The organism is Nostoc sp. FACHB-190, from assembly GCF_014696905.1.
Taxonomy (GTDB): Bacteria; Cyanobacteriota; Cyanobacteriia; order Cyanobacteriales; family Nostocaceae; genus Nostoc_B.
Genome location: NZ_JACJQW010000003.1, coordinates 346,028 through 403,698 on the forward strand (window position 1 = coordinate 346,028; position 57,671 = coordinate 403,698).

Genomic DNA, 57,671 nt, shown 5'->3' on the forward strand with positions numbered 1-57,671 from the left:
CAAAAAACAATTTTGGTGGTAGATGATGTTGCCGATAATCGGGCTGTGATTGTAAATTTACTCAAACCCCTGGGATTTTGTGTAATTGAAGCTCTGAATGGTAAGGAAGGTATTACTCAAGCACAAGAGTATCAACCAGATTTAATTATTACTGACTTAGAAATGCCCATAATGGATGGGGTACAAATGACACAAAATCTACGTAGTCAACCAAACTTTGCAGAAATAGTGATTATTGCATCTTCTGCGAGTGTATTTACTTTAAATCGCATCCAAAGTTCAGAAGCTGGCTGTAATGATTTTTTGCCTAAGCCTGTACAAGCTGAGGAACTATTCGCTCAACTGAAGTTTTATTTAAATTTAGATTGGATTTATGCAGATAGCCAGCCATCTGTTGAGATTATTCACAATGTAAAGGAGGAAATAATTTTTCCGCCTGCAAGCGAATTAGTGAATTTATATCAAGCCGCCAAAGCTGGTTATGTGATGGGGATTCAAGAAGAGATAAATCGGATTCAAAACTTAGATCATAAATATGCAATTTTCACTAATAAAATTTTAAAATTAATTGAAGATTTTGAGGATGAAGCTATTGTGGAAATGCTAAAACCATACTTAAATTAAGAAACATCAATTTAATAAATATTTCAATGAATAATATTCCTAATAATTCGATTCTCGTTGTTGATGATGTTCCAATTAATATCAAAATTTTATTGGAAATATTAACTCAAGCTGGTTACAGGGTTTCTGTGGCAAAAAATGGGAAAAGTGCTTTAGAAAAAGTAGAAGAAGCAATACCGAATTTAATTTTGTTAGATGTGATGATGCCGGGTATGGATGGGTTTGAAACTTGTCGGATTTTAAAAGCCAACCCAAAAACAAAAGATATCCCGATTATATTTATGACGGCATTATCAGAACCTGTGAATAAAATCAAGGGCTTACAATTGGGTGCAGTAGATTATATTACTAAACCAATTGAACATGAAGAAGTATTGGCAAGAATTAATGTTCATTTAGAACTGCGGCGAACGCAATTAAGGTTAGCGCAAGAAGAAAAAATGTCAGCTTTAGGACAATTAGTAGCTGGGATTGCTCATGAGATTAATAATCCAGTTAATTTTATTTGTGGTAATTTAATTCACGCTGAAAGATATATTGATGATTTATTAAAATTACTAGAATTGTATGAAAAAAATCCCAATAGTGTGACTCCAGAAATTAAAACTTTCTCGAAGAAAATAGAAGTAGATTTTCTCAGGCAAGACTTACCGCAACTTTTATCTTCGATGAAGAAGGGGTCGGAACGTGTGGAACAAATTGTGCGATCGCTCCGGTTATTTTCTCGACTAGACGACACAGAATATCAGCTGTTTGACTTGCACGAAGGTATTGATAGCACTTTAGTCATTTTAAGCAGCCGGATTAAAGCCACCACCGCACGTCCAGCGATTGAGGTGGTGAAGGAATACGGTGATTTACCTTTAGTAGAATGCTATGCAGGCAAAATCAACCAAGTTTTGATGAATTTGTTAGCAAATGCCATTGATGCAATTGATGAGGCGATCGAAAAGCAAGAATCAAATGCAAGTGAGCCAACTCCAACGATTTGGATCAGCACAAAAGTTAGTAGTGATCGAAAATCTGTGTTGATTGAGATTGCTGATAATGGCGTTGGAATGTCTGTAGATGTGCAGCAGAGAATGTTTGAGCAATTTTTTACTACCAAGCCTCTAGGTAAAGGGACTGGTTTGGGGTTAGCGATCGCGCGGGAAATTATTGTGGAAAAACACGGAGGCTCTTTAGAAGTTGATGCTTCACCAGGAGAAGGCGCTAAGTTTGCGATCGCCATTCCTATTTACCAAGGAAGTTTCTGAAGTTTATTGAGATTTTCAAGAAATAAGTCATAAATCCGAACTCTGCTAGTGCTGTTGCAAATTGGGTGAAGAAAATTTTCACAGCAATAGTAATAGCTGCTGCTGCTTTGGGAAAAATAAGTAACAGTGGATAGCAGTTACAAGCTTTATCCCTATCTTAATTTTTCACAGTATATTTACTCAAATATTTTGCTAATCGTTCAGAGTTTTTATACTTGTAACTGCGACCAACTCACTGATTCTGATTTTAATATTTCAACCCAAAACATCCCAATGCTGAACTTACAAGAAAATAGTTTAATTTTAATTGTAGATGATACTATCACAAATCTAGAAATTATCTCTGACGCATTAACCAATGCGGGATTTAGTGTGACTACAGCGAGAAATGGCGAAAAGGCACTTCAGCAAATTCAAGATAAATTACCAGATTTAATTTTACTAGATGTCATGATGCCTGGAATCGATGGCTTGGAAACTTGTCGAAAATTAAAGACAGACCCCTTAACACAAGATATTCCAGTAATTTTTATGACGGGAATTTCGGATACAGAAACTAAGGTCAAAGGACTAAGTTTAGGGGCTGTTGATTATATTACTAAACCCTGTCAAAAAGAAGAAGTATTAGCAAGAATTAAAACCCACTTACAACTGCGTTATTTAACTAAAACTTTAGAACAAAGAGTCGCCGAAAGAACTGCCGAACTATCCCAAGCCTTAAAAGATTTACAAGCATATCAACTGCAATTAATTCAGAAAGAGAAAATGTCTGCTTTAGGTCAGTTAGTCACTGGTATTGCTCACGAAATTAATAATCCTGTGAGTTGTATTCATGGCAATCTGGCTCATACTACAAATTATTTTAATAACTTGATGAAGATAATTGACCTTTATCAGCAAAACTATCCTGAACCTGTAGCTGCTATTCAAGCCGAAATTGCAGAAACAGATTTAGACTATATGCGCTCTGACCTACCTAACTTAATTACTTCGATGAAAGAGGGAGTTCAGCGCATTCGCAACATCAGTACTAGTCTGCGGAATTTTTCGCGCTCTGATCAAGACCGGAAAGTTTTCTGCAATATTCATAATGGTATAGACAGTACAATTATGATTCTCAAACACCGCTTGAAAGCTTCCAAAATCCGCCCCGAAATCGAAGTGATGAAAAATTATGGAAGTTTACCTTCTGTGACTTGCTTTAGCGGTCAGTTAAATCAGGTATTTATGAATATTTTAACCAATGCCATTGATGCTTTAGAAGAGTCGAATATGGGGCGGAGTTATAGTGAAATTGAGCAGCAGCCGAATCGGATTTGGATTACAACTTCTGTGAGTGAAGATAAACAGAGTGTTTTGATTCGGATTAAAGATAATGGCGTGGGAATGTCGGCGGAGATTCAGCAAAAAATCTTTGAGCATTTATTTACGACTAAAGCAGTTGGGCAAGGTACAGGTTTAGGATTATCAATTGCCCATCAAATTATTGTCGAAAAGCATCAAGGTAAATTGGATGTATATTCTGTACTAGGGAAGGGTTCAGAATTTACAATTACTATTCCAATTCATTAGGCTGATAAATGACGATTATTTTGACTAACGACGATGGTATTGATGCGCCTGGAATTGAAGCGTTGCTGCGGGCTGTGAACAGTGAAAATGTGATTGTCGTTGCACCGAAAGATCATCAATCAGGTTGTGGGCATCAAGTGACGACAACTCGTTCTATTAATATTCAACAGCGTTCCGAGCAGGAATATGCGATCGCTGGGACTCCGGCGGATTGTGTGAGAATAGCCATATCACAAATTTGCCCAGATACCAAACTAGTCTTATCTGGAATTAATGCGGGTGGAAATCTGGGTGTCGATGTTTATATTTCTGGGACTGTAGCTGCTGTGCGCGAAGCCGCTATGAATGGGATTCCGGGAATTGCTATTTCTCACTATCGCAAAGCCAAGCAAAATTTTGATTGGGAATTAGCCGCAAAATTAACAGCTGAGGTGTTGGCTGATTTAATTCCAAGACCTCTCGAACCCGGATGCTTCTGGAATGTAAATCTCCCCCACTTACAGCCAGGAGAACCAGACCCCAAAATGGTATTTTGTCAACCCTGTAATAAAGCTTTGCCGATTAATTATCGTGTGGATGGCAATGAATTTTATTATGTAGGGGAATATGGGAAACGCGATCGCACTCCTGGTAGTGATGTGGATGTTTGCTTTTCTGGCAATATCGCCATTACTCAGTTAAGAGTATAGGCAAATCAGAAATTAAGCCTATCAATCAGGAGGCTGGGGGTAGGCTGTTGATTTTGTACCTTTTCAGGGGTGAAAAATTCAAGTTATTTTCCCATTCTTTAAGTAATAAGTCATTACTCATTACTCAATATTTACTGTTAACTCCTTCTCTATCTAACCTTTGCATCAAAGATGTTAACTTATCTAAAGTCTGGGTAAGTTGGGAGAGTTTCTGCACAGTATAATCTTGAGACTGCGCTAAGTTTTGCATAGTATCGCACAAAGCAAAAATCTGATTGCCTTGTTGTTGTAACTGCCTGCCTTGAGCCTCGACTTGTAAACTCAGATAATCTAATCTTTCAGCGAGGCTTTCAATTGTTTCTGTAGTAGTAAGAACGGCTTCGCCAATCTGCTCAACAATCGATTCTAAACGACTAACTTTAACTTCGACTCCACCTGAAATCATATTTCCACCATCCCATCATAAAAATTATTAGTCCTGAACCCTAGCCTTTGTGCCTTTTTTTACTTATGCCCTTGGGGATAATCTCTGATATCTGCCCAAATATACAAGAGTGCCATCTGAAGTTAGTCTGAACAAATCATTTGTAGGGATGTATTGTCCTTACTACTTAGTGATTTTTCTTAGCTACTTCAGTTTAGCCAGAAAGTTACATGAATCAATTAGTAATTAATTTTGATATTCAAGCATTTTTTTATACATAATATTTATACTTAAGTACTCTTTAAAAGATATCTAAAAAATTTTATGCAGATTTTACAAAATTTCATCAATTTAGTATTCTTGATGAAGATTAAGTAAATATACCTTAAAAAACTCCTGAGTAGCAAAGGGTAAAGTTTATATTCTGGGTTAAATTTCCGTGAATTTCCCGTGGTTAATTACAATTGGCTAGACAATGTACCAAACACAATTGCAAAGTCTTTGTCAAGTTCCTACTGACAGAGTTTGGAAATTAGACACACCCCACTCTTCCGTAGATTCTAAATTCAAACGTTGTTTAGATATTTTAGGGAGTTTAGTGGGTTTAATCATTTTGGGTATTGTGTTTATACCGATAGCGATCGCTATTAAACTCGATAGTCCAGGCCCAATTTTCTTTACTCAGGAACGTTACGGACTGCAAGGACGACCTTTCAAACTCCGTAAATTCCGTTCAATGGTTGATGATGCCGAAAGACTCAAATCTTTAGTTACCAACGAAGCTGACGGATTAATCTTTAAAAATCAGCATGACTTTCGAGTTACGAAAGTCGGGCGTTTTTTACGCCGTACCAGCTTAGATGAGTTGCCACAATTTTGGAATGTACTGGTAGGTGAGATGAGTTTGGTAGGAACCCGCCCACCTACAGCTGATGAGGTAGCTAAGTATAATCAACGTCATTGGCAACGTTTGAATGTCAAACCGGGTTTGACTGGTGAATGGCAAGTTAATGGTCGTTCTCACGTCAAAGATTTTGAACAAATAGTTGATTTAGACTTACGTTACCAAGAAAAATGGCATCCATTGTATGATTTGTTGTTGATTACCAAGACTTTCTACGTCATCTTTGGCAAAGTTGGGGCTTTTTAAATTAATTTAGTTGATCCCCATAGTCAACGAGACAAAACCAAGAGCGCAGATAGCAAAACCTAAGAGACTCATTCTTCTAGACAAAATACTGGATAAATCTGCTTGATTCACCTGAGTAGCAATTTGGCTGACACTTTTTACCACTGCATATTGCGTCAAAGCTGCACCGACAACATACATAACTGAAGGCATTGTGCCTGCCCCAATAATTGATTCACTATTAAAATAGCCATGAAACAAACCTGCGATCGCTGTTAGTAGCAGTAGTGTGAATAACTTCGGCTGTTTTGCTGTGACCAATACCATACCAAAAGCCACACTCACTATTGCGATCGCAACTTCTGACACTGGTAAATTTATTTGCGAGAGAGTAATTATTGTTCCCAAAATATTGGCTGATATCAGCGCAGTGGCTATCCAGCTACAATGTTGGGTGCTGGCGGCGAGTAAACCGATGGCTAAGATACTCACAAACTCAGTCAACACTAATACTGGATCTGCCATTCCCCACAACCAGCCGTCCCAGGAATTAGAAATGTCATGGGGATATGATAATCCAGTCCATGAACTCAGCAAACTAATCATAGCCAAAGCGGCGATCGCACCAAGATAACGTTGAAGTAATTTATCTTTGAACATAAGATATACCAAATTAGTTTTTCGGTATTTTATACTGCCCAACTCTCAAAACAAACTAACGCGATCGCTATCTAATTTTTGATGAACTTTTGGGGCTTCATAGCACTTATCATTTTCATAAAATTATTACTATTTGTTACAGTAATATCCCAAAGTTTTTTTCAACAAGTTTTTTAATGCTCAAATAACTTGTTTCATAAAATTATTACTATCTATGACAGTAATATCCCAAAGTTCCATCCCAGTAATTGTTTGACCATTATAGAACTTGCTACAAACTAGAATTGCTATAGCAATTCATCAAATCAATTCTGGCAAACTTGAGTGGCATAACCAAATGCTGTTTAAGGAATACTTGCTAAATTGAAACTGAAATTTATCTTTATTTGTAAACTTTTAATGATTTGGGCAGATTAAAATCATAAAATAACGTAGTTATCTTCCAGCATAATCACTAATTTGGGGTCAACAATGATTTGATAATGTTGTGTCTCAAGTTTCCAGATTGTAAACACCCCTGTACCCTGATTCCCCTACACCCAGTCTCACAAGAAAATTTTTCTGCGTCAGTCCTAGTCAGTCAATGAATAAACCGTAAAATCACGCAGTAATGTTATTCAGATGAATTAAAGGCAAATTCTATGACTAGAGCATTTCCAGTTGCTCAAGCTGTAAAATTGAGCTTGATTTTAGGCGTGACCACTGGTAGTTGTTTACTAGGAAGCAACTTCAAGGTTCATGCTGAGTCAGGAACCGGCGCACATCGCCAACCGCAAATTACAAGTGTCAAGCTGGCGCAAAATTCCTCAGCCATCAGCCGCTTTCAAACCTTTGCAGAAGCTGATGAACTCTATCAAAAAGGACAACTGCAAGCAGCAGAAAATCTTTATCGCAAAGTCAAATCTGAGTTTGCAGCTAGTGATAGAAGACGTACTGCTATTTATGAAGTTGACAAACTGCCGGGTGATGGTCAAGTATACTGGCGGAATGCCAATGAAGGTTTACAGCAAAATTTAGACAGCAAGATTTTTTTACCTCTGCAACTATTACTAAGTAATTATCCAGAATTTATTAAAGGTCATTTACTGTTAGCTGAAGCTTGCCAGAATAAACCAGAAGCTTGTAAAAATAGTGCTAAAGATGGACAGCCAAAAAATGCCCTAGAAGTTCTCGGAAGAGCAGTAGAATTATATCCTGATGAGCCAGAATTACTCAAAGCGAAAATTAATGCTTTAGAAAAAGAACAAAAGTTTTTAGAAGCTTCCATTGCTGCCAGACAATTTGCCACAATTTATGTTGATTATCCAGAAGCACCAGAGTTTGAACAACTTGCCGAGAAAAATCTCCAACGTCATCACAGCAAGCTGAATGATGATTTACGATTTCAAGGTATTTTTAGTGCAGTTGTAGGTGGTGTAAAAGCATTTAGTACAAAAGATTGGCAAGCTGGGGTTTCCGGTTTTGAAACAGTATCTATGCTTTTGCAAGGTGAATCGGCTTTTGGGAAAGAAGTTGCTGATAAATTAGTTAAACAATATCAACAAGAAGGTAAGTTATTAGAAGACCCACAAGTTCTCAATTATGTGCGTGGAATTGGCGGCAGACTAGAGCCTTTGATGGGGCGCAAGTTTGATTATGAATACTACGTTATTCAAGACAGTTCAATTAATGCTTTTGCCTTACCTGGGGGAAAAGTTTTTGTAAATACGGGAGCAATTTTAGCCGCTAATTCGGAAGCAGAATTGGCAGGTTTATTAAGTCATGAACTTGCTCATGCTGTGCTATCTCATGGTTTTCAACGTGTTGCCCAAGGTAAGTTTATTAGTAGTTTAAGTAATGTCATTCCTATGCCGGATATGTTACAGGAAATGGTAGGTAAAGAACATAGCCGAGAAAATGAACGACAAGCGGATATTTTAGGTACGAGAGTATTAACCAAGGCTGGCTATGCTGCGGATGGCTTGCGGAATTTGATGGCAACCTTAAATGCTAAATCTGGCGGAAAATCAGAAACTTCTTGGCAATCTACTCATCCGGCTCCCGCAGAACGAGTTACATATTTAGAAAATTTAATTCAAAGCAATAACTATAATCGTTACGCTTTTGAAGGGGTGAAAAAACACAAAGAAATTCAGGATTTAATTCAAGGGGTAACTCCGAGTATTGCGACGACAAATCCTGGATCTCAGCCAGATGAAAAACCTCCTAAAGCTAATCTTAATCCTGGAAGTAAACCGACACGCGGCGTAGTAGCGATCGCATCTGGACAAACAAGAGATAATGTAGAGATTCGCATCGATGGCGGTAAGGTGGAAAGCAATCGAAACTTCACAATTAATTTTATTGTCGAAAATCGCAGCGATCGCCCCTTTGCATTTGTGCCTTTATATGCTGAAGTAGTAACAGAAAGTGGCAAAAAATTGAAAACCAGATTTTCATCTGCTCAAGCACAAGTTCCAGCCAAGGGAACAATTAAAGGCGAAGTGCAAGTATTAGGACAAACTTGGAATAGTCAAGGCTCACAAAACCTAACTTTAGTAATTAAAGAAAGTACTGGTGGTGGGCGCATTTTCCGCATTCCATTCTAGATGGGTAAAAGATGACTTACGAAGTGATACGAAAAATCAAGTCAAAAGTTAAAAATTTTCTGAATTTTTAACTTTTGACTTCCCGTAGGGGTGTATGTATACCAAACCCTTATACCCCATACCCTTGCACCCCTACACCCAATCTCCAAAGGCAATCTTGGTGCATCAGTCCTATTTTATTGTGGACAATAAAGTGTATATTTCCACTGAGTGGTTGATATATCTTTATTACCAATGACTTCTACTTTAACTCGCCCAGAATTACCTTTAAACTTCGCAGATACCTTATTACTACCTGAAACAAAATCTGTATCTATAAGAGTTTGTCCTTCATAGCTGACTTTTAATCTATCAGGAACGTTATACATTTCATAACTGATATTAATTTGACCTTCATTCGCGGTGAGTTGAATTTCTCGGCTATCACCTTGTTGACCACCACTCACTTGTTCTTGGTCGCAGAGTTTTAACCCTCTTGCTTCAGCTTGATAAACTTGTAATTCAATTGATTCAACTTGATTATCAAAAGTTTCTATTTGATCTTCTTGATTTTCTCCGTTATAGTTATATCTTTGTCCTGGTTTGAGGGTAACACCTTGGGGATTTTTAGCTGAAATTACACTGGCGATTCCTGCTATGACATCTACTTGAATGCCATTCGGTGTATTGCGGGTTTGAAACAAATTTCTATCTGGAACTTTGGGAGCGACAATCACTTCATCTTGCTCAGAATTAATTACATGCAGCGCACAAAATTTGGCTTTTTGATTTTGAGATTGTTCCCAAAGTTTAGCTACTGCATCTTTCATCCCAGAACCACTACTTTTTTCACTGAAAGATTGATTGTTGGCACAGTTGACAGTGGCAATTAAGGTTTCATTTCTGAGACTCCACTCATCTCTAGTAATCGCTGCACATTCCTTACCACCACTTGTCAGACATTGTTGTATTGGTTCGTCACAAGGTTCACTGGCAGAAACACCACTCCAGCCACGACCATCGGCGGCAGCAACACTACAATATTGCAATTTAGTACCAGAACTTTGGGCTATCAATAACTGTTTAGCAGGCTCAATATTAGATGAGTTTTTATCGATAAATTTAGTTTGATTACGGACACCACGCTGTACACGCACTCCATATTCACAGGCACGTTTACCACTACCTTGATTCGCCCATTCTATGAGTAAAGAATCTCCTTGTTTAGCTGTACAAGGTAAGTAATAAAGTGTTAATTGTTTATTTTTAGTACTGGCTTGGAGTTGTAGTCCCATATCCTTTCCCGCCGCATTTTGAAAGCGTAATTGAGCAAAGGATTTACCATTACCGGGAAGGAATAAAGTATCATATACTTTTTGTAAAAAACTACCAACAACAGCAGGGCCATAGTTAGAACCGCGCCGAATTGACAGTTCATGATTGCCTAAAATTTGGTATAATTCTGCTTTTTCTGGGACATTGGCATAACTATTTGTTGTTGTTGCCACAGTATACAGAGGAATCATGAAAGTAGCGATCGCATACATCAATCTTCTGTGTTGTGGTTTTAACTTGCGGTTATTCATCGCTAACTCCAGAAAACGTTAACTATGGGTATATACTGTGGAAATTCTGAAAATATTCGTAGGTATTTCCCCTTCATTCTTAAATATTATGTAAAGATAATTTGTAAATTATAAAAATAGAGTTAAACAAGTCAATTCATGCGCCCTCGTCAAGAAATTGTTGAGATTTTTTCGAGCTTTCTGCAATTTTCATCAGGCGGTTCCATAACATGGGTCACGGATAGCAAGCTCTATCGCAATATGAGTAATTACCTCAGTCAGTATTCCGCCGCAGAACGTTCCACATCTGATTGGGCATTATACTGGCACGAGGTTTGGCAAAATCAGCCAAAAAGTCTGGCGAGGGGTCATTTGTATGCTTACTTACAAGAAGTTGGTTACAAAGCGGCTACAAAAGTCAAACCGCGATTTACGTTGCCACAGTATACTTTAGCGGATTATTTTCAAATAGCGATCGCATATATTGATAAGGTATTCACAGGATTTGACCCCCAGCGACAGTCTAATTTAGAAGCTTTTGCTTATCGGGTGTTTTGTAATCTCATCAAAGATGGGCTACTCAAAGAAGGGCTAGAAGAAGCAAGTATTAGAAGTGATTGGTCGTTATTACTACACAGTAGTCAAAAATTACTTCATAAAGCTTTAGTACAGCGTGGGTTATCCGCCACAGAAATTGCGCCTTATATTTTTGCGTGGGAATGCTTCAAGGTGATTTATGCGCCCACAAAACCCAAGGGAAACCGCCAGCTTACCGCCCCTGATTTGATTGTATGGGAAGCGATCGCCCAGCTTTACAATCAAGAACGACTTCAGCAACTACCACCATCAGATGCGAAAACTATCCAAAAATGGCTAGAAGCTTGTGTCCAAGCAATTCGAGCTTATACCGCTCCACCCACTGCTTCTTTAGATGCGTCGGTATTTAACGAAGACAATACATTGCGAGATATCTTACCTAGTGGCGATGCTACTCCCTTGACAAAACTACTAGATGAGGAAGAAGCACAAATCCGTAAATCTCTCTGGACAGAGATAAATTCCCTGTTAAGCAATAGCATCACCAATCTTGACGCACAAAAACAAGAGCTACTGAAAATGTACTACGGCGAAGGACTCACCCAAAAAGAAATATCACTCAAGCTAGGAATATCTCAGCCAACTGTGGTGCGCCGACTCCAAAAATTCAAATCGGAATCACTCATCACTTTAGCGCAATGGTCGCAAACCAACCAGAATATTTCTCTGAGTCCCAACGTAATCAATAACATGAATGGATTGATTGATGAATGGCTAGAGAAATACTACAAAAAACACAATGAATTATAGCTCTATTTAATTTCTCAAGTACCCGTTAAGGCTGGGAATTGGGAGTAGGGAGTAGATTGTCACTTTCACAAGATATTGTTTTATGAGCGACCAACAAAAAGTAATTGAACTAATCAAACGTCTGCCACCAGATGTTTCAATTCACCACATAATTCAAGAAATTAAATTCCTCGCTGCTATTCATGAGGAAGTAGATGAAATTAGCAGAGGTAAAGAATATCAATTGACACAGTTGAACAGATAATTAAATCATGAACTATCTTAATGCTATAACGATATCAACTATTGCCATCGAATCCTGCGTGGAGATATCAGAAACTACACAGGATGCAGTTTGGCAGCAAAGTCAAAATTTTTCCACACCCAGCACTCGCCTACAAGCTTATTTAAATCGACTTTGTTTGTTAACTGTTTTACCTTGGCTAGAAGAAATATGGGGAATTATCGCCAAGCCTGCACCAAATCTTGCTGTTTTGCATAGCTTTTGGGAAGTAGTAAATGGGACAGCAATTACTATTAATCAAACTCGGCTAATATTAATTCCGAGTTTAGCAATTGATATCAATGAAATCCGTGTTCCCCAAGAATGGGTGGATATTCCCAGTTGGGCTGGGGATTATTATTTAGCCGTGCAAGTTAATACTGAAGATGGTTGGGTAAAAGTTTGGGGATATACAACTCATTTGCAACTCAAACAACCAAGTAATTATAGTGCAGGCGATCGCACTTATACTTTAGATTATGAAGACCTCATCCACGACTTAGATATATTGTGGGTAACACGTCAACTTTGTCCTGATGCGCCAACAAAAACTGAAGTGGAACCTCTAGCTAATTTATCATTAACCCAAGCAAATAATTTACTAGCAAGATTAGGAAATCCGGCTGTAAAATTTCCTAGACTTGCAATTCCCTTTAGCTTATGGGGAGCATTGCTAGAACATGGCGGTTGGAGACAAAGATTATATGAACTCCGCACAGGAATTACCCAACAATGGTCAATTATTCAATGGATACAAACAGGAATTTCTGATTTAGCCCAACAACTTGGTTGGAACTATTTAGATTTAGAAACTAGTCTTGGTAGTAGAGGTATAGCCCAAACAAATGAGCCAGTGATTTTAACTCGTCATCTGATAATTGCTGGTCAAAATTACGAGTTACAAGTGCAATCTCCAGGCGAGATTACATCAGGAATTTGGGTTATAGAATTGCAGAGTTTATCACTACAAGGTTTAATTCCTAGTGGGTTTAAATTGCGGTTATTAACTGAAGATTTACAACCATTTCCCGATAATGAATGTGTTGCGGATACAGCGACAGAAAAGTTAGCAATTGAATTACAACTAGAAGCGGGTGAAGGTTTGGTATGGGAGATTGAACCAACGCCCGAAAATTATGAGCGAGAGATATTGAGATTTTAATATTATATCAACTCTGCGTTGAAAATTAGTAAATTAAATTATAGATAGACACAATTTTTAGAAGACGCATTTCGACTCCGCTCAATGCTCAACAAGCTAGTCCTTCTACTTATACTTAGAATATTTTACAAATATGCCCCGTGCCATTATCAAGAACGATGTCAAAAAACTTTGGTGTTTAGTGATTGGGATTAATGAATATCAAGATAAAAATCTGCGTGCATTGCGTTACGCCGTTGCAGATTGTCAAGGATTTGCTCATGCTGTAAAACAAGCCAATCACAAATTTATCCACACAGAAATCATTGAGCATCATTCCCAATCATCACCAGCACCTTCATTAGCTGAAATTCGCGCTAGTTTTCAGCATATAGTTAAATCTGCTAATCCCCAAGATACAGTTTTATTCTACTTTTGTGGACATGGAATGCTGGAGTCAGAAAGTCAACAGGCTGTGTTGTGTTTAACTCATACTCAAACAGATGATTTACTCAACACTGGTTTGACGATGCAAGAACTGTTGACATTGTTGGGTAATTGTCAAGCTGCTCAACAAATAGTAATTTTAGATGCTTGTCATAGTGGCAGTTTTACTCTGAGAAATTCACCCACACCTCAGATGTTAGAACAACTGCAAAAAGTTGCTGTTCAGAAAAAACAAACAGGATATAGTCAAGGATTTTATGCCTTACTTTCTTGCGATAAAGAACAGTTATCGTGGGAGTTTCCCGATTTAGGTCATGGTGTGTTTACCTATTTTTTAATTCGCGGCTTATTAGGTGAAGCGGCTGATGTGCGGGGAGAAATTGAAGTTAAATCGCTCTACAAATATATTTATCATCATACCCTCCAGTATATTGATAAGCTTAACCAAGGACTGCGGTTAATTAATCAACAAAAACGTAGCCGTGGTGATACTGATGGGTTAAAAAAAGAACAACCACAGCAAACTCCCAAATTGATTGTAGAAGCGGTGGGGGAATTAGTTCTTGGGTATAAAGCCACAGAAATCGAACTGCGATCGCACAGGCAAGCTTTAATAGTAAATGGGCTATCAGATGGCGAAATCACGCCTGAGATTAGTAAAATGTTGGCTGGTGCGGGTGGTTTTGAGTTGAAATATTGGCATTCCCAAGCACGAGATTTGCCGGATGTCCGCCAAGCGATTCAAAATTGCTTACTCAATCAAGCATCGTCAGCCAGTTTAGAAGATGCAACATCTTTACTTTATCTGCGGGGAAGAATTGAAGAAACAACTACAGGTGAAGCTTTTTTAGTTATTAGTGATGAAATTAAACTTAGTCGTGATTGGTTACGCCAAAGTCTGCGTCAGTCAAATATTGCTCAACAAATTGTAGTTTTAGATTGTCTTGTAGATGCACAAAATACTGCATCTCTCCAGAATTGGCTAGAAGATTTGCAACAAGAATCAGAAATTAGCCAGTGTTTAATTATTGGTGCAGCTACTATTGAAAATGCCGAAGAATTTGCTACAGCTTTACTGACAACTTTGCAAACATCCAACTTACAAACAGGGTTATCTGTTGCTGGCTGGATTATGGGTGTACAGCGCGAACTTGCAGAAAGTCAAATTTGGCGTAATTATTGGCTAGGGGGAATGCAGGGAGTAATTGAAATTTTACCTGCGACTTTACAGAAAAAATCCCAACGGGTAGATTTAGGGATTTGTCCTTATATGGGATTAAGAGCTTTTAGTGAGAAAGATGCAAAATATTTCTTCGGTCAAGAAGTTCTCACCCAAAGAATAATTAATGAAGTTAATCATAAATCTTTTTTAGCAGTAGTTGGTGCTTCTGGGAGTGGTAAATCTTCCGTAGTCCAAGCGGGATTAATGGCACAGTTAAGGCTGGGAAAACAACTTCCGGGAAGTGAAACTTGGCTAACTAAATCTTTGCGTCCTGGAGAAAAACCCCTGCAAGAATTAGCCAAAATCATGGCAGATAGTGAAGAAAATCCCTTGCAAACTGAAGGGTTATTACATTTAGGTGGTGAGGGTTTTGTCCATTGGTTACGCACCAGAAACGAGCCAATGGTAGTTTTAGTAATTGACCAATTTGAAGAAATTTTTACGCTGGCGGCTACAGGCGATCGCCAAGTTTTTCTTGATATTCTTTTAGAAGCTTTAGACTACGCATCCGACAGATTTAAATTAATCATTACTCTCCGCGCCGATTTTATTTCACCCTGTCTAGAAATACCGAAACTATCGCAAAAATTACAAGCATCTCATGTTTTAGTTCCACCCCGGTTGAGTGCAGAAAATTATCGTCAGATTATCGAAAAACCAGCCGAGCAAGTAGAATTAAAAGTTGAGCCAGGTTTAGTTGAGTTACTGTTAAATGATTTACAACAATCGGCGGGAGATTTACCTTTACTGCAATTTGTTTTAGAACAGTTATGGGAACACCGCGACCAAAGTACTGGGGAATTAACAGTTTCAGCTTACCGCGATAAAATTGGTGGCATAAAAGTAGCTTTAGAACTCAAAGCTCAAGCCATTTATGATAGTTTGTCACCAGAAGAACAGAAAATAGCCCAATGGATTTTTCTATCTTTAACTCGTCTGGGACAGGGTACAGAAGATACTAAAAAACAAGTCCAAAAATCCCAGTTATTGCAAGGTAAATATTCACCACATTTAGTTGAAAAGATTCTACAAAAGTTTATTGATGCCAAATTAATTGTTGTTAATTTACCAGAAAATGACGCAAATATTGGGCAGAGTCGCACTGCTGATTCTATTTCTCAGGAATTAGAAATACTCAAAAGCGAAGTAACCATAGAAGTAGCTCACGAAATTTTAATTCGTCATTGGTCGAGTTTACGTTGGTGGTTGGATGAAAACCGCGATCGCTTATATCAACAAGAGCGTTTAGAAAAGAAACGCAAAGAATGGGAACAAAAGCAAAAACACCCCGATTTTCTTTTGCAAAAAACTCAACTCACAGAAGCAGAAGCATATTATCAAAAATACAAAGATTACCTCACCCCCCCAGAAAAAGAATATATCCAAGCCAGTAGAAAAGCGCGGCTAAAAAATCGTTTTTTACTAGGTAGTACTAGTACCATTACTTTATTATTAATTGCAGCTTCTGGGATAGTTGCTTGGCAACAACAACAGCAAAATCAGTTAGCTCAACTCATCCGCTATAGTTCATTTAATATTATTACACCTGATATTGCTAAAACAACATTAAATAGTCTACCTGCATTGTTTAATAATGCTAATAAACATCAACAAGCTGGAGATATTAATCAAGCATTGGATGATTATCGGCAGATTTGGCGGATCACTTTGAATTTACAAGACAAAATTAGTCAAGAGCCACAAAAATTTGCTGATATTCTCAAGCACCAAAATACATTGCAACAAGCATCGCAACAAGCTGAAAAATTCTTAGCAGAAATCATTAAAAAAACTAGACTGTCTACTTTAGAAGCTGAACTCCAACAAGGAAAATTTGGCGATTTAGTGGATACTGATTTTGCCAAGTTAGAAAACCAATATACAGGCGCACTCAAAACATCTTATGCAATTTTGATGCGTGAACAAGGCGCAAAAGCTGATGTAAATAATGATGGTTATCTCACCGAAGGAGAAGAAAAACTTCTACCTTGTGAAACTCTCAAAGATATTGAAGCATTGTGGCGCAAATATACAGAAAATCGGTGTAATTGGACAGATGAATCTACTTGTAGAGAATTGCAAGGACAAAACCTCACAATTAAGTTATCATTTCCTCCCAGTGCTTATCTTTTAAAAAGGCGCTGGGATGAGTGTCAAGTGATAGTAGGAGGCAGTGCAGTGGTTCGGCTGCGCTCACCAACCGGAGGCAGGATACTACCTATATATAGTCAATCTTGGGGTATATTATACAGCCAGTAAAATTCTAACTTATGTCAGTATTTATAATATCAATTTCCATTAATTATGGCTATACTAAATATAGTTGCATCAATCATATCTGACTAAATTAAAATGGCAAATTTTACTATCTCAAATATATTTTTAACCCTAGGAATTATTTTCTTAGTAATTTCTGTGTTGGGACAATCAAAGTTAGGTTTTATTGAAATTAATCCAGGCTGTTTTGGTAGAGTGTTAGCCTTATTTCTTGGAGTTGCTAGTTTAGCCTTTGTATTTTTAGGCGGTAATTTCTCAGTAGAAACTGTTGACTTAATTAGAAACTATTTAGCAAAGGCTATTCAACAAAATATCCCGCAGCTTAACGAAATTTTCAACTCTTAATATCACTTATCAATTTATCAGATGATGTAGAGACGGGGAGCATCCCACTTTTTGTATGTCATTGCGTAGGCGTTAGCCTTCCCAAAGGGTACGCAACGAAGTGAAGTGAAGCAATCGCAAAGTCTCGCACTAAGAACAAAAACATGCGATTGCTTCGTCGTGCCTCCTCTCTGCGAGACGCTACGCGAACGCAATGACTTTTATTCTTTAGTTGCTAAATAAAAACTGGGATGCACCCGTAGAGACGTTACATACAACATCTTGGTATTAAATTGTCATAATACTCATAGGAATTATGCAATGCTCGTAAGGGTGTAGGTATTCAAAACCCTTACACCCCAACACCCTTAAACACTTACACCCATTCCATAATTACGATTAAAAATAAGCTCCTACCAAACTATAAGTTAAACTAGCTAATACTAACAGAGTTACAACAATATAAGTTAATTCGCGCTTGAAGATAAAAGCCAATAAAGAAATAATTACACGTAAAACAGGTGTGGCAATTAATAGTAATAAACCTAATTGAATAATCCCTCGACGGCTACCTGCTAAAACTGCATTGAAGACACCAGCAGGGGAACGAAACTCTGAGGGTTCACCGTGAAAAACTTGATATGTAGCAGGTTCAGAACCGTGGTTAATTAAATATAATATGCCACCCAACAACACCACAGCACTAGCTATTAACACACCATACTTTAAAAGATTACTGAGTATGTATTCTAATTGCTGTTCGCTGGCTGTTTTGCTGACTATCTGACTACTATTAATCTCACTGTTATGGCGTTGTTCTTCTAATTGTTGAATATCTGAGTCTGGTTCTTCTGCTGGCAAGGTAATTGTTGCGACTTCAGTCTCTGCTGATGTTGATGATTGCCAACGAAAAATAGAATTAAACTCATACATATTACAGCCCCCCTATTAGACTGTTATAGACCATTTTAAAAGCCATTACTACTAGCACAAGACTGAAAATAATTCGCAAAATTTGTGTTTTAGCACCTATAAGCACTTTGGCTCCTAAAAAAGCGCCAGGTAATACTCCTAACATCACCGGCATTGATAATCCCGGATCGATGTAACCTCTGGCTAAATAAACCCCGGCGGATGCGGCGGCGGTGACACCAATCATAAAATTGCTAGTGGTAGTAGAAACTTTAAAAGGTATACGCATGGCTTGATCCATTGCTAGTACCTTGAATGCACCTGAACCAATGCCAAGTAATCCTGATAAAATTCCAGCAACGAACATCACACTAAACCCTGCTGGTACAGCATTAACTTGATAAGACATCAAGCCATCGGGAGTGGGATAAGTACCATTGAGGTTGAAATAATTGGCTAAAGGATCTGCGGGTTGATCTTGATCAATTTCTATTCTGGGTCGTTGCGAAAGATATGCTGAATAAATCAAAACGATCGCTAAGACAATCGTCAACATTTTAACAGAGACAAATACCGCAATCATCGCCCCAATAATTGCCCCAATTGTCGTAGCAACTTCTAAAAACATGCCTAGGCGTAAATTGGTGTAGCCTTTTTTGATATATGTGGAGGCTGCACCCAAGGAAGTCGCAATCACAGAGACCAAGGAAGCACCGACAGCATAGCGAATATCTACGCCAAAGACGGAAGTTAATAGGGGGACAATGACAACTCCACCACCCAAGCCCGTTAACGCACCGACAAAGCCAGCACTAAATGAACCAAGCCAAACTAGTAAAGAAAATTCTAGTATGTTCAAACCTCATACCTCTTTTGATATAGGGAAATTCCCAGAGATTTTGCAGATGAATCTACTAACTACCCTGCTGTCTTCAAGATAAATTGAGTAAAGTTAAGCTGCCACTGTCAATAACAATAAAAGCGCCTAGCCCCATGAGTACAAAAGGCATAAAATTATTCCCATAACGAGTTAACAAGTTAGCGATCGCAGTTTGGTTAGTTAATTGATTAGCTACGTAACACAAACATCCCACCAACGTAAAAAACACACCCAAAATTACTAATAAACTTTCCCAAGTGGCGCTGGCGAACAAAGGCACATAAATACTAATATTGTCAGTACCATTGGCAAATGTCACGGCTGCTACACTGTAAGTCTGCAAATTGAATAATTTGGCTAACAAAGTGTCTGGCGATGCTTCTGTTTGTGGTTCTACTGTGGCTGATTCATCTTCTTCTTGACTCAATAAGCACTTGATCCCAATAGCAATGGGAACTAAACCAAACAGCCCAATCCACGGACGTGGTAGGATTAAGCCACCAAAAAAACCCGGCAGACTTGCCATTACCAGTGCTGTAAAACCAAGATACTGCCCGACAATGATATGCCAACGGCGAAACTTGGCGTTAATCTGGGAGAAAAATAGCGTCAGTATCACTAAATCGTCGATATTTGTGGCGCTAAAGGCAAATGCCCCGGTACTAATTGCTGTAACTAACCCGTTCATATCAATTTAGTTCAAATCAGAATTTTTGTAATCAAAAGATGCAAAAATTTAAGGAATTTTGCTGCGATCGCTAAATCTGGCGTGGATCTCTTCAATTCCTTGGCGCATTCCTGCAACTAACTGGGGAGAACGTCTTCTTTTGACAATGAACCAGCCGCTAGTTGCAACTATGTACATCAAGAATAAGTAGGGAAAGGCATCATAAGGCGCTTCCGGAACTGGAAATAGGCTACTACCAGGGATGCCAATACTACCCAAAACCGGAATCATCATAAAACCAACCCCAAGGATAGAAAACGCGATATCTCGGCGGCGTAGCTTGTTGATTTTATACAGATAAACAGGTGCAGCAATGGAAATCAAAATATAGACAGTCAAAAATCCATAGCTACAAATAGCCCCCAAATAGCCCATACAATCAAACAGCTTGATATTCAAAAAAGACATCCCCGCCGGCACAAGGAACATAATCAAAGAACACATTGTGACTGCAACATGAGGTGTTTTATTAGCTGCGTGGGCTGTACCTAACGATGAATGAAATAAACCATGACGCGCCATCAAAAAGAAAACTCTAGAGGCGGGGTTGATACTACCTAGAATGCAAGCAAAGAAGCTAAACAAAGCACCCAAACCCACTAATTCACCCAAAAGGCCGACTCCTGCCTGTCGGGATAAAAATCCTAACGGTTCCTCTGTGTTGGTAATAGATACGCCAGCATGGCTAAAACCCAAGACTTCTATATAAGTTGTGCAAACATAAAACAACCCAGCCAAAATCACACTACCCATGACTGATTTTGGTATGGTTCGCAAGGGATTTTTCGCTTCATCACCCAAAGATGTGGCACTTTCAAAGCCAGAAAATGCAAACATGACTAACACTAATCCCGTCGCTATACTACCTGGAGTGGTATCAGCCAAGGTCAGTTGAGACATATCCAAGGCAAAACCTTGGTGCGCCCAGATAATCAAGCACAAGATAGCAATTAAAAAAATTGATATTCCTTCCATCCACAACATAGCGACAGCAGAAAGTTGGATATCTTTGTAAGCTGCATACCAAGAAATTCCAGCACCGATCGCCAGTAATGTAATACTTGAAGGATGAATGCCTAAATGCCCAATTAAAACACCACTAAAATTGGCAAAACCGCAAAGCACAGACATCCCTGTAAATAAATAAGCTAGTACTAAACTCCAGCCACAAATCACTCCGGCTGTTGCACCTAAACCTTTGGTAATGTAGGAATAAAGTGAACCTGGAGATGCCGAACGACTAGCAAATTGATTGATATTAATACTGACAAATAATAGTCCCACTAAGCCAATCAAAAAACTTAGCCAAGTACCGTTACCCGAAAGTGCAACGATTAAACCAATGTTAGATGCGGGTATTGTTGTTGGTGCAATTACCGCAAAAGATTGCGCTAACACTTCCGTGAAAGACAGACATTCTGGCTTTAAGCCATGCAGACTTTGATGAGCAGAAATTTCCTTTTTCATCTTGCAAGTTTTAGTTTGGCAAATGGCGCATAGAATGATGGTTGTCACAACAAATTAGGGGAGAGCTTTTAGTTATACACTACTAAAAACAATTCCTGATTTTGAATGATAGATATTGGTATATCTATCAAATGGCAGCGCCTATCGTTAGTTTTATTTCTCAAGATAGATTTAATACTACCCCATGTATTTTCTACAATCAAGTAGACAAAAAATCTAATTTTTATGATTTTTTAAGCAATGCAAATCCCAAATCTAACAGGAGTTATGGGTGTTTAAATATGGCAACTCTCTCATTAATTCCGCTTGCTGACTGTGGAGAAGAATATCCGTAAATATCATCGGGATAAGTGCCATTTAAACCCTAAAGTTATGAGGTGATAACATAGATATCGCGCCCTTATTTGATATGTGAATACAAGAGACAAGGGAAACAATGAGGACAAGAGAGACAGGGATAAATCGTTTAGGATAGCTATAAAATTAGTCAACAAGACAAAAATATGATATGAGATTTACCACATAAAGCTGATGATTTTTTGATGATTGGGTATACTCTGCAATTTTGAAAAAATAGGTACATAAAGATGAAAAAAATTAAATGCTTGTTGCTGACAGTTATATTATTTGCAAGTTTAGTATTTGCTCAACCAGCCTTAGCCGATCGCCCAAAAGTTAGCAAAAATCCAGATTATATAACTCTCACCAAAGAGTTAGAACAATTTCTCTCTGCCAAAACATCACAACAGCAATTAGAAGATTACACCCCTGAACAAATTGACCAAAAAATCAACGAATTAGAACTCCAAAAATATGCTTTTGAGTCAGGAATTGACTGGGGACAATGCACCAATCAAACAGGACAGACAATAGCTATTTACGGGCCAGAACCAAATTTAGATGATGATGAATACTCAGAAACAGCCGCGCTTTATTTCTTACCTGATGGCGCAACAACACAAGATAGATGGAATTGTAAAGGTATCTATTTACCCGCAGATGTAAATGCTGTAGCGTTAAATCCAGACCGATCTGGACAAGAATTTGTGGGTGATGTGGTGGTGAAAGTTCCCAATGGGACAAACTTAGTTTTCAAAACTAATCCTGATACTGGCGTAATTGAATTTAATCAAGTTGGCGCTAAAATTCTTCCAGCCAGTGATGTGAACTGGTATATTCCCAAAGTGTCGCAAACAATTGTTGAGGCTCATGTTGCAACTGCACCTACTAAGAAGGGGTGAGTAGGAAAGTCGGGAATAGTAAGCTATTAAGCACTTAGTTTGCAGTTTAGACCGCAGGGGAGCAGAGGGGCAGAGGGGCAGAGGAGAGAGTTTAAGTCATTTATGTACAATTTCAATAGTGCAGCTTAAATGCTGATTAGCTTATTACTGTAATTATGTACAAAGTTTTGAGTCAGAGCCGCTCACCAAAAAGATTTACTCGTGAGCGGCTAATTTTTCCTGTTCTTCTGGGAGTAAAGTAGTTTCCGCCGCAGGTTGTACACCAGGGACAGGTAAAGTTTTCACCAGATGGGGTTTAATAATCATACTCACGCCAGTTCCCCAAGCGATCGCCACCATCCAACCTCCGAGAATATCACTGGGAAAGTGAACTCCCAAATACAGGCGTGTCCAGGCAATAGTTAATATATACAAGCTACCAAAAATCCATACCACCCAGCGCCCAGAACTTTGCCAAGCTAAAATCAACAAGATAATAGCCAAGGTAGTACTCGTCATAGCATGGCCGCTAGGAAAAGAAAAATCTAACTCTGGGGCGAGGGATGTCCAAAAATCTGGGCGGAGACGATGCCATAATTCCTTAGCAGTGCGGTTGATAAAGGCACTTCCCAAGGCAGTGATTAACAAGTAAACTAGCGATCGCCAGCGTTTTTGCCAGAGTAATATCAGGGCAATTGTGATTAAAATTGGCAGCACAGTCCAAAATGACCCCAACTTAGTCAGCGCCACCGCCAAAGTATCTAACTGGGGGTTGGCTGTAGAGTGAACCGCCAATAAAATCGGCACATCCCAAGGGAAGCCAGCTTGATATTGCCAAACTTGCACAGCCAAAACTTGAAATATCTGCAATGGTAAATATACTCCTACAAATAGAAGTAAAAGCGATCGCCAACGGGCAACCAGCAGATTTCTGATAAAAGAAACAGGTGTCCTTTTCTCTGCATCCATATCAACTTTTGTTTTGTATACAAGGGATGACCAACCTTTTCAAGAGTGCTGAGTAAAAAACAAAATAATTACACTCAGCACTCAGCACTCAGCACTCAGCACTATTCAAGTGATTGCAAACGTACAGCCACACTACCAGCATGGGCTGGTAAACCTTCCGCCTCAGCTAAAGTCACCGCAGCTTTACCAATTTCTTGCAACGCGGCTTGATTGCATTCTAAATAAGTAATGCGTTTGAGAAAATCATACACACTCAAACCAGAAGCAAACCGCGCCGAACGAGAAGTTGGTAAGACATGGTTAGGGCCGCCCAAATAATCACCTATCGCCTCTGGGGTGTAGCGTCCTAAAAACAAACTACCGGCGCATTTAATTTGACTGGCGAGTAACTGCGGGTTATCTACGCATAACTCAACGTGTTCAGGAGCCAATTGATTCAGCAATGGTATACTTTCAGCCAAATCACCCACTACAATAACTGCACCATGATTTAGCCAACTATCACTCGCCACTGCTTGAGTAGATAGTTTGGTAAGAACTAATTCAACGGCGGTGATCACTTGCTGGGCGAAAACTGCCGAATCAGTAATTAAAATAGATTGGGCGCTGGGGTCGTGTTCTGCTTGCGATAACAAATCCCACGCTATCCACTCTGGGTTATTTTGATCATCGGCTACCACCAAAATTTCCGAAGGGCCAGCGATGCTATCGATACCCACAGTCCCGAATACCTGCCGTTTGGCTTCCGCAACATAAGCATTACCAGGGCCAACCACTTTATCTACAGGTTTAATCGTTTCTGTGCCGTAGGCGAGGGCGGCTACTGCTTGCGCCCCACCAATACTATATATTTCTGTTACGCCAGCCACCTGCGCCGCCGCTAACACAGCCGGGTTAATTTCACCCCGTGGCATAGGTACGGTCATCACAATGCGTTCCACCCCAGCAATTTTGGCAGGTAAAGCATTCATCAACACCGAACTAGGATAGCTGGCGCGTCCACCAGGGACGTAAATACCAACTTGCGAGAGAGAAACCCAATTTAAACCGAGTTTTACCCCTGTTACGTCGGTGTAACCAATATCTTGGGGCAGTTGTTTTTGGTGAAAGCTGCTAATGCGTTCGGCGGCTAATTCCAGGGCGACTCTCACATCAGCCGGACATTTGGCGGCTTGGGTGGCGATAAAATCCGCACTCAGATGCAAAGATTCTGGGCTGAAATGGTCGAAACGAGTAGTATATTCCTTAACTGCGGCATCACCCCGCACTTTTACATCAGCCAGAATGCCGCGTACTGTACCACTAACATCAACCGTGGCTTCCCGGCGATTATTGACGAGTGCTTGGAACGCGGTGGAAAAATCTGTGTCAGTTGTTTTAAGTAGCTGCATGGACAATATCTTTGAAATCAGTGCAGGTTAGCAGTCAGGATATTAATTAGTGTAGAGTATGAGGCGATCGCCTGGTGGGGTTGCTGGTAAATCTTGCAGGACTTACGCAAAAGTTATGAAACATCAGTGGAACTCTACGGAAATAAACATAGCTGATGAATCAAGGTAAGAGTATCTCAATTAGGCTTGACACAAGAAATTAGAAGAACCTAAGATTTACCCTTCAACGGTCACACGACTCCAAGTCAAGTCACTTAAATCTAAAACGTATTCAACTGAATTATCTATATAATCTTCTATTTTCTCATTATTAATCACCCACAAGTTACCGCCAGTAATGTGTATTTTATCTGGTTCTTGGTAGATAGCTTTGTGTTTACTGATCCATCCTGGTTTATCGCCAGTTGTTGCTACTTGTTCTATGACAAATGTGTGTATATGTAACCTGTAAACTGGAGTTTCATGATAAATTCTTGTACCGAAATATCCTAAGTTGCCAATGATATATATGTATTCTCCAACTAATGTGGCAGAATGAAAATCAGTTGGCGGAAATACATCTTGGGGATAGCCAAAAATCTGAAAACTACCATCACCTTGATAAACTACCACATCGTTATATATACAAAAATCAGGGTCATAGGAGTCTTCATGTTCACCAGCAATTTCGATAATTCTGCCATCTGCTAATTGTGTAATGCTTCTGCCAAAGCGGTCATAGCACCATGCTTTATCTTGCCAATTTTCTGTATCATCAAAAAAGTTTTTAGCTGCATAAGCAGAACAACCATGACAAATCATTGCCTCCCAAAAGGGAATTGTCATCAACTCTGGATTGCTTTTGCCAAAGCGCGGCTGTTTGCCAGCAAAATACTGCTCTGGAGTTACTTGTGATAATGAAAATTTGTTGTTGTTAATTCCGGTGAGCGATCGCCGCATATCATCGTTAATATCGCTGATATCTTCACCAGATGCAATTAACATTCTGACAATTTCTTGATTTTTCGCTACCTTAATGGCTTTGTCATCGCAATGATTTATGCTGCTGGGGTTTGCGCCAGCTTCTAGTAAAATTTTGACGCAATCAGTAGCACCATACTCTGCCGCCATGATTAACGCAGTGTTACTAAATTCATCAGTAGCTTCAATATCAAATCCCTCTGCAATTAGCCACTCTAAGACTTCCAGTCTATTGTTTTCTATTGCATACATTAACGGCGTTTTTCCGCAGTTTCCCACATCGTTGTGATTTGCTCCCGTCGCTAGGAGTAATTTAGCTTTAGGTAATTCACCCACTTGAATACTTAATAACCAAGGAGTTCTATCCCAACAATCACGCACATTTTGATCTGCGCCTTGTTCTAGCAAGAACTCTACTTGCTCTAGGCTGCCAAAAACTATAGCGTGCATTAATTCTGTCCATTCCAGTTGCTCTGGGTTAGCACCTGCGTTCAATAATAATTGGACAGCATCAAATCTCCCAACATGAGCAGCTACTTTAATTGCAGATTCACCATAGCTACTCATCCCATTGACAGCAGCACCTCTAGAGATGAGTAAATTCAAAGTTGATATTAAGTTTTCATCTTGGACAATATCTCGACCATACATAGCATGAATTAAGACATCATATCCATCTGAAGTTTGATAGTTAATATCGGCTCCAGCATCGAGAATCAATTGGATTTTATCGAGATTTCCTGACTGCACAGCTAACCCAAGTACGGTATTTTGAGATTCTGGTTCAACAGCATTGACATTCGCGCCATTTTCTAAGAGAAAGCGAATCATCTCAACCCCTGCATTGGAACTACTAACTGCACACATTAATGGTGTTTGCTGGGAATACTCGTCTAGGCATTCAATATCAACACCATTGGCTATTTTATCTGCGACTCCTGCAATATTGCCCTGCTGGACATCAATATGAATTTTTTCCATACATTTTCTGAGTTAACTTCTGATATAAATTACTACAACCAGAAGCGATCGCGCTTTTCATCTTATCCCCATAGATAGGAATACGGTTTGATTCCTGAATCTAATTGTGTGGTGCGCGAAGCGCAGCGCAAGCGCGATAGGCAGGGAGTAGGGAATGGGGAGTAGGGAGTAGGAAAGAAGTCTGCTCTGGGTGTACTGATTTTTTTCCCAAATCAAATATTAGTCCTAGTACAGGTTGGCGTAAATAAACAGACCATAAGAAATTGCTAAAAAGCTTGTAGTATCGTTATTCTTTCTTTTTACTTTTGCCTTTTTACTTTTGCCTTGTTGTACTAGTACAGCAAGGCAAAAGTAAAAAGGCAAAACATGGTAGGGAACATCTGTTTTCTACCATTTATTGTCCTAATACCAATTCTATGTGAGTCTGCATTTAATCTTCATATCTCTTCTTTCTTTGTGTTCTACCCTTCGGGAAGCCGCTATCGCGTCTATGCGCCCTTTGTGGTTCGTTCTTTAATTCAGTGCATCTTCATGCAGAATTGGTATAAATACCAAATATTGCTGTGGTGATGAGGCTGAAAGCTATGTTTAAATTTTATTAAGATTGTTGTGATACTGTTGCCTTTGTACATAGAACTTAAAAACAGTAAGTCATTGGCGATCGCATTAATTCCAGAACCTAGTCAAATTTAATTTTAAAAAACTTGTATCAATGAATCAAAGCCTCAGTGTTACTCCCACTCAGGAGGAAATTTTTCATCAAAATCTCTCTGGTACTCAACCACAGCTAATTGTTCCTCAAATCATGGTTCTGGCTTTAGAAATACTATTAGCATTACCACTGAGTATCGGCTTGGTAAAGTTGCATGTTGGCGGTATTGCTTGGATATTTGGTGGTATCGCTGCTGGTACAATCGTCCTCCAAGGATGTCGAATTTTCTACCAATACACACCCAAACCTAACAGAACTGCAAGAAAAGTCGGGATGGGACTTGTAGGACTGACTGTGGGTTTATCTAATGGTAATAGTGACCTGATCAATTTAGCTGCTGGGATTCCGATATTTGTGGCTCTGACCTTTTTTTTATTGGTATGTGGTAGCTGTATTGGCTATATTTATTCCCGACTCAGCAAAACTAATTTATTAACAGCAATGTTGGCGACAGTTCCCGGTGGCGTGGGTGTGATGTCATCAATTGCGGCTGATTACAATAAAAACGTGACTTTGGTTGCTTTAGTGCAAGCAATTCGGGTGACTTGTGTAGTATTGGTAATTCCTTTTATTGCGAGAACCACAGTTGGTAATGACTGGAATTCTGCAACACTTCCTGTCAAACAAGCTTTACTCAATCTGGAACCTTCACAAATCGGACTGTTGGTGGTAGCGTTGCTAATTACTGGAGTGATAGTTTATTGCGCTATTGTTTGGAAAATTCCGGCTGGAGATTTTTTTGGGGCGTTACTACTGGGTATATTTTTTAATTATTTTTTGAATTTCTTACCTTTTGTGAGTGGAGCTAACTTGAGTCCACAACCATTGGTGAATATAGTTGGTCAAATGCTGTTGGGAATTACCATCGGAGAATATTGGGGAGAAAAACCCACTTTTGGTAAACGAACTGTAGGTTGTGCGTTGATTTCTGTAGCGTTGACGCTGATTGCAGGTGCGATCGCTGCTATGCTGGCTATGCACTTCACTTCTTGGGATTGGTTAACTTGTCTTTTGGTAACAGCCCCCGGTGGTGCTGCTGAAATGATCTTAGTTTCCCTAGCCTTAGATCATAATGTGGAAATTGTCACCACAGGTCATTTAGTCAGACTGATTGCTATTAATAGTTCCTTGCCTCTTTGGTTATTTTTATTTCGCCGTCTTGAAAGTCAGTTGAAGTCTGAAGTATGAAGTCTGAAGTCTGAAGTCTGAAAGTTAATGGAAAGAAAAAACCTCGGTGTTGTTCAAACCGAGGTGATTAGGAGAAGTCCAAATGTCGATGGGAGATACCGATACCGAAGTCCGTTGTTCATCGCTAACAGCAAAAGACATCAAATTCTGACAATATCTTTATGTGTTAGCGGATTTGATTGTATTTAATTACCGATTTCTAAACTTATGTTAATAAGTGTAACTAAATTGTTACGATAAGTCAACATAAATTGACAAAGAACAGCTAATATTAGTGATAACAAAAAGTTATGTATTCAATAAACAGAAGCGATCGCTAGTACAACAAGGCAAAAGTAAAAAGAAATAATACTTATCAAGTCAGCTTTTTACCTATTTTTAATGGTCTGCTGATTTACGCCGCAGTGTACTAGTGAGAGAATGGGGAGTTATTTATCTATATATTCCTCCACTACTTTGAGCGCATCAGGAGGAATTTCTGTTACCAAGAGAAAGGGAAATGCTGGCGTAGAAGCTGAAATCGCATAATTCGGTGTCAAAAACACACTATATTGTTGAGCCTCTGGGGTGAGTTGTGCAGCCATAGCCAGGACTATCACCTTCACAAATTTACGAACATCGGCTGCTTGTTCTCCGACAACTTCGCCGCCAGAAAAAGGTGTGTTGGGTTGACCGGCTTGATCTAAAGTAGTGCTGGGGTCTTTAACGCTGAGATGAGTACCACCAAGTATACCAACCAGCCATTTAGGTGCAGGAATTTTGTGAAACCCAACAACTTGTTCAGTCAACGCCGGAGTACTTTTATCGGCGGAACTTGCCAAGATGAGAGTCGGGACTTGTACCTTAGTTAAACCAGAGTCGCCAAACATCAAAGAACTGGTAGGATTAAGAGCGATCGCTTGCTTAATTCGAGTATCCCGCAGTTGATAGCTGTTGTTTGGTAGTTCTTGAGCAACGCACTGTGCAGTTTCACCCAAACTAAATACAGCCAAATTTTGTTTGCAGCGTTGTTTGAGCTTATCTAGTTGTAATTCACCACCAGCCAAGGCCAAAGCTGTACCGCCACCAAAAGAATAACCAATAACCATCGCATTGTTAGTTGCGAGTTTACCTGCTAACGGGTCGTTAGGAGTTTGGTTAACTTTGGCGAGTTCATCCAAAACAAAACTAATATCTTTGGGACGTTCTAAAAATTCTTGCGGTTTGATGAGTTTACCTTTACCTTGTAAACCAGCATCAACATTTGTTTGATTACTACCAGGATGTTCGACAGCCACAAATACATAACCGTGGGATGCTAAATGTTCTGCAAGATAACGTAAATCAGTCCGCACAGAACCCAAACCGTGAGAATAAACTATGACTGGTTTATTTGCAGTTGCAGCATTTGACCAATAAATATCTACAGGAATATTACGCTGACGTTGTTTGTCAAGCCAATTGACTTTCAATACTTGGACTTCCGCCGTTCCAGGTTGACTGGGGTCAAATGGTAAAGAAACTTGTAGCGATTTTTGATTAAGTTGGGGTGCGATCGCTAACATAAATTGTTGAGTCCGCCAAAACGCCGTATTAAAATTACCAGACAACTTGAAAATTGCAGGTAAATTAATTTCCAGACTTTGACTCGGATAAGCCGCAATAAAACTCAGTAACGACAACCCTTGAGGCGCAGTTGCACCGATAACCGCTCCCGCTCTCAGAGCTTGCACACCGGCTTTATCCTTACGTACAAGCGCAGTCGAGAAATCATTAAGAATTGTTGCCCCAATCTGAGTATTGAGTAACCGATTAACAGTCACAACATTCAACGGTAGCGGCATTTTCAGCGTCTCTAACAAAAAGCGCCGTTCTTGGGAAGATAATTTACGACCATACAATTCAAAACCATTCGGGAAATCTCCCATCTCGGCTGCTTTTTGCAACTCAGCCAAAGAAACAGACTCCGCTAACAAGCCATAACGCAACACAACTTTATCAGCCGCTTTTGCCACAGTATTTATACTTAGTAAATCTGTGTAAGTAAAAGTACAAAAGCAACCCACCAATAAATTTAAAGCTTTCCTACTAATTCTCATAAAAATATTCGTCAATGAATCCTGACGGGAATATAACGGATATTTTGACATTTGACGACTCTTAAGATTAAGGCAAGAAAATACGGAGATATCATTGAGTGCAAGATACAGCAACTGAGTGAAAAAAGTCATGAGTCATGAGTCATGAGTAATAAGTCAGAAATTTACTTCAGGACTTACGTAAGTGTCACAATTGGCGGTTGGTGCGTGACGCTAGAAATCTTATAACTACGTTCAAATCTTCTCGTTGCGTCACACACCCTACAGAAAAAATATGCCAGTTGCGTAAGTCCTATACTTATTACTTATTACTCATTACTTAATACTCATGCTTTACCTCACTTACTTCAAAAGTGCTCTATATGTAAGTAGAAGGACTAAATTAAACCTAACTTGAAGTTGCCGGGTTTCGACTGCGCTCAACCCTCGTCTTCTCAAGGATCGAGCATTGAGCGTTCGCGTAGCGTCTCCCTTGGGGAGAAGTCGAAATGCGTCTTCTAAATAATTGTGTCCACCTACTTATACTCCACGAATATGCAAAGTATCTACGGAAAATGCTCATCTCTATTTTTTTGTTGCGGATGTTAATAGAGAGCAGAATTTATCCCGCAAACATACTTTACTTGAGCCTTGAGTCAGCAGCCCGAATGACAGCTAAAAACTTTAGATTTCATCTTGTATGCGTCGCCCAATTATCTATATATTAATTTTGCTAGTTTCAATCTTGTTTGTGACTTTGTTTTGGCCTGTACATAACTCGCAATGTAACTCAGAAGCTTTTTTAAAATCAAACAAACAAAAACTTCAGATAACAGCCTCTCAAGTTGTTGTGCAACCCTGGCGTGGCGAACATCATGTATATGGGATTTTCATGGTTCCCGATGAATACAAAAAAGCACCATTTTTTGTGTTATCAGTCCAAGGTATTGGTAACTATTGTTCTAAACCATTTGGTTACAGCCAAAACTATGATGATGTCTTTGCCCAACCAGGAACTCATTTAATTAGGTATTATCTGAGGACGCGCATTGCGTTACGGATGATTTTTCAAGGTTTATATTTGCAACTTAATGATAAACAAAACTGGGTGTTGATCTACCCACAAGTTAAGTAGAAAGTCAGGAGGCAATGGTTCGGCTGCGCTCACCAACCGGAAGCAGGAGGCAGGATATTAGCCTTAAGGAGAAATTGGAGTGGCTAAACTTTCATGTTTGGCTAACAAAGCAGAGGTAGTATTCACAACAATTTGCGCCGCACCTGCAAAAAACGATCGCTCTATTGTACTAGGCTGGTCACTAGGTTGATGATAATGGGGACTACGCAGATTAGCTGTATCTGTCACTAAAACTGCCCCTACTCCTTGATACCAAAACGGTGCATGGTCACTCCGCAGAGTATCAGGTGTGAGTAATCCTTTCAATGGAATAGGTACTGTGAGAACGGCTGGAAAATTAGCTGGTTGTGGGTTTTGAAAAGCACTCAGCAAAGGTAAATGTTCCGTATCTCCCACCACTGCTAAAAAGTCTCCCTTATCGCTGGGTGGCGTTACAGGTAAACCCGGTGGATATTGTTGACAGCCAGGAGTGTAGCAAGCATAACCAACCATATCCATAACAATCACACCACTGAGATTTTTTAACCGTTTGGCTTGAGCTGCAAAAGCTTTACTACCCAAAAGTCCGGCTTCTTCTTTGTCAAAAAAAATTAACTGTAAAGTGCGTGGAGTCGGTTGGGAACCAAGTAATCTGGCGATTTCTAAGAGTACCGCCACCCCAGTACCGTTATCATCAGCACCAGGAGAAGCGGCGACTGTATCATAATGTGCGCCGACGAGAATTGTACCTGCGGTTTTGTCAGTTCCTAAACGTTCTGCAAAGATATTCACACCCTCAGTAAATTTTTCTAGCTGTGGTTTCCAGCCGGATTTTTTTAATTCACTTGTGATATATGTACGAGTACGCGATCGCTCTGCTGTTGTATAGCGTTGAAAATTTAACTTTTCAATGTGGGCAAGCAAATTCTCAACCGAAACTTGTGGTGTATTGTCTTGTATTGGCGGCTTGGGTTGAGCTTCCTTGGCTGGTACTTGCTCAACAATTTCTGGTGCAGCAGCCTGGGGTAAAAAACTATTGAACGCAATACTTCTACTACCAACAATGACAACTACCACCAGCACCAACAGCATCAGCCAAATCCGTTTTTGCATACATTGAACCCTGCTTTCCAAACCTAGAGTAGCGCAAACACAAGTTTGACGACTTGTCTGTTGACAGAGGCAAAAATTTGACATATTGTTCCTTGTTTGGGCAGTGCTGAAGGCTGGATATGTTAGATTTGTCGCTCATCGCCATCCTGGGATTTCTCGGCAGTTTTGGGCATTGCTTCGGGATGTGTGGCCCTTTAACAGTGGCTTTTTCGTTGTCTGGTAAGCAAAATGGGCAGAAATCGACCTCAGAATTTTCCTCGACTTGGCAACAGCAATTAATATTTCACTTTTTACTGAATCTTGGCAGAATGTTGAGCTACGCCCTGGTGGGTGCAGGAATTGGGGCTGTCGGTTCGGTATTGTTTGAAGGTGGACAACTAGCGGGAATTGGCAGTGAATTTCGCCGTTGGATGGCGATGATTACGGGAATTATGCTGATTTGGTTTGGCTTAGGGCAAATTAAACCAAATTGGTTGCCCCATATTCCGGTATTACACCCTTTATTAAAAAGTAATTTACACGATCACCTGAGTGCAGGTATGGTCAAACTTTCCTCGCAAACCAAATGGTGGACACCCATATTTTTGGGAATGACTTGGGGTTTAATGCCTTGTGGTTTCTTATATGCGGCTCAAATCAAAGCCGCAGAAACCAGCAACCTCTGGATGGGTGCAGCCACAATGTTAGCCTTTGGTTTAGGAACTTTACCCACGATGTTGGGGGTTGGTGTTTCCACTTCGTTAGTTAGTAAAGATAGGCGCAGTCAATTATTTCGCTTAGGCGGTTGGGTAACACTGTCCATTGGTGTAATCACCTTATTGCGGACTGGCGACACAATGGTAGACTACACCGGACACGCCGCCCTATTTTGTCTGATGTTGGCTTTAATTGCTCGCCCAATTAGTAATTTATGGGCTGCACCTATGCGTTATCGGCGGGCTTTGGGTGTGGGTGCTTTTGTGCTGGCTTTAGTCCACACCACCCATAACATTGAACATTCTCTGCAATGGAATTTTGCCGCTTTTTGGTTTTTTCCCAGGGAATTTCGCTGGGGGATAGCTGCGGGTGCTGTAGCATTGATCTTAATGACTCCTGCTGCTTTAACGAGTTGGGAATCGTTGCAAAAATCTTGGGGTAAACTTTGGCGACAAATTCATCTTTTAACTGTGCCGGCTTTAATCTTGAGTACCTTTCATGCAGTGGTGATAGGTTCCCATTACCTGGGTTCTCTAAAATCAACTTGGGGTAATAAGTTGGCAACAGTGCTACTAGTTACAGCTACCCTTGGAGTATTGCTGTTGCGTTGGGTAAAAGCAGGTGAGCAGGTTAAGAAGTAAAAAGTAAAAAGTAAAAAGTAAAAAGATAATCTCCATAAATAAATTTAGGGGATTTCATCAGGACATATTATTTTTCGCTGCTGTGCGCCTCGAAATAAATGTTTTTATTTTGTTCCATATATAAATTTAGAGGCTTACGAGCATTTTTATTTTTCTTTATTTTGCCTTTTAACTTTTGCCTTATTTGGTGAGCATGAATTATTTTCCAAGCATGAAAAAATTACAATCCGCATTATTGCTGTTTTGTGTAGCGATCGCAATTACTAATATTCACCCAGTCTTGGCCCATAAAGTCCAAGTAGCCGCAGATGTCGGCGCGACTCTCCATCTCGAACCTAATGATAATCCCCGCGCTGGCGAACCTACCCAAGCTTGGTTTGCTCTGGCACGGAAAGGTGGACAAACCATTCCCCTCGCTCAGTGTAATTGTCAGTTGGCAGTTTACGCCGAACCCCACACCCCCAGCGAACCAGCACTACTGGAACCATCCCTCAAACCTGTATCCGCCGAACGCTTCCAAGGTATTCCCGGAACCGAAATCACCTTCCCCAAACCCGGACTTTATCAATTACAACTCAGTGGTAAACCCGCAAAAGGCGCTAATTTCAAACCCTTTACCCTCAAGTTTGAAGTCACCGTCGCTGCTGGTACTCAAAGTAATACACAAGATTCTCAAAAAGTCAATATTAATAATGCCAACAGTGATGCTGTAGCTCAGGAAACTACAAAAACTTTACCACCCTGGGCGATCGCAATTCCCGGTTTTGTACTAGTCGGGATTTTCGTAGTTTTCTGGCAACAGACAAGAAGAAGTTAGTTGTAGTGAAGTGCTGAGTGCTGAGTGCTGAGTGCTGAGAAAAAAATTCTTCTCCTGCGGTCTGTATAATCAGTGTTTTACCAGATATGAGATGAGTGGTCTTGTAACTCAGCACTTTCAACTCAGCGAGAAGTTGCGTGCGGAGAGAACTTGCGTGCGCGGGTTCCCCGCGTTGAGCAAAGTTCGGAGGGTTTCCCCCGTTGAGCAAACTTCGGTGACTCAGCACTTTTTATTTGTGTCGCTTTTGATGCCACTGCCAAGCATGACTCACAATATCTTGGATATCTGGATATTGCGATCGCCAGCCGAGGATTTTTCTCGCTTTTTCACTACTACCAATTAAAACAGGTGGATCACCAGGACGGCGATCACATTCTTGGACGGGAATTGATAAGCCAGTCACCGACTCAGCCGCCGCAATCACTTCACGCACTGAAAAACCATTACCGTTACCCAAGTTAAATACTTCGCTATCGCCACCCTGTAATAAATATTCCAGCCCTAAAACATGGGCATCGGCTAAATCGTTCACATGAATATAATCACGAATACAAGTACCATCAGGTGTGGGGTAATCTGTGCCGAAAATTGAGATAGATTCCCGCTTACCCAAAGCTGTTAATAATATCAAAGGAATTAAATGAGTTTCTGGGTTGTGGTCTTCACCTAGTAAACCATCAGGATTCGCACCAGCCGCATTAAAGTAGCGGAACCGGACTGATTTTAAATTATAAGCAACATCAAAATCAGCAAGAATCCGCTCTACCATCAGCTTAGTAGCCCCATAAGGATTGATGGGGTCTTGGGGATGGTCTTCGGGAATTGGGACGACTTCTGGGACTCCGTAGGTGGCGCAGGTAGAAGAAAATACGAACTTGTGAATGGATGCAGCCAGCATTGCTTCTAATAAAGTCAGCGTACCGACCACATTGTTACGGTAATATTTTGCGGGGTCAGTCACGGACTCGCCTACGTAAGCATAAGCAGAAAAGTGCATCACAGCCGCAAAATTACGGGTTTTAAATAATTCATCTAATAAAGGGCGATCGTTTGTATCACCCACTACCAGTTCTACCTGTAAAACTTGCTCTACCAACTCTCGATGACCGTAGACCAGGTTATCAAGTATTACCACGTCATAACCTGCTTGCTTGAGAGCCAGTACAGTATGAGAACCGATGTATCCTGCGCCCCCGGTGACTAAAATGCTGGGTTTTTGTGGCGACATAGTTTTTCCCCTCTGAGTTAAAAATTCCTCAATTAATTATGGGTGTAGGGATGTAAGGGTGTAAGGGTGACAGAAAAAATTTTTTCTCACCTGGAAAATTATAAATAATAGACGCAGTGTCAAAAAATTGCTCTAAAATCACTACGACGGTAGTCTTTAGGTGTGAGGCTGGTAATATTTGCAGTCAAGTAAAAGTGCGATTACAATTTGACGGTCAAATACACAATCTTGCTCCAAACCTAGGCTGATCGCACTAGAAAATTTGAGAGTTACTCTATGTTCATATTGTTGAGCCGCGTACTACTGTGGCTGCTTGTAGGCACTATCGTATATTCTTTGTTCCAGAGGTTCTATCCTCAAGGAACTTTCGCCGGAAGGGTGGTCTTGGTGATTATTTTGGTGGTCATAGCGTTGTCGTTCATTAATCCTAATGAACCAGCTGTGGCTTCTTTGTGGAGGGTGATCTCCTTTCCACTCAAACCCTTGGGTGCATCAGTGTTAATGATGATTTTTGCCGCCCAGAAAATTAAGGATGGTGGGATAGCAAAACCGGGGGGAACATTACTAGCTGCATCGCTGATTATTTTGCTGTTGTCCAGTACACCAGCGATCGCTTATTTTTTGGTGAGATCACCAATTGCGGCGACAGCTACTAATTCCACTTTAACAAATCAGGCACTGGTCAGAAATTATCTGCCGGCTGGGGCGACTGGTTCGGAAGTACTGGTTGCATTTACTCCTGGTGTGACAACTAGTGATGTAAGTGCGATCGCACTTAACGCGGCGGATATCAAAATCCCACCGTACTTGTTACAAAATCCCCAGCAAATTCGAGAACGGGGTTTGCGATTAGAGGACTTTGTACCCAGTGCGGAAACACTGCAACTTACTACCCAAGTTTGGGAAAGTTACCTTAACCAAGTTTACTTTTTCTTACGTGGTCGCCAGTCCTAGGGTTAAAAAAGTAAAATTAACAAGGCCGCAATGCTATCCCCTAGTGGCTGGCCTTATTTAAAAACCTGAATTCAGCATTGAGCCTAAGTGGCAATCAGAAATAGTATCTATCGCTACTCCCACGCCAAACTACTATCTTTGACTGCAATTTAGGATGAGAATTCAGCAGATAATTTTCTCTACTGAATTCTGATGACACACTCCTGAATTCTTTGTAGATAAAATATAAACCTACGATCCGTTTGTTTTAGGATGATGGAGTTGCAAAGTTGCTTTAATGGCAAAATCTCGACGACTAGCTAAACTCGGTGCTTACCTGCGTCCTCATTGGGTAGAGGCAACATTAGGTATTTTTGCTTTGTTGTCTGTCAATGGCTTGGGCGTTTATATTCCTTGGTTGATTCGCGGTTGTGTTGATATACTGTCAACCCAATTTAGTTGGAACCAACTCATACATTATGTAGTAATCATTGTTTTGTTGAGTTCAGCAATGTGGTTAATCCGCATGGCTTCTCGAATCTGGCTATTTGGCGTAGGACGACAGGTAGAATTTGACCTAAAACAACGGATTTTTGAACATTTACTCAAGTTAGAACCTGCTTATTTTGCTACCAATACCGCCGGAGATTTGATTAATCGTGCTACCAGCGATGTGGAAAATATTCGGCGTTTATTGGGTTTTGCCGTACTGAGTTTAGCCAATACTTTTTTTGCTTATGCTTTAACACTGCCAGTCATGTTGACGATTAGTGTCGATATGACACTATATTCCTTGGCAGTGTATCCTATGATGTTTTTGTTGGTACATTTGTTTAGCGATCGCCTCCGCAAACAACAAGCCGAAGTCCAAGAAAAACTCTCTGATATTAGTGAACTAATTCAAGAAGATATTAGCGGCATTGCCTTAATTAAAATTTACGCTCAAGAAGAAAACGAGCGCCAAGCCTTTGCTAAAAAGAATCAACAGCTATTAAGAGCTAACTTACAATTAGCCAAAAGCCGTAATGTGTTGTTTCCTTTAATTGGCGGTTTAGCTAATCTCAGTTCTTTAATTATTATTTGGTTAGGAACAACCCGAATTTCTGGCGGAACTTTAGCCGTTGGGGACTTTTTAGCACTGCTAATTTATGTAGAACGGCTGGTGTTTCCCACAGCTTTATTAGGTTTTACCATTACCACCTATCAACGAGGTGAAGTCAGTATTGATCGCTTAGAATCGATTCTCAGTGTTACTCCCAAAATTCAAGACACGGCTGATGTGGTAAATTTAACCGTGGCAGAAGTCAAGGGAGAAATCAGCGCCAAAAACTTCAGCTTTACTTATCCAGAAGCAACAACACCAGCCTTAGATCAGGTCAATTTTACAATTGCACCAGGAGAAACAGTAGCAATTGTTGGCGCAATTGGTTCGGGGAAATCAACTTTAGCCAATGCTTTACCCAGGTTGTTAGATATTGCTCCCGGACAGTTATTTTTAGATGGGATAGACATTACCAAAATTGCCTTATCTGATTTGCGGAGTGCGATCGCTTATGTTCCCCAAGACAGTTTTTTATTCAGCACCACCATCAAAAATAATATCCGCTACGCTGACCCAGGGCGCGAACAACAAGATGTCGAATCTGTGGCTGTCATGTCTCAGATTCATCCCGAAATTCTGAATTTCCCCCAACAATACGAAACTCTAGTTGGTGAACGCGGTATTACCTTATCTGGCGGACAAAGACAACGCACAGCTTTAGCGAGAGCTATGTTAGTTGATGCGCCAGTTTTAATTTTGGACGATGCTTTATCGAGCGTTGATAATCAAACAGCCACCAAAATTCTCAAAAATCTTTCTAGTGGAACTAGTCGCAAAACAGTAATTTTTATCACCCATCAACTATCAGCAGCAGCCGCCGCCGACCGAATTTTAGTCATGGATAAAGGTAAAATTGTCCAAGCCGGCAATCATGTAGACTTAGTGCAGCAAGAAGGCTTGTATAGAATTTTGTGGAGTCAACATCAAGTCGAGGAATTGTTGCGTTAATCCAAATAATGAGGTCAAGATAAACGACAAGTTCAGTGACCGCCTGCGCGGTTTCAGAACAAGTTATTTTTTGTTAGTCAGCGTGGTGTGCTTGGAGTACTACGCTGACTTTGTTTATGATGTTAAGTCTTGAAATATTAAGATATTAATAGACTTATGTCCAATTTGCGTTTAAAATACACAAAGCCGAGAGGAATAGTGTGTATTTATGGAAAGCGCCCAAAAAGCTAGTCAAGAGTTGAGTTTAGCAGTAAATACCGCCCCAGAGCGATCGCCCCAGACTGTTCCTCAAGAATCCCACAAAAATATTTTCAAAAAGCTGAGAGGTGGGTTCTTGCTGGTTTTGGGATATTTACTATCCCCTTTGTGTTGGTGGAATGACATTGTATTTAATCTACCCATTGCTTACTTTTTTGGGTACTTATGTAGTTTATTTTCCCCAAAATTGTTCATACCTTGTGCCATCGTGGGTTATTGGCTGTCTAATGTTGTGGGGATTCTCTTGATGCAATACGGTTCTAAAGATATCTTTCAAAAAGATTCACAAGAACGCAACCTCAAAAAAGAACTGTTATCAGGTTTAGTATCTTCCACAATTTACACTATTGTAATTATTTTACTGATTCAGTTGAAGATACTAGAAGCACCTGTCTTATTCGCTAAGAGTTAACACTCATCCTAAGTTGCTTTCAAAAATAGTATTTCTACTTCACACAGAGACGTTGTATACAACGTCTCTACTTTATATTCCTGATTTACTACTTATAAGCTTTAAGTAATTCACTAAAATCCCAGATTTTCGGATTTTCTTTACCAATAACTAGTGGTAACTTGCCATTCCATTTTTCGATTGCTTGTTTTTGCAGTAATTCAGGAGTTAAACCATCACGTAGCAATCTATAAGTTTCCGCCTCACCTCTGGCTAAATTAACTTTTGCTTCTGCTTCTTTTACAGCTTTTAATGCTAAAAACTCTGCTTTTTTAGCTTCTTGTTCAGCAATTTGTTTTGCTTCTACCGCCTCACTAAATCGCTCCGAAAAATGAACATGAACTAAAGAAATATCATCAAATGCAAGATGATAGCTACGTAGGCGAGTAGTTAAAGCTGAGTCTAAACCTAACTTGACATCTCCACGTTTAGTAATAATTTCTTCCGCAGTATATTGAGCAATAATCGCTTTGAGGACTTCTTCAATTGCCGGATTGATAATCCGGGAAATGATATTTTCTCGGTTGCCAATTTGTTGAAAAATAGTATTAACTTCTTCTGGGATGATATGCCAGTTTAAAGCCACATCAGTGAACACATCTTGTAAATCTTTAGAAGCTGCTTCAGTAGATATTTCCTGTTTCTGCACACGTATACTGATTTTTTCAACTGTATTCACTACTGGGATAATTAAATGTAGCCCTTCTCCTAATATTTGCTCTTGTACCTCGCCAAATTTCATTAATACGCCACGTTCACCCGCATTTACGATCACGCAAGGCGTTAGAAAAATAGTGATTAAAACTAAAAGCGCCGTCAATTTACCAGCACTATTAAAAGCTTTATTGTTTTTCATCTTTGTCTATAAATGTAACGCCTCTGTCAGTACATTGCTATGAGTTAGTTTTTCGCCATATAAACAACAAAGGAAGGCGTTTTGGAACAGACCTCTGCAACAGCGTTGTTTAACTAAACTGTTAAGACTTTACAAGTGTTACTATTATGGGATTTTCTAGTTCCAAATGTCTGATGGGAAAATTTTTCTTAAACTTCACACTCTACTTCACACTATTGCCCTATTATAGTTGTAGACGATAAGCTAATCCTATTGTCTTTATTTATACTTAAAATTCCATAAAAGCCCTTAAAAGGATCTAAACAGTGGTTAATTTCAATCCACTCACTGCACCACCACCCGCAGAAGTGCCATTAGATAATGCACCCCTTGTTCGTGTAATTGCACAAGTGCGCTTTCCGCCTATTCTCTCAATTGAGAAGAAAGATTTTGTGGGTTCATTTCAAGAAGCAATTCGAGAAAAATATCCTATTTTACAGCCGGAGCAAACTCAAGGTTTTGCTTTGAGTCCCCAAGGTGTTGTTCCAATTGCCCCGCAAGTTACATGGCGCTTTGTAGACGCTACAAATAGGTGGAATTGGCGAGTTTCATTAGCACCTAATTTTGTTGCACTGGAAACAAATTCTTATTTAAGCCGTAGTGATTTTCTAGAACGTCTAGAAAAAATACTTTTTGCGCTTAATGAAACCTTTAAACCTCCAATTATTGAAAGATTTGGGTTGCGATATATCGACAGAGTTGTCGGTCAAAATTTCCAAGACATATCATTACTAGTGAAGCCTGAGATAGCTGGAATGATGAATGCTGATTTTAGAGAGTACATTCATCAAAGCATTAATGAATCTTTATTTATTCTTCCAGATGGAAGCAAACAAATAGTTGCAAGATGGGGAACTATGCCTGGTGGTACAACTTTTGATCCAGAGTCAATAGAAGCTGTTGCTGAAGCTAGTTGGATTCTTGATATAGATATGTCTATTTCTAATAATCTACAATTTTCCGTTGAGGAGTTGATGAGTGAAGCGCAACATTTTTCTGAGAGGATCTATACCTTTTTTCGATGGGCAGTAACCAATGATTTCCTACGACGTTATGGAGGTAAATTATGATTCCTTTATTAAATAGACAAACTGAGCAGCAGCAATTACATACTTATCAAACCATTACCTCAAGAATATTTACAGTTTCCTCTAGTACAACTGCTTCTAGAGAAAACATTAGTCGAAATTTAGTAGCCGGTTCAGAGATCACAACGAGTGGAGTCATTTTACCTAGTTCTCCAGAAGCAACACAGAAAGCCGTTAATGAGCTAAAAAGACTCAGTGGATTGACATGGGATCAACTTGCCAAGCTTTTCAATGTTTCACGTAGAAGTCTTCATTCTTGGGCAAGTGGAGAGCGACTAAACAGCTTTAATGAATATACCTTAAATCAACTTTTAGGCATGATTCAGTACATTGATCGAGGAAGTGCAAGCCTCAATCGTAGTCTCTTGCTACAACCTGGTAGCAATGGTATACCTCTTATTGATCTATTGGTGGTAGGTAACTACGAAGAAGTTAAACAAATTCTTGGTTCTGGTAATGCTCCTCACAAACCAAAATTAGGTGCTTTATCTGAAGAAGAACGCAGACTACGAATGCCTTTACCTCCTGATGTTTTAGCCAATTCTCTTCCAGATATTAGCTATCACCAGACTGGAAGATCCAGACCTGCACAAGCAGCAAGGAGTCGAAGAAATAGCAGTGGTCAATGAACACGACGTTTTGATTCAACAAATAGACGCTGCTCTTAAAGAGTGGAGTCAGGGTGATTGTGTGGTGGGGGAACATTGGTTTGTCCACCGCTTTAACCCTCAACATCCTCTAACCTCGGACTCTGCTGATATTGCACAAGAAGGAACTGACCTTTCAGAATCAGAAGTCCAAGGATTTGCTGTAGTTTCTCAAACGTGTGATATTGTTCCACAGCGTTCGCGTACTTGTAAGGATCGTCCATTTGTTGAGGTAGTACCTCTTATAAAGATCAACCAGAAATTCTTGGACAAAATTAAGTTTCAGGGGAGTCAGGAGCAATTTCTAGATGAAGTGCGGAAATGTAGACGAACTCAATTCGCATACATCCCTGGAGTTGCAGAGTATTATCTTATTGCTGACCTTGACCGTGTAATGACAGTAGAAAAGGCTGTTATTTCCGAATGGAAACGTATTCCTGGATGCCGAAACGATGAAGAAATCAGAACATTGGGGCAGGTATTAGCTCGGAAACGAGTTCGATTTGCTTTTCCTGATGATTTTAATCAATTTGTAAGAAACCTACAACAGCGAATTCAAAGTAAGCACAGTAAAAATAGCGATGAAGGAGAAGCCCTTCGCGCCTTACGCGAAATTAGAGTGCGTGCAGAACCTTCTTGGAATGCACCAGAAGTTCAGTTGATGTTCTTCTTTATTCGTCATGAAGACCAGATTCAATCTCAAAAAATGGAATGGGACAAACTTCGCAGACAATGGTTAGACTTAGTTCCTGAATCTGGGCGTTTCAAGGCTGATGGGATAGTAACATCTCTCGAAGACATGACAGCGAAGGATTATGTTGAGAGCGATCTGCTTGATCTGGATCACTTATCCTCGTAAAGCAGATTTAAAATTTTACACTTGATCTGCTGAAAACTAATACCAATTCAAAATTCAAAATTGAGAAAGCTAGATATCATACCATTACACTTTAAAAATGATACAGATATACAAGCAGCGCCTCGACTTCGCTCGGCGAACAGAAGCAGAAGTACAGAGGAAGTGATTTGTATCAGTATTTTCGTGAATTGGTATCACAGGGATTTTAGACTATGTATCTGTCACATTATTTTTTAAAATTAGTATAAGCTAGTGCTTTTAGAGTCTTGCTAGTAACTCTCTGGAGATTCATTCCACATCAGGTATCATGCAATCTGTCTAGGCTATTAGTAAACTAGTAGAGTTGTTTGGTGACAGGGATGGAACGATGAGAGTTTGGATTGCTTGCTTTGTGCTATTGTTCGCTTTAGCAGAACTATTTGACTGGTTACAAGAATTTTCTTTACCATTGCCCATTTATATTTTAGGCGGGGCATTTTTAGCAGTTGCTTCTAATTATGACAAGATTATAGGTTATTACTCTCGTGATACATCAATTGCAGCATCACTCGAAACGCCACAACCACAATTAGATGTATCAACTCCACCCTTAGCCTCGATTTCTCATGCTGTTGAGGATGTGCAGAAACCGGAGAACCAAGCTTAGTCGGTTTCGATGAGGACTGTCACCGCAGCGATCGCAATTAACATATCATCATTTTTATCATTCAGAGAGGGAATCGCCCGTCCTTGAACCACCATTCCCCCAGATTCGACATTTATCGTTTTGCGTCCAAACGGTAGTACTGCGAGAACCTCATCTGTTCTCACTTGTTCGGGATAAGGTACTGCTACTTGCACTTCTACAATCATCTCATTGGGATCATTCAACCCAGCAACTTCCCAGACTCCTGGTAAAGCATTGTGCGCGATCGCATTGCGGACTGCTCTTGCAGCTGCTACAGTTGGTTCCTGTCCATGCTGATCTACACCCATCCCCATCTCAATTACTAACCGTTTACGCGCCACAGTCACCTCCTGGATATCCTCGATATTTGTACTTCACTACTGTAATTAGATTTGATGCGTACTGCGTTTATTTAGTTAATCACCACCGCCACCGCCACCGCCACCATAATCACCGCCACCATAATCACCGCCACCGCCATAGTAATAACTGCTACTGTCTCCAATGTAGCTACTACTAGTCCCAGTCCTAGAGATAATAATGAGGAAAAGAGGCATACCAACGACTAGTAATCCCGACAAAATCCACAATAACCTCTCATAAAAAAATTGTGTACTTTGCCATCCAGAGGTTTCAATCTTAGTACCCGCACGATCAAATATCACCTGAATTTCTAACCCCTTCCCTGGCTCTAGAAATTGTTTAGTAACAGCCTCAATAGTTTTTGTATCGACTCGGCGAATATTTGCAACTACACCAAAGCTTTGGAATGTTTTAATTTTAGTAGTAAGTTCTTCAGGAAATTCCACCCTAACCTGTGCCTGTTTAATAGGGGCTTTACGGTCAGAGAATATCGCTTCCCAATCTACTTGAGCATAATTATGATTGACGCGCAATCCTCCAATAACACGATATTTCAACACGAAAGTAGAGCTTTCTGGTGGTTGCAATTGATGTTCCCAACGAATCCAAAATTGATTATTTACTGTACTTGTTTTACTGGGTAACACTTGACCATTTTCGGATACAGAAACTTCAGTAATTCTGTCTACTTTATCTAAAGGAATGTACCGGGAGCGCAGATGGTTATACTCTCCAGTAAAATTATATTTTTGTGTTTCAGTGACTAACATATCACCGTTAGGCTGTACGGCAATATCGACATTGATAAATTCCCAATAGAAAGGTGCTGATTCGGCTTGGACATTATGAATAGTAAATGTGAAGCCAAGAACAAATGTGAAACAAAATAGCAGCAGCCTGGCTACTAATTTTTTGCTCATATATTTACAAATTGGTATATTTTGGAAAACGAAAAGAGACGTGAAGTATTTACAAAATACCTTCGCAATTTTACGAGGGTAAGTTGCTGTCTGAACTCTCTTTTCTCTGAATTCTTGGCAAAAACAATAAGTCCTCACAGTAAGTTCATTTCACTAAGGACAAAACAAAGTATCACGGGTTTCTCGTCCTGTGGTGGGATTAGTACCTTTAGCTACCTTGCATAATTTTTTTTGTTCATCTGGACGCAGCAGCACATCAGTAAAATCTGCTCCATCAATAATTGCGCCATCAAATTTGGCATTAGCCGCAAATGCACCTTCTAAAACTGCATTAGTCAAATCTGCTTTAATGAGCCGCGCTGAGTCTAAAGTAGCATTTGTCAAGTTAGACCCCTGTAAGTTTGCTGACTCCAAATTAGCAGCAAAGAAACTCACACCAGTTAAGTTACTATTGCTAAAATTACTTTGCCGGAGATTAGCTTTGGTAAAGCTAGAATCTGTTAAATCACGTCCAGAAAAATCAGCTTCTACTAATATTTCTTTGTTATATTCGAGTGCTAAAGCTGTGGGCGGATAAGTAAAAGTGGCTGTAATGCTTAACACAGCCCACAGCAATACACTGAGTATACCTGCCCAAATGCGATCGCTTAACCTAAAATTCATGGTACTTTTCACCAATGGCGAATCATCCTCCATCCCATTATCTCGATATTGGTCAACAAGGTGAAGACTTAGTTACACAATGGTTACAGTCTACAGGTTGGTTGATTTTACATCGCCGCTTTTCTTGTCGTTGGGGAGAGATTGATATTATTGCTCAGTATCCAGGAAAAGAGGTAGGGGAGCAGAGGTGCAAGGGAGCAGAGGAAGAAAACTCTACACTTGCTTTTGTTGAGGTGAAAACTCGGAGTTCACGAAATTGGGATGCAGGGGGAAGAGAGGCTATCACCCCACAAAAACAGGCAAAACTCTGGCGTACCGCAGAAATGTTTTTAAATCAATATCCCGAAAACGCTGAATATCCCTGTCGTTTTGATGTGGCTATTGTGGGTTATCAGCAAATATCCAAATTAAAAACTCACATTACATCAGCCCAAGATGCGGTATTTAGTGCATCAATAGGGGATTATAAATTTTTTCTGGAAGAATATATTCCCGCAGCTTTTGACTTATAAATTCGCTGATTAAAGTGAGGGCGAATAATAATTGATCACAACTGAAATATGTTTGTTACCAATTACAGATTCTTTCTAGCCGCCCTCACTATCAGCAGTTTCACGCTAAGGTTTCTGGACAGTAACCTAATCCACGAACAAACTGTTGGCGGAATGCTTCAATTTCTTCTCTCTCTGGGCTACCATGAGAGACGATCGCTACTTGATAGCGGCGCATTACGTCTACTGGAGACTGACCAGCTTCCAAACTCCAAAGTGCCATTTGTACACGCATAGGTGGCTCGTAGCAAATTCCTAATTCATTTAGAAAAGCTCGAAAGTCTCCATCCTGTTGCGCGGAGATTTGACATTTAAGTTTGATCCTAACCACCCAGCCATCTATTTGATGAATAACTGTAACGAAAGAGACAGGCAACTGGGGCGTGGCGTGCAGATGTTGAACGACCCTCAATGTTAGACTGGCATTTGCCAGATAATACAAATATTCCATGTTGGTGCTTGGGATCAAAGCCAATCCTACACTTCTATCATCCTCAATAGAACACTTTCCCGGTAGGGTAGAAGCCCCCGTCTTTGAATGGGGAGTTTTACCCAATTTACAACCCATCATTAGGTAATACCTAATGATGTCCGTTGGAAAACTCTATGAATGAAATGGTGTTTTCCTTAGAAAATATCAAATAAACCCGTAAAAATTAGCATAACCTTCAATGGAGCCAGCAATAACAAAAGAAAATTTTAATAAAGTTACAGATACAGGAGTAGAAGACAGACAGTTAGATTGTTCCTTAACTGGCTATGACTACATACTACCGCCAGAACTAATTGCTCAAAATCCGGTAGTTCCCAGAGATAGTTCTCGCTTATTAGTAGTCAACTCTACCGCCACAGGTAACAATTTAGCCCCGCTACACCACATCTTCCGCGATTTACCAGAACTCCTGCGCCCTGGGGATTTGTTGGTGATGAATAATACAAAAGTTATCCCCGCCAGACTGTACGGGAATAAATCTACAGGGGCAGAAATTGAAGTATTGCTGTTAGAAGAGAGGCAAAATAATTGTTGGTTAGCTTTAGTCAAACCAGGAAAGCGGTTTAAATTAGGCTCACAGATTATTTTTTCTGGTAAAAATTCCGCCACGCCCCAGCTAACCGCTACAGTTTTAGAAAATGATGCGGCGACTGGCGGGCGGTTGTTGCAATTTGATGTACCACCAGGAAAATCTTTGGTAGAACTGTTAGATAACTTTGGTGAAATTCCTTTACCGCCTTATATCACCACCACAGCCGCAGCTGATGAACAATATCAGACAGTCTATGCCGAACAACCAGGTGCGATCGCTGCACCCACGGCTGGGTTACACTTTACTCCAGAATTACTAGCAAAATTGCGCGATCGCAATATCCATCAAGCATTTGTCACACTCCATGTTGGTGTTGGCACATTTCGCCCTGTGGAAGTGGAAGATGTCACCACCCACGAAATGCACGAAGAATGGATTGAAGTTCCTGCGGCTACAGTCGAACAAATTCGCACCACGAAGGCTGCTGGGGGCAGAATTATTGCCGTTGGTACAACAGTAGTACGCTCTTTAGAAGGTGCAGCCCAGTCTGGCGAGTTACAACCATTTTGTGGCAAAACCAACTTATTTATTTACCCTGGCTATCAATGGCGGGTAGTAGATGGGTTAATTACTAATTTTCACCTACCGCGTTCGAGTTTGCTGATGCTGGTGAGTGCTTTAATTGGCAGACAAAGATTATTGCAAATATACCAAGAAGCGATCGCCTCTCGATATCGTTTCTACTCCTTTGGTGATGCCATGCTAATTTTGCCAGCCAGCACCTAGCCCCGACGAATGAAATTCGCGGCTATAAAAACAAAGTCCGCCTACGCGGACTAACATTAAATTAAGGGTTTTTCCCTGTAGCCGCGACTTCAGTCGCTAGGAATAAATAAACCCTGAATTATTACAGCAACAGGACTTACGAAAAAATTGCCCACAAGCTTAATTTATCGTAGACGCGAAGCGGCTTCCCGCAGGGTAGAACGCCAAGAAATAGTAGAGTTTGCGTAAGTTCTAATCAAAATTAAAAAGAAGCCCTAGTGATAACATAGGGCTTCTTTTTAATCTATTCAATTGACTAACAAAAACCAACTGCTTAACCTACATTACTGAAAAATGTTTCCCAGAGGCTGCCTACAGTTACCATAGCAATTATCAGGTTAGTGAAAAACCTGCCTAATTCAACGTTTTGACCTAATGTTTTGTCATCTTGACCTTTACTAAAAAATAGTGACCAAGCTTGGTTAACATTGATGGTTTCAAAGTTGTTGAAATCAGGGCGAAAAACTACAGATCCAATCATATCTTTTTTAGGAAAATCAAAATCAGTTCTCATAAATTGCCTCACTAAATTTCTATTTTTTGATTGAGTCAAATTCTAAAATAGTCAAACTTATCTACAGGTTTGTTAGCCAACCGATTAAGCTATGTCCGGTGATGATTTCTACAGCGATGATTGAGACAAAACCAATCATTGCCAAACGCCCATTGAGTTTCTCTGCATACTCGGTAAAACCAACTCGTGGGGTTTCTTCTACATAAACTTTTGGTTCAATTGCATAGTTGTTGAGTTGACCGAGTTCATTCATGGTGAAGCCTTTGCTGATCATCTCTTTTTTCCTTGGCTGGTTTATGTAAATAAATATAACAGAATGTAAACAATATTTGCAATATATTGACAAAAATAACTTGTGCTGCAAACCATACTAAACAAGGTTGTAAATACCGTACTCAAACAAAAATCAAGAGTTTGGGGAGGGTGAAGGCGTATAGGGGCAAAATCAAGTCAAAAATTCTCTGACTTTTGAATTTTGACTTCCCCGTAGGGGTGTATGTATCCAAAACCCTTACACCCCTAAACCTTTTCACCCTGTCACCTGTCACCTATTACCTGTCTCCTGTTTTATTCATCTGGCACTTTTAATTTTTCCGGCTGTAGTGGGTACTCTGACATATAGAACTCACTACAATACAGGCTGCTAATTATGTATAAACACCATCAAATTCGTCAGTGGTATTGCGGCTTTCCTCAGATGGCGTTTCACCAAGTGATTAATTGGCGGAAGTCGCATTTAACCATCATCTCAGCGGCCTCGGCGTTTTTGGTGTTGGCTGCACCATCAGTAATGAATTTACCGGGAAGTCGGTTACTCGCAGAAAATGTCATCTCTCAAGATTTGGATGCAGCGATTTTTTACCAAAAAGGAGTGACGCTATATAACCGCAAAGATTTAGACGGTGCGGAATCTGCCTTTCGTCAAGCCTTGGAACGTGACCCAAATATTGGGATGGCGCGGAATTATTTAGGGAATATTCTGTTAAGACAAAATCGCCTGGATGCGGCCGTGCAAGAATATGGCGAGGCGATTAGAATGAACCCCAACCAAAGTGAGATTTATTACAACTTAGGGTTAGCGTTACAACGACAAGGACAGAAAGAAGCTGCCGTCACTGCTTACCGCCAAGCCGTAGTGATAGATCCCAAAATGGCAACAGCCCAGTATAACTTGGGTGTATTGCTACATGAACTAGGACAACCACAAGAAGCGATCGCAGCTTATCAACAAGCGGCTAATCTAGATAGTGGTAATGAGAATACCTTTTTTAACTTAGCGATCGCGCTGCAAGAACAAGGAAAATTAGAAGATGCGATCGCAGCTTACCGTCAAGTTATCCAACTTAACCCCAAAAATACAGTCGCCTACAATAATATGGCTGGTTTGCTAGTAGTCCAAGGGCAGACGGCTGAGGCAATTAATGTTTATAAACAAGCCATTCGCCAAAACTCCAAAGATGCTGTCGCATACCACAACTTAGGCATCACTTTATATAATCAAGGCGAACTCAAAAAAGCAAATGCAGCCTTGAAAAATGCCCTGAATAACTACCGCACACAAGGTAATACCGAACAAACTGCCAAAGTTGAACAACTAATGCAGCAAATTACCCAGCAAATTGCCCAACAGAAGTTACAAGAACAACAACAGCGTCAAGCAGGTAAAAAACCCGCACCAACTGAAAATGTAGCGACACCAGAACAACCCACCCCCACAACACCCGAAGGAACACCAGCCAAACCTGGAGATGTGCCAGTTTCTTTTGGACAAGAGAGTAAATAAAAGTTAACCTATCCAAAACGTGGGATTGATGATGGTAAGCCAACCCGCATGAATAACCTGGCGAATGCTTGAGAAAAGTGTTCCAAATAAGGAGATTTTAATCGCCACCGATAATCCATATTGGTGGCGTATTTCAAAATATATTCGTAAGGTAAACTGTATATCTCTCTAAAATTGACAACCAAGGCCTCCCTGTTATTGTCAGGGTTAGTTGGCGATGCAAGTATATGTAAGCCTTCAATTCTCCCTGCTAAAACCTCGTTCCATTTACCCTTTTTTGTAAATGCTGGGTTAGCTTCTTCAAATTCTGAGATTAGGTAAATGGCACATACCACTACCTGACTCACCTTTTTATTTTCCAAATCACAACTTTGAGTGACAACAATTAAATCTATTTCGTTAACTATTACCTCTACTTCTTGAGTTTCATCGGCTTTTTTTCCAAAAGTTGTGGGATCGAATAATGGTACTGGTACGAGACACCCAGGCAAGTAATCACCTTGCCTGAGTGTCGGTTCATTAACCTGCACCCAGAAAGGATCTATCGTCATTCTTCGTCTAAAACATAAGGCTGAGGTGGTTTACGCCCTTGGAACCGGACACGCATAACTACGCGCTCTGAGCGTTTTGGTGGAACTGGATTGTAATCTATTTCACCAACACTTTTAATATACTCTAGGTATTCTTTAATCTGAGCCAAAACTTGCAAGGCGTTTTCTGTGACCTCAGCTATCTTTTGCCCTTCTGGACTGTACAACTGAAAGGTAGCTCTTGGCTCAAGTATAATTAATCTGGTTTGGGTTGAAGTATCATCAGGACGTGTAGGGGTTATTGTCGCCATTAGTTAATCAACTCCCTTGTGTGTTCTGTAATGCAAGCTTCAAACGCTTTGTTCTTTTGTTCGTGCATTTGCTCCACAATTTCCCAAAGTTCTATTTCATTTTGAGGAATATCCCTTTCGAGAAACAGGTCTAAATCCAAGAGTATAGAAATAAAATTAGGTGTTGGAGGCGGAACTAATGCCTGATTGAGAACAAGCATTGTTGCTAGTTTCTCTTGAGGAATTTGTAGCTGCATAAAGTAGCCACTTAGTCCTTGTGGCAAGTCAGAGGACACTTCAGGAAATGTCCTTAAATAATTGTTTAAATCACTAACAGGTAAGGGAATATCTAGCCTGTTAATGTACCTTACCGCTAACCGAGTAATAGCTGCTGGATTTGTCAAAGACTGATAGATACTCCATAGTCTCTTTGCCTCATCTCGAAAAGTTTCCCAGCAGTCGTAGGGAGCAAGCCGACTGAACGTAAAGCCGTCCAAACGTACTTGAAGAATTTGCTTTTGCTCTTTGCTAAAGGCTCTATAACCGATTTGAGATTGACTGGCGGTGGCTTCAACACTAGCACCAGCAATCATTTGCCCCTGAAATACAAGCATTTCTTCAAAATTGGGGTACTCAGATTGAATGCTTGAGTACACCTGCGCCAAGACCTCAAGTTTAACTTCTTGTGGCAGTTGAACTTGTATGTCAATCAATGCTTCGGTAATTGGGGCGCGTGAGTAATGTTTTTGTGCTTGCATATCAATTATCTTGACATAATCCCCGCCCTAAAAGTGTGGAGATTCTTGGTTCAAACAATAGTTGTGGCTATTTTTTTACAATAACTTCAGCTGATTGAAAGCAGATTTCGCCTGTTTATTTATCTATCGTGGGCTTTCTGACTAAATGGCATTTCCTCATTAATGGCGGTAATTTCCTGCTGTTCTAGTTGATTCACTTCTTTAATATATGGAAGTAGAATTTGCGCCAGACGCTGATTGTAAAAGCGATGTAGGCTGTAATTGGGTGTAGCCGGAAATCCACGGCGTTTTTTGTGTCTACCACCTGCACCGGGATCGAATAATTGGATATTATTAGCGATCGCCCACTCAATTGGAGTGTAATAGCAAGCATCAAAATGTAGGCAATCGATTTCTTGAAAACTCCCCCAATAACGCCCATACAATCTATCGTCTTTATAAAGGCAAAAAGACATTCCCACTGGGTGACGATTGTCATGTTCGCTATAGGCGGCAAAAAACACCACCCGATGGCGATAATCGGCGTGTAGCTGTTCAAAAAATTGCTTTGTTAAATACTTACTGCCCCACCAGCCAAACTTATCACAAGTATCGGCATAAAATTGGTACATCAAGGGAAACAAAGATTTCGGAATGTCATCACCAGTGATTGGCTGTAGTCTTAAACCCGCCTTTTCCACGGCTTTCCGTTCCCGCTTGATATTCCGGCGCTGATTGGCGTTAAAAACTCCTAAGTAATCATCAAAATTATTAAATCCGGTATTTTCCCAAATATAACTGTGGTGCAACCAAGAACTAAACCCGTTGCGTTCCAAAACTGGCCGCCATTCAGGATCAACATAAAGAAAGTGACACCCAGAAATGCGGTATTTATTGCAGAAACTGTCAATTTCATGCACCATCATCGCAGTGATTTCGTCTTCATCTTCTCCTGGCGCAATTAAGAAGCGATAACCTTCAGCCGGGGTAAAGGGAGCCATACCCAAGAGTTTAGGATAATACTGCACACCGATGCGATCGCTTAATTCTGCCCATTGATGATCAAAAACAAATTCACCGTAGCTATGACCTTTTAAATATAAAGGCGCAGCTGCAATCAAGGTTTTATCTCGCCACAAAGTTAAGTGATTTGGCAACCAACCAGTTTTTTCTGTAGCACTATGGGAAGTTTCCAAATTTTTTAACCATTGCCACTCCAAAAACGGAGTTTTCAAAGGCAGTGCTAAAGCATCCCAGGCATTTTGCGGGACTTCGGCAATTTTATTAATCCAGGCAACAGAATAGCGCGGCTTAAGTTGTTCCACCATCTTTTTCAAGGATGAAGTATGAAGTGTGAAGTGTGAAATTGATTTGTCAGACTTCACACTTTTCTTAGTCTAATGTCCGTTGCACTTGATAGTGTAAAAAGACTTCTTGCTCAACTTGTTTAACTTCCAAAAGTTTGAGCCGAGGAGCCAAATTCGCTAAAAATCCCTGTCCTTCTACTGGTGTGGGTGCTGTGGTTCCACCTAAAATCAACGGGCAAACAGTCAGCCAAAATTCATCTATTAAATCTGAGTGAACCATAGAAGCTACTAATTGGCCACCACCTAAGACCGCTAGGCGTGTTATATCTATAGATGCCAAATGCTGTAAAAAGCCAGCAGTGTCAATTTTTCCAGTTGAGGTTTCAAAAACAAAAATCTGTTCAAAAAATTCTGGGCGTTTTTGCCAAATCGTTGCTCCCACTCTTGTTGTCAATAACCAACGTGGGATAGGCTGGTTAAAAAACTTGATTTCCGGATTAAAATCCGCAGACTGTGTAATCACTATATGAACCGGCTGGGGGGTCTTCCCCGCTTTGATTCGATGTTGCAGCAGTGTTGGATGTGATACGGTTAGTGTCGTACCGTAAGCACGGAGCGTACCAGCACCGAAAAGAACGGCATCAGAGGCAGCGATTTGAGCTTCTAGGTGTGCTTTATCTGCCCCAGAGCCAAATCGAGCAGGCGATCGCCTAAAATCTGCTATTTTGCCATCTGCACTCATTGCCAAAACTACTGCGGTATGAGGACGATGTTGCGTCATTGGGTTGGTTTGATAGTCTGAGGATTTTCTTGCTAGTGTGTCGATTGTAAAGAATCTTTGCACAGCAAGCTACTGTTTACCAATTTCATTACTTTACTGTTATGCAACATAAGCCGCGATTACATCTAGCACATAAGAGTTTTGGTATACGATATTTCTTTTTGTACACTCAATGTTTGATACTGTTAGGGATCGTCAATAAACCCCTCCCAACGTAACAAAATGTCTCATTTAGCTAATCTAATTGCATATTGTTTGCTGTTGTGGTTTGCAGATGTGAAGTGAGACAGTGAGACACCCGATGGCTAAGTCCCGTCAATCGTCGTTTAGACGTATTTTAGTAACAAGAATTTTGCTGCTGTTTGTCCCAGTGTTATTGCTGGGAGAACTTGTGGCTTTAAATAAAGCACGTTCTAGCTTGCTAAAAACTGCACGCCAAAATCTGACCGAAAGCGCAGTTTTCAAAGGAAAGAAAATAGCTGATGAGATTGCTAGTCTCAAAACGAGCTTATTAATAGCTAGTAAAGCATCTGTATTGCAAACTGGTTCAGAGGCTGAAGTCCAAGACTTCATCAGTCAGATAATTCAAGAATTACCGACCTACGTTGAATGTTTACAATTAGCTGATTTAGAAGACGGCAATATCATTGCTAGTAGTTGTGGTGACAAACCCATCAGAGAACCGAAACTACCCTTTGTAGCTGACAGTCGATTTGAAATCAATCCAGTACTACCCCCCAAAGCCGGGAAAACTGGTCAAAGAGACACAGAAAATCAGCTGCAAATGGTTCTTTCTGCCCCGGTTTACAATCAAACTAAGCAGCTAAAGTATGTCTTGAGTATCCAGTCATCGCTATACAAACACACCAAAAATCTCCCAGGCTCACTCACAGGTTCGACATTGGTAATTGCTGACGATGGCACAATCTTGGCACACCCAATACCAGAGAGAATTAACAGCAATATTCAAGAATACCCTGATGCCAATAGTTTGCAAAGCATTATTCAAAATGCCATAACAGGTCAGAGCAACTCTGTCAACTTATCGTTTCAAGAAGGCAAAGAATTAGTTGCTGGCTATAGTGTAATTAGCAATCCGATCGCCAAACAGCCGCCACAATGGATTATTTTAGCTGTTACCAGTGTAGATAATGCCCTGTTTGGTTTAGAAGAAATTAAACTGATTTTGATAGTGCTAACAGTGGGTTTGATTGGTGCAACTTTGTTAGCATCTTTATACTTGGCTCCTTATTTAGCCGGGCCTGTAGAAGAATTGCGGGATTATGTGCTGAACATTCACAGTCATCATGCAGCCCAAACAGTACCACAGAATTTTAAAATTCGGGAGTTTAATCAACTAGCACAAGCAATTGACCAAATGTTTGACAGGCTGAAAGCTTGGGCGGAAGAATTAGAAAGTGCTTGGAAAGAAGCTAAAACAGCCAACCAAATTAAAAGTCAGTTTTTGGCGACAACTTCTCATGAGTTGCGTAACCCCTTGAATATCATTATTAATTGTGTCCGCCTCGTGCGAGAAGATATGTGCGATAACCGCGATGAGGAAATGGAGTTTCTTAAACGCGCTGATGAAACCGCCATTCACTTGCTAGGAATTATTAACGATTTACTCGATATTTCTAAAATTGAAGCCGGGAAACTTTCTGTGGTTTCTGTCCCAATGGATTTGCGACAAACACTGTTGGAGGTGATTAATATCCAATCAGTGAATGTGCAGCAAAAAGGCTTACAGTTAAAAACAACTTTAGGTGATGAGCCAATTCCAGTCAAGGCAGATGCGGCCAAACTGCGCCAAGTATTAATTAATATTATTGGTAATGCTACTAAGTTTACAGATGAAGGCAGTATTGCGATCGCTGCCATTATTGAACATAGTAATAGCCATTCTCAAGTTGTTGTTTCTGTTACCGATACAGGTTTAGGAATTGAACCATCCCAACAACACAAGTTATTTCGTCCCTTTGTACGGATAGATGGTGGCTCAACACGTAAGTTTGATGGTACCGGATTAGGACTGGCAATTTCTCGCAACTTAATTGAATTGATGGGTGGTAGCATTTCTCTAGAAAGCCCAGGTCTCAATCAGGGAACCACGGTTAAAATTACCTTGCCAATTATAGATAGTGAGAATGGGGAAAATTTTAATCCTACCTCTGAAGAAGCGGAAATCCCAGAGGTAGATTCTTTTGAAGAAACTCAAACCGCACAATCTCAGTTAGATAACTATCAACTACCGTTAGTAGAAAATCTCTTCAAAAGTTGAGCATTTGCAACAGATAAAAATTCTCTAAATGTAGTGAAGTAAATCAAATTAGACAAGTGTTGATAGGTAAAATCTTGGCTAATCATGAATCCTGAGATGATCTTCAGCAGTGAGTATTGGTGTTACAAAACTTTGATACAGCCATCTTTAATTTTAATTTCAGACTCATCTTCAATTTCAACTTGGCCGCATGAAGTTTCAATAACTGCAACTTTGCCGCTACCTTGAATCGTGGCAGCCCCTGTAGTATTACCATTGAATGTAACTTCTTTGGTTTGTCCATCCATTTTAACTGTCATGACATGCTTGGTGGAATCTTGATTTGAGTATTTGATGTAAACAGAAGCAAAAACAGGACTTGACAGATAAAAAGTTGATATTGCAGTCATGGATGTTAGTAAAAATGCTTTTTTCATAGTTTTGCCAGAAATGTTGCCCAAATAAATGGAACGATCAGAGCAGAATACAGCCTCAAATTGCTGTAAACAATTACTCATTTTTTTAGTTTGGCAAATACATTGACTATATTACTAGGAGGAAAACACGGGATATTAAACATTTTATACACTGAGAGTATTTATTTATTTTTGATATCAATTACACCACACAAGCTGATACCAAGACGCAACTAATAACCTGCTCAGAACTGCTTAACCTTTTATTCTATTTTTCTT

At 40.0% G+C, this 57,671-nt stretch carries 54 protein-coding genes (1 of these 54 cut by a window edge); 28 read left to right on the top strand and 26 right to left on the bottom strand.

Annotated elements, in window-relative coordinates:
- The 4 genes from H6G28_RS06045 to surE all read left to right on the top strand — a co-directional run.
- On the top strand, positions 1-624 hold the final stretch of the coding sequence (locus tag H6G28_RS06045; RefSeq protein ID WP_190669646.1) for a hybrid sensor histidine kinase/response regulator. Its footprint begins 2,133 nt before the window's first position; the window shows 624 of its 2,757 coding nt (coding positions 2,134-2,757); the start codon falls outside the window, past its left edge; the stop codon is at positions 622-624.
- 26 nt (positions 625-650) lie between these two features.
- A complete protein-coding gene (locus tag H6G28_RS06050; RefSeq protein WP_190669648.1) occupies positions 651-1,880 on the top strand; it encodes a hybrid sensor histidine kinase/response regulator in 1,230 nt (409 codons plus the stop codon).
- A 273-nt stretch (positions 1,881-2,153) separates the two neighbouring features.
- Entirely contained in the window at positions 2,154-3,452 is a 1,299-nt protein-coding gene (locus H6G28_RS06055; RefSeq protein WP_190669650.1) for a hybrid sensor histidine kinase/response regulator, read from the top strand.
- An 8-nt stretch (positions 3,453-3,460) separates the two neighbouring features.
- Entirely contained in the window at positions 3,461-4,141 is a 681-nt protein-coding gene (gene surE / locus H6G28_RS06060) for a 5'/3'-nucleotidase SurE (protein WP_190669651.1), read from the top strand.
- A gap of 124 nt (positions 4,142-4,265) precedes the next feature.
- Here surE and H6G28_RS06065 read toward each other — a convergent pair whose 3' ends face one another.
- Positions 4,266-4,586, bottom strand: coding sequence for a coiled-coil domain-containing protein (locus H6G28_RS06065; RefSeq protein WP_190588388.1), 321 nt, complete (start codon positions 4,584-4,586; stop codon positions 4,266-4,268).
- A 454-nt stretch (positions 4,587-5,040) separates the two neighbouring features.
- Here H6G28_RS06065 and H6G28_RS06070 point away from each other — a divergent pair, with 454 nt between their 5' ends.
- Positions 5,041-5,715: a sugar transferase gene (locus H6G28_RS06070; RefSeq protein ID WP_190588389.1), complete on the top strand. Its 675-nt coding sequence runs from the start codon at positions 5,041-5,043 to the stop codon at positions 5,713-5,715.
- A gap of 6 nt (positions 5,716-5,721) precedes the next feature.
- Here H6G28_RS06070 and H6G28_RS06075 read toward each other — a convergent pair whose 3' ends face one another.
- Complete coding sequence (locus H6G28_RS06075) at positions 5,722-6,354, bottom strand: HupE/UreJ family protein (protein WP_190669653.1); 633 nt, start codon at positions 6,352-6,354, stop codon at positions 5,722-5,724.
- A gap of 641 nt (positions 6,355-6,995) precedes the next feature.
- Between H6G28_RS06075 and H6G28_RS06080 the strand changes: the two genes are divergently transcribed.
- Positions 6,996-8,942 carry a M48 family metallopeptidase gene (locus H6G28_RS06080; RefSeq protein WP_190669655.1) on the top strand — a complete coding sequence of 649 codons (1,947 nt, stop codon included), beginning with the start codon at positions 6,996-6,998 and terminating at the stop codon, positions 8,940-8,942.
- Between the two features lie 176 nt (positions 8,943-9,118).
- On the opposite strand, the gene H6G28_RS06085 is transcribed toward H6G28_RS06080, so the two are convergent.
- Positions 9,119-10,507, bottom strand: a complete 1,389-nt coding sequence (locus H6G28_RS06085) for a hypothetical protein (RefSeq protein ID WP_190669658.1) — start codon at positions 10,505-10,507, stop codon at positions 9,119-9,121.
- A gap of 240 nt (positions 10,508-10,747) precedes the next feature.
- Between H6G28_RS06085 and H6G28_RS06090 the strand changes: the two genes are divergently transcribed.
- The 5 genes from H6G28_RS06090 to H6G28_RS06110 all read left to right on the top strand — a co-directional run bounded on the left by H6G28_RS06090 (position 10,748) and on the right by H6G28_RS06110 (position 17,527).
- Entirely contained in the window at positions 10,748-11,833 is a 1,086-nt protein-coding gene (locus H6G28_RS06090; RefSeq protein ID WP_190669660.1) for a sigma-70 family RNA polymerase sigma factor, read from the top strand.
- Positions 11,834-11,915: 82 nt separating this feature from the next.
- On the top strand, positions 11,916-12,077 hold the full coding sequence (locus tag H6G28_RS06095) for a hypothetical protein (protein ID WP_190669662.1): 162 nt from the start codon (positions 11,916-11,918) through the stop codon (positions 12,075-12,077).
- A 7-nt stretch (positions 12,078-12,084) separates the two neighbouring features.
- Positions 12,085-13,257 carry a DUF1822 family protein gene (locus H6G28_RS06100; protein ID WP_190588394.1) on the top strand — a complete coding sequence of 391 codons (1,173 nt, stop codon included), beginning with the start codon at positions 12,085-12,087 and terminating at the stop codon, positions 13,255-13,257.
- Positions 13,258-13,390: 133 nt separating this feature from the next.
- The gene (locus H6G28_RS06105) at positions 13,391-17,164 is read left to right on the top strand and encodes an nSTAND1 domain-containing NTPase (protein WP_190669664.1); all 3,774 of its coding nucleotides are present in this window, start codon (positions 13,391-13,393) and stop codon (positions 17,162-17,164) included.
- Positions 17,165-17,257: 93 nt separating this feature from the next.
- Positions 17,258-17,527: a hypothetical protein gene (locus tag H6G28_RS06110; protein ID WP_190669666.1), complete on the top strand. Its 270-nt coding sequence runs from the start codon at positions 17,258-17,260 to the stop codon at positions 17,525-17,527.
- Between the two features lie 378 nt (positions 17,528-17,905).
- Here H6G28_RS06110 and H6G28_RS06115 read toward each other — a convergent pair whose 3' ends face one another.
- The 4 genes from H6G28_RS06115 to H6G28_RS06130 form a co-directional block, all read right to left on the bottom strand.
- Complete coding sequence (locus H6G28_RS06115; RefSeq protein ID WP_190588397.1) at positions 17,906-18,439, bottom strand: DUF1634 domain-containing protein; 534 nt, start codon at positions 18,437-18,439, stop codon at positions 17,906-17,908.
- Position 18,440: 1 nt separating this feature from the next.
- On the bottom strand, positions 18,441-19,277 hold the full coding sequence (locus H6G28_RS06120) for a sulfite exporter TauE/SafE family protein (RefSeq protein WP_190588398.1): 837 nt from the start codon (positions 19,275-19,277) through the stop codon (positions 18,441-18,443).
- 73 nt (positions 19,278-19,350) lie between these two features.
- Positions 19,351-19,986 (bottom strand): cadmium resistance transporter, encoded by a 636-nt coding sequence (locus tag H6G28_RS06125; protein WP_190588399.1) that lies wholly within the window; start codon positions 19,984-19,986, stop codon positions 19,351-19,353.
- 48 nt (positions 19,987-20,034) lie between these two features.
- The gene (locus H6G28_RS06130; RefSeq protein WP_190669668.1) at positions 20,035-21,492 is read right to left on the bottom strand and encodes an APC family permease; all 1,458 of its coding nucleotides are present in this window, start codon (positions 21,490-21,492) and stop codon (positions 20,035-20,037) included.
- 131 nt (positions 21,493-21,623) lie between these two features.
- On the opposite strand from H6G28_RS06130, the gene H6G28_RS06135 reads away from it, so the two are divergent.
- Positions 21,624-21,827 (top strand): hypothetical protein, encoded by a 204-nt coding sequence (locus H6G28_RS06135; RefSeq protein ID WP_190588401.1) that lies wholly within the window; start codon positions 21,624-21,626, stop codon positions 21,825-21,827.
- A 252-nt stretch (positions 21,828-22,079) separates the two neighbouring features.
- Positions 22,080-22,733 (top strand): hypothetical protein, encoded by a 654-nt coding sequence (locus tag H6G28_RS06140; protein ID WP_190588402.1) that lies wholly within the window; start codon positions 22,080-22,082, stop codon positions 22,731-22,733.
- A gap of 195 nt (positions 22,734-22,928) precedes the next feature.
- On the opposite strand, the gene H6G28_RS06145 is transcribed toward H6G28_RS06140, so the two are convergent.
- The 3 genes from H6G28_RS06145 to H6G28_RS06155 form a co-directional block, all read right to left on the bottom strand.
- A complete protein-coding gene (locus H6G28_RS06145) occupies positions 22,929-23,681 on the bottom strand; it encodes a phosphatase PAP2 family protein (RefSeq protein WP_190669670.1) in 753 nt (250 codons plus the stop codon).
- Between the two features lie 101 nt (positions 23,682-23,782).
- Positions 23,783-25,072 (bottom strand): histidinol dehydrogenase, encoded by a 1,290-nt coding sequence (gene hisD / locus H6G28_RS06150; RefSeq protein WP_190669672.1) that lies wholly within the window; start codon positions 25,070-25,072, stop codon positions 23,783-23,785.
- Positions 25,073-25,288: 216 nt separating this feature from the next.
- Positions 25,289-27,013 (bottom strand): ankyrin repeat domain-containing protein, encoded by a 1,725-nt coding sequence (locus H6G28_RS06155; RefSeq protein WP_190669675.1) that lies wholly within the window; start codon positions 27,011-27,013, stop codon positions 25,289-25,291.
- 712 nt (positions 27,014-27,725) lie between these two features.
- Between H6G28_RS06155 and H6G28_RS06160 the strand changes: the two genes are divergently transcribed.
- Entirely contained in the window at positions 27,726-28,913 is a 1,188-nt protein-coding gene (locus H6G28_RS06160) for an AbrB family protein (RefSeq protein WP_190588406.1), read from the top strand.
- A 428-nt stretch (positions 28,914-29,341) separates the two neighbouring features.
- Here the strand turns inward: H6G28_RS06160 and H6G28_RS06165 are convergent, their stop codons facing one another.
- Positions 29,342-30,991, bottom strand: coding sequence for an alpha/beta hydrolase (locus tag H6G28_RS06165; RefSeq protein ID WP_190669677.1), 1,650 nt, complete (start codon positions 30,989-30,991; stop codon positions 29,342-29,344).
- Between the two features lie 679 nt (positions 30,992-31,670).
- Between H6G28_RS06165 and H6G28_RS06170 the strand changes: the two genes are divergently transcribed.
- Positions 31,671-32,105 carry a hypothetical protein gene (locus tag H6G28_RS06170; protein ID WP_190669679.1) on the top strand — a complete coding sequence of 145 codons (435 nt, stop codon included), beginning with the start codon at positions 31,671-31,673 and terminating at the stop codon, positions 32,103-32,105.
- A 63-nt stretch (positions 32,106-32,168) separates the two neighbouring features.
- Here H6G28_RS06170 and H6G28_RS06175 read toward each other — a convergent pair whose 3' ends face one another.
- Positions 32,169-33,197: a M20/M25/M40 family metallo-hydrolase gene (locus tag H6G28_RS06175; RefSeq protein WP_190669681.1), complete on the bottom strand. Its 1,029-nt coding sequence runs from the start codon at positions 33,195-33,197 to the stop codon at positions 32,169-32,171.
- A gap of 119 nt (positions 33,198-33,316) precedes the next feature.
- On the opposite strand from H6G28_RS06175, the gene H6G28_RS06180 reads away from it, so the two are divergent.
- Both H6G28_RS06180 and H6G28_RS06185 read left to right on the top strand, forming a co-directional pair.
- On the top strand, positions 33,317-34,534 hold the full coding sequence (locus H6G28_RS06180; RefSeq protein ID WP_190669683.1) for an urease accessory protein UreH domain-containing protein: 1,218 nt from the start codon (positions 33,317-33,319) through the stop codon (positions 34,532-34,534).
- Between the two features lie 211 nt (positions 34,535-34,745).
- Positions 34,746-35,351 (top strand): hypothetical protein, encoded by a 606-nt coding sequence (locus H6G28_RS06185; protein ID WP_190588411.1) that lies wholly within the window; start codon positions 34,746-34,748, stop codon positions 35,349-35,351.
- A 229-nt stretch (positions 35,352-35,580) separates the two neighbouring features.
- On the opposite strand, the gene galE is transcribed toward H6G28_RS06185, so the two are convergent.
- Positions 35,581-36,579 (bottom strand): UDP-glucose 4-epimerase GalE, encoded by a 999-nt coding sequence (galE, locus tag H6G28_RS06190; protein WP_190669686.1) that lies wholly within the window; start codon positions 36,577-36,579, stop codon positions 35,581-35,583.
- Between the two features lie 276 nt (positions 36,580-36,855).
- On the opposite strand from galE, the gene fraI reads away from it, so the two are divergent.
- The 3 genes from fraI to H6G28_RS06205 all read left to right on the top strand — a co-directional run bounded on the left by fraI (position 36,856) and on the right by H6G28_RS06205 (position 40,232).
- Complete coding sequence (fraI, locus tag H6G28_RS06195; protein ID WP_190588414.1) at positions 36,856-37,533, top strand: septal nanopore formation protein FraI; 678 nt, start codon at positions 36,856-36,858, stop codon at positions 37,531-37,533.
- Between the two features lie 277 nt (positions 37,534-37,810).
- A complete protein-coding gene (locus H6G28_RS06200; protein ID WP_190588415.1) occupies positions 37,811-39,562 on the top strand; it encodes an ABC transporter ATP-binding protein in 1,752 nt (583 codons plus the stop codon).
- A 208-nt stretch (positions 39,563-39,770) separates the two neighbouring features.
- Positions 39,771-40,232 (top strand): DUF7980 family protein, encoded by a 462-nt coding sequence (locus H6G28_RS06205; RefSeq protein WP_190588416.1) that lies wholly within the window; start codon positions 39,771-39,773, stop codon positions 40,230-40,232.
- A gap of 88 nt (positions 40,233-40,320) precedes the next feature.
- On the opposite strand, the gene H6G28_RS06210 is transcribed toward H6G28_RS06205, so the two are convergent.
- Positions 40,321-41,127, bottom strand: a complete 807-nt coding sequence (locus H6G28_RS06210) for a prohibitin family protein (RefSeq protein ID WP_190669688.1) — start codon at positions 41,125-41,127, stop codon at positions 40,321-40,323.
- Between the two features lie 305 nt (positions 41,128-41,432).
- On the opposite strand from H6G28_RS06210, the gene H6G28_RS06215 reads away from it, so the two are divergent.
- The 4 genes from H6G28_RS06215 (at position 41,433) to H6G28_RS06230 (ending at position 44,406) form a co-directional block, all read left to right on the top strand.
- Complete coding sequence (locus H6G28_RS06215) at positions 41,433-42,236, top strand: TIGR04255 family protein (protein ID WP_190669690.1); 804 nt, start codon at positions 41,433-41,435, stop codon at positions 42,234-42,236.
- Entirely contained in the window at positions 42,233-42,883 is a 651-nt protein-coding gene (locus H6G28_RS06220; protein ID WP_190669692.1) for an XRE family transcriptional regulator, read from the top strand. Before H6G28_RS06215 ends, H6G28_RS06220 begins: the two co-directional genes overlap by 4 nt.
- Positions 42,873-43,760 (top strand): hypothetical protein, encoded by an 888-nt coding sequence (locus H6G28_RS06225; RefSeq protein ID WP_190669694.1) that lies wholly within the window; start codon positions 42,873-42,875, stop codon positions 43,758-43,760. The genes H6G28_RS06220 and H6G28_RS06225 overlap by 11 nt, the downstream gene beginning before the upstream one ends.
- A gap of 367 nt (positions 43,761-44,127) precedes the next feature.
- The gene (locus H6G28_RS06230; RefSeq protein WP_190588418.1) at positions 44,128-44,406 is read left to right on the top strand and encodes a hypothetical protein; all 279 of its coding nucleotides are present in this window, start codon (positions 44,128-44,130) and stop codon (positions 44,404-44,406) included.
- On the opposite strand, the gene H6G28_RS06235 is transcribed toward H6G28_RS06230, so the two are convergent.
- The 3 genes from H6G28_RS06235 to H6G28_RS06245 form a co-directional block, all read right to left on the bottom strand.
- Entirely contained in the window at positions 44,403-44,768 is a 366-nt protein-coding gene (locus tag H6G28_RS06235; protein ID WP_062296530.1) for a Lin0512 family protein, read from the bottom strand. The two genes, H6G28_RS06230 and H6G28_RS06235, sit on opposite strands and share 4 nt — an antisense overlap.
- Before the next feature lie 75 nt (positions 44,769-44,843).
- Positions 44,844-45,710 carry a DUF2207 domain-containing protein gene (locus tag H6G28_RS06240; RefSeq protein WP_190669696.1) on the bottom strand — a complete coding sequence of 289 codons (867 nt, stop codon included), beginning with the start codon at positions 45,708-45,710 and terminating at the stop codon, positions 44,844-44,846.
- A gap of 153 nt (positions 45,711-45,863) precedes the next feature.
- Complete coding sequence (locus H6G28_RS06245; RefSeq protein WP_190588420.1) at positions 45,864-46,373, bottom strand: pentapeptide repeat-containing protein; 510 nt, start codon at positions 46,371-46,373, stop codon at positions 45,864-45,866.
- Between the two features lie 14 nt (positions 46,374-46,387).
- Here H6G28_RS06245 and H6G28_RS06250 point away from each other — a divergent pair, with 14 nt between their 5' ends.
- Complete coding sequence (locus H6G28_RS06250; protein WP_190669698.1) at positions 46,388-46,885, top strand: YraN family protein; 498 nt, start codon at positions 46,388-46,390, stop codon at positions 46,883-46,885.
- Positions 46,886-46,985: 100 nt separating this feature from the next.
- On the opposite strand, the gene H6G28_RS06255 is transcribed toward H6G28_RS06250, so the two are convergent.
- Positions 46,986-47,375, bottom strand: a complete 390-nt coding sequence (locus tag H6G28_RS06255) for a hypothetical protein (RefSeq protein ID WP_190588590.1) — start codon at positions 47,373-47,375, stop codon at positions 46,986-46,988.
- 220 nt (positions 47,376-47,595) lie between these two features.
- On the opposite strand from H6G28_RS06255, the gene queA reads away from it, so the two are divergent.
- Complete coding sequence (gene queA / locus H6G28_RS06260; RefSeq protein ID WP_190669701.1) at positions 47,596-48,735, top strand: tRNA preQ1(34) S-adenosylmethionine ribosyltransferase-isomerase QueA; 1,140 nt, start codon at positions 47,596-47,598, stop codon at positions 48,733-48,735.
- Between the two features lie 313 nt (positions 48,736-49,048).
- Here the strand turns inward: queA and H6G28_RS06265 are convergent, their stop codons facing one another.
- Both H6G28_RS06265 and H6G28_RS06270 read right to left on the bottom strand, forming a co-directional pair.
- On the bottom strand, positions 49,049-49,288 hold the full coding sequence (locus tag H6G28_RS06265; protein ID WP_190669703.1) for a hypothetical protein: 240 nt from the start codon (positions 49,286-49,288) through the stop codon (positions 49,049-49,051).
- 61 nt (positions 49,289-49,349) lie between these two features.
- Positions 49,350-49,562 carry a CAB/ELIP/HLIP family chlorophyll-binding protein gene (locus tag H6G28_RS06270; protein WP_190669706.1) on the bottom strand — a complete coding sequence of 71 codons (213 nt, stop codon included), beginning with the start codon at positions 49,560-49,562 and terminating at the stop codon, positions 49,350-49,352.
- A gap of 375 nt (positions 49,563-49,937) precedes the next feature.
- Between H6G28_RS06270 and H6G28_RS06275 the strand changes: the two genes are divergently transcribed.
- Complete coding sequence (locus H6G28_RS06275) at positions 49,938-51,071, top strand: tetratricopeptide repeat protein (RefSeq protein ID WP_190669708.1); 1,134 nt, start codon at positions 49,938-49,940, stop codon at positions 51,069-51,071.
- Positions 51,072-51,079: 8 nt separating this feature from the next.
- Here H6G28_RS06275 and H6G28_RS06280 read toward each other — a convergent pair whose 3' ends face one another.
- From H6G28_RS06280 to H6G28_RS06300, 5 genes are all read right to left on the bottom strand, one after another.
- Positions 51,080-51,622, bottom strand: coding sequence for a hypothetical protein (locus tag H6G28_RS06280; RefSeq protein WP_190669710.1), 543 nt, complete (start codon positions 51,620-51,622; stop codon positions 51,080-51,082).
- The gene (locus tag H6G28_RS06285) at positions 51,619-51,912 is read right to left on the bottom strand and encodes a hypothetical protein (RefSeq protein ID WP_190669712.1); all 294 of its coding nucleotides are present in this window, start codon (positions 51,910-51,912) and stop codon (positions 51,619-51,621) included. The genes H6G28_RS06280 and H6G28_RS06285 overlap by 4 nt, the downstream gene beginning before the upstream one ends.
- Positions 51,912-52,649 carry a TIGR04255 family protein gene (locus H6G28_RS06290; protein ID WP_190588430.1) on the bottom strand — a complete coding sequence of 246 codons (738 nt, stop codon included), beginning with the start codon at positions 52,647-52,649 and terminating at the stop codon, positions 51,912-51,914. The genes H6G28_RS06285 and H6G28_RS06290 overlap by 1 nt, the downstream gene beginning before the upstream one ends.
- Positions 52,650-52,768: 119 nt before the next feature.
- Positions 52,769-53,956 (bottom strand): GNAT family N-acetyltransferase, encoded by a 1,188-nt coding sequence (locus H6G28_RS06295; protein WP_190669714.1) that lies wholly within the window; start codon positions 53,954-53,956, stop codon positions 52,769-52,771.
- Positions 53,957-54,020: 64 nt separating this feature from the next.
- Positions 54,021-54,716 carry a RibD family protein gene (locus tag H6G28_RS06300; RefSeq protein ID WP_190669716.1) on the bottom strand — a complete coding sequence of 232 codons (696 nt, stop codon included), beginning with the start codon at positions 54,714-54,716 and terminating at the stop codon, positions 54,021-54,023.
- Positions 54,717-55,017: 301 nt separating this feature from the next.
- Here H6G28_RS06300 and H6G28_RS06305 point away from each other — a divergent pair, with 301 nt between their 5' ends.
- Positions 55,018-56,997: a sensor histidine kinase gene (locus H6G28_RS06305; protein ID WP_190588433.1), complete on the top strand. Its 1,980-nt coding sequence runs from the start codon at positions 55,018-55,020 to the stop codon at positions 56,995-56,997.
- 122 nt (positions 56,998-57,119) lie between these two features.
- Here H6G28_RS06305 and H6G28_RS06310 read toward each other — a convergent pair whose 3' ends face one another.
- Positions 57,120-57,413, bottom strand: coding sequence for a hypothetical protein (locus H6G28_RS06310; protein ID WP_190588434.1), 294 nt, complete (start codon positions 57,411-57,413; stop codon positions 57,120-57,122).
- Between the last annotated feature and the right edge of the window lie 258 nt (positions 57,414-57,671).

Excerpts from the sequence above, each read along its gene's own strand:
- H6G28_RS06140 (WP_190588402.1), top strand. The coding sequence starts at position 22,080 with ATGAAAAAAATTAAATGCTTGTTGCTGACAGTTATATTATTTGCAAGT.
- H6G28_RS06110 (WP_190669666.1), top strand. The coding sequence starts at position 17,258 with ATGGCAAATTTTACTATCTCAAATATATTTTTAACCCTAGGAATTATT.
- H6G28_RS06285 (WP_190669712.1), bottom strand. The coding sequence starts at position 51,912 with ATGGCGACAATAACCCCTACACGTCCTGATGATACTTCAACCCAAACC.
- H6G28_RS06080 (WP_190669655.1), top strand. The coding sequence starts at position 6,996 with ATGACTAGAGCATTTCCAGTTGCTCAAGCTGTAAAATTGAGCTTGATT.
- H6G28_RS06160 (WP_190588406.1), top strand. The coding sequence starts at position 27,726 with ATGAATCAAAGCCTCAGTGTTACTCCCACTCAGGAGGAAATTTTTCAT.
- H6G28_RS06065 (WP_190588388.1), bottom strand. The coding sequence starts at position 4,586 with ATGATTTCAGGTGGAGTCGAAGTTAAAGTTAGTCGTTTAGAATCGATT.
- H6G28_RS06290 (WP_190588430.1), bottom strand. The coding sequence starts at position 52,649 with ATGCAAGCACAAAAACATTACTCACGCGCCCCAATTACCGAAGCATTG.
- H6G28_RS06180 (WP_190669683.1), top strand. The coding sequence starts at position 33,317 with ATGTTAGATTTGTCGCTCATCGCCATCCTGGGATTTCTCGGCAGTTTT.
- H6G28_RS06250 (WP_190669698.1), top strand. The coding sequence starts at position 46,388 with ATGGCGAATCATCCTCCATCCCATTATCTCGATATTGGTCAACAAGGT.
- fraI (WP_190588414.1), top strand. The coding sequence starts at position 36,856 with ATGTTCATATTGTTGAGCCGCGTACTACTGTGGCTGCTTGTAGGCACT.
- H6G28_RS06155 (WP_190669675.1), bottom strand. The coding sequence starts at position 27,013 with ATGGAAAAAATTCATATTGATGTCCAGCAGGGCAATATTGCAGGAGTC.
- H6G28_RS06185 (WP_190588411.1), top strand. The coding sequence starts at position 34,746 with ATGAAAAAATTACAATCCGCATTATTGCTGTTTTGTGTAGCGATCGCA.
- H6G28_RS06310 (WP_190588434.1), bottom strand. The coding sequence starts at position 57,413 with ATGAAAAAAGCATTTTTACTAACATCCATGACTGCAATATCAACTTTT.
- H6G28_RS06050 (WP_190669648.1), top strand. The coding sequence starts at position 651 with ATGAATAATATTCCTAATAATTCGATTCTCGTTGTTGATGATGTTCCA.
- H6G28_RS06070 (WP_190588389.1), top strand. The coding sequence starts at position 5,041 with ATGTACCAAACACAATTGCAAAGTCTTTGTCAAGTTCCTACTGACAGA.
- H6G28_RS06115 (WP_190588397.1), bottom strand. The coding sequence starts at position 18,439 with ATGTATGAGTTTAATTCTATTTTTCGTTGGCAATCATCAACATCAGCA.
- surE (WP_190669651.1), top strand. The coding sequence starts at position 3,461 with ATGACGATTATTTTGACTAACGACGATGGTATTGATGCGCCTGGAATT.
- H6G28_RS06240 (WP_190669696.1), bottom strand. The coding sequence starts at position 45,710 with ATGAGCAAAAAATTAGTAGCCAGGCTGCTGCTATTTTGTTTCACATTT.
- H6G28_RS06270 (WP_190669706.1), bottom strand. The coding sequence starts at position 49,562 with ATGATCAGCAAAGGCTTCACCATGAATGAACTCGGTCAACTCAACAAC.
- H6G28_RS06300 (WP_190669716.1), bottom strand. The coding sequence starts at position 54,716 with ATGACGCAACATCGTCCTCATACCGCAGTAGTTTTGGCAATGAGTGCA.
- H6G28_RS06210 (WP_190669688.1), bottom strand. The coding sequence starts at position 41,127 with ATGAAAAACAATAAAGCTTTTAATAGTGCTGGTAAATTGACGGCGCTT.
- H6G28_RS06170 (WP_190669679.1), top strand. The coding sequence starts at position 31,671 with ATGCGTCGCCCAATTATCTATATATTAATTTTGCTAGTTTCAATCTTG.
- hisD (WP_190669672.1), bottom strand. The coding sequence starts at position 25,072 with ATGCAGCTACTTAAAACAACTGACACAGATTTTTCCACCGCGTTCCAA.
- H6G28_RS06200 (WP_190588415.1), top strand. The coding sequence starts at position 37,811 with ATGGCAAAATCTCGACGACTAGCTAAACTCGGTGCTTACCTGCGTCCT.
- H6G28_RS06205 (WP_190588416.1), top strand. The coding sequence starts at position 39,771 with ATGGAAAGCGCCCAAAAAGCTAGTCAAGAGTTGAGTTTAGCAGTAAAT.
- H6G28_RS06220 (WP_190669692.1), top strand. The coding sequence starts at position 42,233 with ATGATTCCTTTATTAAATAGACAAACTGAGCAGCAGCAATTACATACT.
- H6G28_RS06280 (WP_190669710.1), bottom strand. The coding sequence starts at position 51,622 with ATGACGATAGATCCTTTCTGGGTGCAGGTTAATGAACCGACACTCAGG.
- H6G28_RS06165 (WP_190669677.1), bottom strand. The coding sequence starts at position 30,991 with ATGAGAATTAGTAGGAAAGCTTTAAATTTATTGGTGGGTTGCTTTTGT.
- H6G28_RS06255 (WP_190588590.1), bottom strand. The coding sequence starts at position 47,375 with ATGGAATATTTGTATTATCTGGCAAATGCCAGTCTAACATTGAGGGTC.
- H6G28_RS06095 (WP_190669662.1), top strand. The coding sequence starts at position 11,916 with ATGAGCGACCAACAAAAAGTAATTGAACTAATCAAACGTCTGCCACCA.
- H6G28_RS06135 (WP_190588401.1), top strand. The coding sequence starts at position 21,624 with ATGGCAGCGCCTATCGTTAGTTTTATTTCTCAAGATAGATTTAATACT.
- H6G28_RS06245 (WP_190588420.1), bottom strand. The coding sequence starts at position 46,373 with ATGAATTTTAGGTTAAGCGATCGCATTTGGGCAGGTATACTCAGTGTA.
- H6G28_RS06125 (WP_190588399.1), bottom strand. The coding sequence starts at position 19,986 with ATGAACGGGTTAGTTACAGCAATTAGTACCGGGGCATTTGCCTTTAGC.
- queA (WP_190669701.1), top strand. The coding sequence starts at position 47,596 with ATGGAGCCAGCAATAACAAAAGAAAATTTTAATAAAGTTACAGATACA.
- H6G28_RS06075 (WP_190669653.1), bottom strand. The coding sequence starts at position 6,354 with ATGTTCAAAGATAAATTACTTCAACGTTATCTTGGTGCGATCGCCGCT.
- H6G28_RS06145 (WP_190669670.1), bottom strand. The coding sequence starts at position 23,681 with ATGGATGCAGAGAAAAGGACACCTGTTTCTTTTATCAGAAATCTGCTG.
- H6G28_RS06295 (WP_190669714.1), bottom strand. The coding sequence starts at position 53,956 with ATGGTGGAACAACTTAAGCCGCGCTATTCTGTTGCCTGGATTAATAAA.
- H6G28_RS06175 (WP_190669681.1), bottom strand. The coding sequence starts at position 33,197 with ATGCAAAAACGGATTTGGCTGATGCTGTTGGTGCTGGTGGTAGTTGTC.
- H6G28_RS06085 (WP_190669658.1), bottom strand. The coding sequence starts at position 10,507 with ATGAATAACCGCAAGTTAAAACCACAACACAGAAGATTGATGTATGCG.
- H6G28_RS06130 (WP_190669668.1), bottom strand. The coding sequence starts at position 21,492 with ATGAAAAAGGAAATTTCTGCTCATCAAAGTCTGCATGGCTTAAAGCCA.
- H6G28_RS06090 (WP_190669660.1), top strand. The coding sequence starts at position 10,748 with ATGAGTAATTACCTCAGTCAGTATTCCGCCGCAGAACGTTCCACATCT.
- H6G28_RS06275 (WP_190669708.1), top strand. The coding sequence starts at position 49,938 with ATGTATAAACACCATCAAATTCGTCAGTGGTATTGCGGCTTTCCTCAG.
- galE (WP_190669686.1), bottom strand. The coding sequence starts at position 36,579 with ATGTCGCCACAAAAACCCAGCATTTTAGTCACCGGGGGCGCAGGATAC.
- H6G28_RS06105 (WP_190669664.1), top strand. The coding sequence starts at position 13,391 with ATGCCCCGTGCCATTATCAAGAACGATGTCAAAAAACTTTGGTGTTTA.
- H6G28_RS06100 (WP_190588394.1), top strand. The coding sequence starts at position 12,085 with ATGAACTATCTTAATGCTATAACGATATCAACTATTGCCATCGAATCC.
- H6G28_RS06055 (WP_190669650.1), top strand. The coding sequence starts at position 2,154 with ATGCTGAACTTACAAGAAAATAGTTTAATTTTAATTGTAGATGATACT.
- H6G28_RS06305 (WP_190588433.1), top strand. The coding sequence starts at position 55,018 with ATGGCTAAGTCCCGTCAATCGTCGTTTAGACGTATTTTAGTAACAAGA.
- H6G28_RS06265 (WP_190669703.1), bottom strand. The coding sequence starts at position 49,288 with ATGAGAACTGATTTTGATTTTCCTAAAAAAGATATGATTGGATCTGTA.
- H6G28_RS06230 (WP_190588418.1), top strand. The coding sequence starts at position 44,128 with ATGAGAGTTTGGATTGCTTGCTTTGTGCTATTGTTCGCTTTAGCAGAA.